Consider the following 55688-nt stretch of genomic DNA (forward strand, 5'->3'; position numbering starts at 1 on the left):
ACCAGATCAGATCACTCATGGCAGCACTCCTTGAACCGCCATTGAATCAATCAACCTCACCTCACACAAGCAATTTAATGGGTCCTGAGCCTAGGACTCGATCCTTTAGGAAGAGGTTAAACCGCTCGAAAAGCGGTATTATGCGCCGCCGGCCGTGTCGGCTGAGGCGACCTGTACCGGCTGGGACAGGGATTTCGGCGCTTCGGCGTAGATGAACCCCTTGGCAGGATTGGACCGCAGGCCCAGCGCCCCGATCGGGCCGTACCAGACGCGCACGTCGGTCCAGTCATTGTTCGGCGAGACGTCGATGGCGCGCACGTCCCGCTCTATCCCGCCGCGATACGACCAGTTGGCATGGGTCAGCAACACTTCGCGATCCCCGACGACCTTGCTGACCATCGCAACATGGCCTACCGGCATGGACCGGCTGGAAGAAAAGGCCAGCACGGCACCGACGCGGGGCTCATGGCCGCGTGCATACCGCCCGTCCGCCTGGCCCCACCAAGTATTCGCATTGCCGTGAATATCGATGCCTGAGACTTGCCGCGCAAACGGCGCGCACTGGAGACCACGTGCTTGCGCAGGCGTAACGATAATGGCCATGAGCGCAAGAATGAACGACGCGAAAACCGCGCGAAACCCACCCGACATGTGATAGCGACCCCGACTTTTCAGGCTTTTGCCCCGATGGAGGCTTTAGGCCAGACGGCGGCCTGACCGACAAGCGCCGGGCGACGAATCGTTTTGTCGACGCGTTATGTTGCGGAACTGAAAACGTGACCGGCGGTTACGGTCAATCGGGTAGCTGACGACAAATCACTGAAAAGACTGGATTCTGTTCCCGTCATCCAGATCTGTCCGCCCGTGGCGGCGAGCCGGTCGAACAGCGCGGTGCGACGCAGCGGGTCGAGATGCGCCGCCACTTCGTCGAGCAGGAGCACCGGCGGTTGACCACGGTGCCCCGCGATAAGCGCGGCATGGGCAAGCAGGATGGAAAGCAGCAGAGCCTTTTGTTCGCCGGTCGAACACAGGGCGGCGGCCTGTCGCTTGGCGGCATGAATGACGGACAGATCGTGGCGGTGCGGCCCGGACAGAGTGCGGCCCGCCGCTGCGTCGCGCCGCCGTTCGCGCGCCAGCCGGCTATCGAGGGGCTCGCCCGCATCATCATCGGCCGCGATCGCCACCAGCGGTCGCGCGAACGGCGCATCCGGCTGGTCTGTGAGCATGGCGTTGAGGTGCGAGACCATATCTGCCCGCGCGGCCGCCAGCGCCGTGCCGTGCTCGTTCATCTGCGCCTCCAGCGCGCCGAGCCAGGCCGGATCCGCGCGACGCACGTCGGACAGCAACCGGTTCCTTGCCCGCATGGCCGCTTCGTAGCGTGCGCTGTGTGCCGCATGGCCGGGATGCAGCGCCAGGGTGAGGCGGTCGAGAAACCGGCGGCGGCCGCCGGGGCTGTCGAGGAACAGGCGGTCCATCGCAGGCGTCAGCCAGGTGATAGATAGATGATCCGCCAAGGCATTGGCAGATGATGTGACGCCGCCTATCCGCACCTGGCGCCGCTCGGGCGCACCGGGGTTGATGCCGGTCCCCAGCACCACCCCGTCCACGTCCGCAGCGATTCCGAAACCGCCCGCCCCGTCCTGCCGCGCCATCGCCGACAAGGACGCACCGCGCAGGCCGCGACCGGGCGCCAGCATCGAGACCGCTTCCAAAATGTTGGTCTTGCCCGCCCCATTGTCGCCGGTCAGCAGGATGAAGGCATGATCGGGCAGGATCAGCGCGTCCGCATGATTGCGGAAATCGCTCAGGGTGAGGCGGCCGATCATGTCGCGGCTGTAGCGGGGACCGCCCGCCACGAAAAGGGGTACGTCAGCAGCGCTTGCGCGTCACCGCTTCGCCGTCGTTGGTGATGGTGAGCCGCCGACCGCCAGCGGCCAGCGCCATGGACAGGCTACGCGTCCAGCTCTGCCCCTCACCGGTAAAACTTGCATCGACGGCGACTTTACCGTCCGCTTCGTTCCGCACCGCCTTAACCGTGCCGACGCTTTCGTGAAAAACCAGCTCATCGGCCGCGATCGTCAATTCCATGGGCGCAGCCTTGTCGCCGCAGCGGTCATCGAGGCCGGCCCATCGCCCCTGAAAGGCCGCAGGCACGAGTCCGGCCGTTGCGGGCGGCGGTGTTTTGATCGCCGGCGCGGGCTCCACCGGATCGATCGCATTCGCTGGGGTCGGTACATCCTGCGCGTTGGGAAGCGCCTGATCGAGCATGTTGGATACCGCGCCTGGCCGGCGGTTGCCGTCACTGTCGCCATTATCTTCCCCGCCGCAAGCGGCGAGTATCAGGACCATGACCAGAGTGGCAGCCGACAAGCGCATGGAACGGGAACCCGGCAGGCGCGGCCCGGTTCCCGATGACGCGGCCCCAAGGCCATGCTATCCTGGCTGCGCCGCAAAAAGGGAGCTGATGCCATGCCTGTGCTGGGAATGGGTGGACTGTTTTTCCGCGCGCGCGATCCCGAAGCGCTGGCCGCCTGGTATCGCACGCATCTCAATGTCGGTGGTGGCTGCGTCGCCGATCCCGATGCCCAGGCCAATGAATGGGTGTGGCAGACACTGGGCGGCCCGATGGTGTTCGCCCCCTTCAAGGCGGACAGCGACTATTTCGCCGCCGACAAGGCTTTCATGCTGAATTTCCGGGTTTCCGAGCTGGATTCCCTTCTTGCCGCCTTGCGCGCATCCGACATTGCGATCATCACAAAGGACGAGTGGAACGATCCCGCGGTCGGCCGTTTTGCCCGCATTCACGACCCGGAGGGCAATGCGATCGAATTGTGGGAACCCCCCGCATCCGTGCCCTGAGCCAAAGGAACCCGATATGAAGCGCCTGCCCCTGATCCTCGCCGCCGCTGCCGTTGCCACATTTTCTTCCGGCGGGGCGATGGCGGCGCTCGCCGTGGGAGCCAAGGCGCCCGATTTCACCACGCGCGGCGCGATGGCCGGCAAGCCCTTCACCCTGACCCTGTCGCACCAGCTGAAGCGCGGGCCGGTGGTGCTCTATTTCTTCCCCAAGGCGTTTACGCCGGGATGTTCGGCCGAAGCGCGCGAATTCGCGGAAAATATCGACAAGTTCAAGGCGGCCGGTGCAACCGTCATCGGCATGTCGGCCGACCCGGTGGACGATCTGGTCTCCTTTTCCACCAAGGAATGCGCGGGCAAATTCCCCGTAGCGTCAGCCGGACCCGGCATCGTTTCGGGATATGACGTGGCGCTGAAGATGCGGCCGGGCATGACCGACCGCACATCCTATGTCATCGCGCCGTCGGGCCGCATCGCCTTCGTCCATAGCGAGATGAACTATGCCGGCCATGTGAAGAGCACGCTTGAGGCGGTTGAAGCGATGAAGCGGAAATAAGCAACATCCCGCGTCCGTGCGCTTCGGGCACCCTGCCGGAACGTACGGACGCGAAAACTCACCCCTTCACATATTTGCCGAACCAGGCGAGCGTCGCGTCCCAGGCCGCCTTGGCGGCCGCTTCATTATAGCTGGGGCGATAATCCGCCATGAAGCCGTGGTCCGCGCCTTCATGCACGGTAATCATATCGGGCGGCGATTTCCCCGCCTTCGTCAACGCGGCCCGCATCGCGTCCACATCCGCAACCGGAATGCCCTTGTCCAGCGCGCCATATTGGCCAAGCACAGGCGCCTTCAGCTTGTCCACCTCCTCGATCGCGCTCAGCGGCTGGAGTTCGGTCTTGTCCGTCACCAGCCGGCCGTAAAAGGCGACACCGGCGTCCAGGTCGGGGCTGCGCGAGGCATAGAGCCATACGATCCGCCCGCCCCAGCAGAAGCCGGTAATGCCACGTCGCGACACGTCGCCGCCCTGCGCGCCAACCCATGCATAGGTTGTATCGATATCGGTCAGCACCTGCGCATCGGGCGCCTTGGACACGATGGTCCCGATCAGCTGCTTATAGTCCGCGATCTTGGTCGCGTCGCCATGGCGGGCGAACAGGTCGGGCGCGATGGCGTAATAGCCTGCCTTGGCGAAGCGGCGGCACATGTCGCGGATCCATTCGTGCACGCCGAAAATCTCGTGCACCACGACTATCACGGGTGCGGGTGCGTCGCCCTGCGGCCTTGCGACGAACGCGGGCATGGCGAAACCGTCGCTGGCGGCGATGGTGACGCTTTCTTCATGCAATCCTTCCCCCGGCGTCTGCACGGCGCTGCTGGCTACCGGGCGGCATGCCGCCGCAAAGCCGGCAGCGAACGCGCCACCGGCCAATATGTGACGCCGCTGAAAGCCGGTACTGTCCGCCCAGTTGCGATCTTCGGGCAATCGCGGCGGCGTCGCTCCGTCGGTGTCTTTGCGGTCCCTGGTCATCGGCCTGCTCCTCTACCCATGGCGCAGGCAAAGTAGAGCATCGCCGGGGAAACGGAAGAGCGGACATGCTGCCCCTGAATACAAGGCGTTACAACCGCCATCCGTAACGCCGGTCCAGCTTGGAAAGCTGGCTCAGGAACCCATCCCGCTGCATGCCGGTCGTCCGGGCGTCGTGCATCTGGTGCAGAGTGACGACCATGCGCACATATCCGCCGGGCTGCGGCAGGAAATCGACCTCTATGATGCTTTCATAGGCATCAACATTCGGCAGGAAATCGATGATCTGCTTCAATACCAGGCGTTCGGGCGCCCGAAATTCAGCGAAATGCCCGTTGCAAGCGGTCGATACCGGCTGACCCATGGCGGTCATCGCGGCGATCATGTCCGGCGTGTCGGCGACCATGTCATAGTGCAGGGCGCCGCCCGTGCACCCTTCCATCCGGTGCACATCGGCACGGAATCCTTCTGGGCCCCACCAGGACTGGAAACCTTCCTTCGTCGTCCAAAGCGCCCAGAGGTCCTCTAGGCTTGCCCTGTAGATCCGCTCTATCACGATACTCGACGCGATTTCTTCCGTCATCCCTGCTCTCCTTCGTCTGCCCGCTTCGATTGCCGTGCCCCGAGCGCCACACCGAACCTGTCGAGGCGCGCCTCCCAGAAGCGCCGATATCGGGCGAGCCACATGTCCAGTTCTTGAAAAGGCTCTGGCGCCAACCGGTAGAAGCGTCGCGCGCCCTCGGGTCGCATCGCGACAAAGCCGGCCTCATGCAGGATGCGCAGATGCCGGGACACGCCGGATTGGTGGATGCCCACCTGTTCGACAAGGTCGTTCACCTGCCGCTCGCCATCGTGCAGCGCTTCGACGACCTTGCGACGGGTCGGATCGGCCAGAACGAGGAAAATATCATCATGCATAATAATGCATATGCATATGTATGCTTATCAGGTCAATGAAAATCCCTCGATCCCGGCAATATCCGGACCTGGCGCGGATGACTGGCCGTTCGGGGATGCGGGCGGGATTCGCATGTTTCCGCCTGCATCAGCCGCTGCATTTCCCCCGTGCGGTCATGGATGCGGGTCGCCATCAGGTGCACCACCCCCTCCTTGCTCCGCTGCACTTCCCCTTCCACTAGCATCAGCCGACTGGCCATGACCGGACGGCGCTGCATTTCGAATAGCCGTGCCCAGAGCAAGATGTTGGTCACTCCGGTCTCATCCTCGATGGTGATGAATACCGCGTTGCCCTTGCCCGGCCGCTGCCGCACCAGCACCACGCCCGCGGTCCTGACCCGCGCGCCATGCCTTGCCGCACTCGTCTGGGCACAGCTCAGCACGCCTTCGGCTGCAAAAACCGGGCGGAGAAACTGCATCGGATGCCCTTTGAGCGACAGACGGGTCATCGCATAATCAATCGCCACCTGCTCGCCGGCCGGCATGTCCGGCAAGTTTGCATCCGGTTCCTCGCCCAGTTCCCGCACCCCGCCATCGCGCCGGCGCGCCGCCGCGAAGAGCGGCAGTTCGTCCGACGGGGTGCGCCGCGCCTCCCACAAGGCCGTGCGGCGGTCCTGCCCCAGCGAACGGCAGGCATCGGCATCGGCGAGCAACCGCAGCGCCCGCGCCGGCAGGCCCGCCCGTCGCGCCAGATCCTCGATTCCGGCGAACAACCCGCTTTCCGTCCGCGCAGCGGCAAGTTGTTCCGCCCATTGCTTGCGAAATCCGTCGATCTGGCGAAAGCCCAGCCGCAGCGCCAGAGCCAGCCCCTGCCCTTCGCCCCGTTCGCCCCGCCGCGACCGCAGCAGCGGTTCGAGCGCATTGTCCCAGTCGCTCATGTTCACATCGATGTCATGGACGGTGACGCCATGCTCCCGCGCGTCACGAACCAGTTGCGCGGGGGCATAGAAGCCCATGGGCTGCGAATTAAGCAGGGCGCAGGCGAATATCGCAGGCTGATGGCACTTGATCCACGCCGACACATAGACCAGCCGCGCGAAGGAGAGGGCATGGCTTTCGGGAAAGCCATAGCTGCCGAACCCTTCGATCTGCTTGAAGCAACGAGCGGCGAATTCCTTCGTATAGCCGCGTTCGGTCATGCCGCGGATCATCATTTCCCGGAAATGATGGATGGTGCCGACATTGCGGAAGGTCGCCATGGCACGGCGGAGCTGATTGGCTTGCGACGGGGAGAAACGCGCGGCCGTGATCGCCAGCTTCATCGCCTGTTCCTGAAACAGCGGCACGCCGAAGGTCTTGCCCAGAAGTTGCCTCAGTTCATCAGCCGGCCCGTGATCGGGACTGGGTGAGGGATAGGTGATCTTCTCCTCCCCGCAGCGGCGGCGCAGATAGGGATGGACCATGTCGCCCTCGATCGGGCCAGGCCGGACAATCGCGACCTGCACCGTCAGGTCGTAGAGGGTGCGGGGCTTCAGGCGCGGCAGCATGTTGATCTGCGCCCGGCTCTCCACCTGGAATACGCCGATGCTCTCGCCCCGGCACAGCATGTCGTAGACGGCGTCATCATCGGAATCGAGATCGATCGTCAGCTGATGATCGCCTAGTCCGTTGGCACGCATGAGGTCGAACGCCTTGCGGATGCAGGTCAGCATGCCCAGCGCCAATATGTCGACCTTCATCAGGCCGAGCGCGTCGATATCATCCTTGTCCCACTCGATGAAACTCCGATCGGCCATGGCGGCATGATGCAGCGGCACCGTTTCGTCGAGACGGTTCTGGGTCAGCACGAAACCCCCGACATGCTGCGACAGATGGCGGGGGAAAGGGGCGTCGAGCAGCTCGCCGACGAGCGTGCGCAATCGCACCATCTGCGGATTGTCCAGCGCAAAGCCCGCCTCCTCGAAGCGCCTTTCGCTCATGTCCCGCGAATAGCTGCCCCATATCGTGCCCGACAGGCGGGTGACGACATCCTCTGACAGGCCCAGAACCTTGGCGACCTCGCGGACGGCGCTGCGCGACCGGTAATGGATGACGGTCGCGGCTATGCCCGCGCGATGGCGGCCGTAGCGGTCATAGATATACTGCATCACCTCCTCGCGCCGCTCATGCTCGAAATCGACGTCGATGTCGGGCGGCTCGTCCCGTTCTTCCGACACGAAGCGGGAAAAGAGCAGATCATGTTTCAGCGGGTCGACGGAAGTGACGCCCAGCAGGAAACAGACCATCGAATTGGCGGCCGACCCCCGCCCCTGGCAAAGTATCCCCTGCATCCGGGCGAAGGCGACGATGTCGTGGACGGTCAGGAAATAATAGGCATAGTTGCGATCGGCGATCAGCCTGAATTCCTCGTCCAGCAAGTTGGCGACGTCGTGGGGAATGTGCGGCCCGTAGCGGGCATGGGCGGCGCTGATGGTCAGTTCCTCGAGCCACTGCTGCGCGGTCCATCCTTCGGGGACAGGTTCATGCGGATATTCGTAGCGAAGCTGGTCGAGCGTGAAATGCACGCGGGAAAGAAAGCGCACGGTTTCCGCCACGGCATCGGGACAGGCCTGGAACAACCGCGTCATTTCGACAGGATCATGGATATGCCGCTCGGCATTCGCCTCCAGCCGTCGCCCCGCCCCGGCAAGGGTCGTGCCCTCGCGAACGCAGCTCAGCACATCCTGCAACGGGCGTTGCGCGGGGCTGGCATAAAGCGCGTCCATCGTCGCAAGCAACGGCACGTTCGCGCCCGAAGCCAGCGCCATGAAGCCGGCCAGCCGCCGGGCATCGCGTCCGTCGCGCCGCAATGCCGCGCCCAGCCAGACCCGACCCGGCGCGAGACGTGAAAGGCGGACAAGCAGGTCCTCCAGACCGGCGGGCGGCGTCGGGGGCACAAGGCTGAGATGCCCCTGACGGATCACCTCGCCGGGCAGGCGGTCCTCATGCTCATAGTCCACCGGCCAGTCATGCGCGCGCTGCACCGTCGCGGTGGAGCCCGGCAGCACGATCATCAACAGGTCGTCCAGATAGGCGGTCAGGTCCGCATAATGGAGGATGCAGTCGCCCTTGACCGAACGCAGATTGCCGACCGTCAGCAACTTGGTGAGTTCACCCCAGCCGCGCCGGGTCGCGGGATAGGCGACGATGTCGGGTGTGCCGTCGACAAACACCAGTCGCGCGCCCACTATCAGGCGCAGGTCAACCCGGCATGCACGCTCTTCCTCATCATCGAGCGTCGGCGGCATGCCCGCCTGCTCCTTCGCCTCCAGCAGGGCGGCGCGCATCGCTTCGGGCGCCTTTCTTCGCGCCACATGCGCCCGCACCACCCCTGCGACCGTATTGCGGTCGGCAATGCCGATTCCGGCAAGCCCCAGCTCCATCGCCCGGCCGACCATGTCCGATGCATGGGAAGCGCCGCGCAGGAAGGAAAAATTGGTCGCAGCCACCAGCTCTGCAAAGGGTGGCACATCCCTTGACGGAGACGGCGCAACGAGCTTGGCCCTTTTCCTTTTAGGCACGCCATCGAGCGCATCGCGTTCCCGCTGGTCGATCGACTTCGGCCTGGTCGGGTCGGGGTAGCCCCCTTTGCGCCCGGCGCTCATGCGAACAGGCCATGGACATACCAGTCCGGGTGCGTCGCTTCCGTACCATAGAGGCCATGACGGAAAATCCAGTAGCGCCGCCCGCGCGCGTCCTCGACCCGGTAATAGTCGCGGGTGAGGCCGATGCTATCGCCCTCGGTCGCGCCGTCCTTCGCATGCCACCATTCGGGCGCGATCCGCTCCGGTCCCTCGAACCGGACGATGTCGTGCAACGCGCGGTGCCAGCGGAAGCGGTGCGGCGGGCCATCGGGCACCTGCGCCACCACCTCGATCGGCTGGGGCGGATCGAACAGGTGCAGCGGACGTACCGGCGGATCGCCCGGCGCGCCGGCCGCCTCCCAGCTTGCCGGCAACCGGCTTTGCACCGCGGGCAAGGCCAGTTGCGCCTGTTCGGGCACATGGCTGTCGCAGGGCATCAATCGCTGGATATGCGCGCGGCCGGCGCGGATCGACAAGCGGTCGACCAGGGCGGCTATCGTATCGTCCCGTCGCGCCTCCCCCCCTTCCAGCGCCAATTGCGTGGGGGCGAGCCGTTCGGCACGCAGCACGGTAAGCCGCAGCATGTCGAAGCCGAAGCCCGGATCGATCGGGTCGGACAGGGCATCGATCCGTTCGCGCATCAGCCGCAGGATCGCGGGCGCATCGCGCACCGGCAGGCTGGTTTCGACGCGCAGCGGAAAGGCAAGGCCGTCGCTGCGGAAGAAGACCGCCTCGAACCGGCGTCCGCCCTCGCCCCGCTCGGCCAGCCGCTCGCCCGCCTCGGCCGCCATCTCCTCCAGGATTTTCAGCGCATAGGCGGTGCTGCCCAGCGGCTCGGCGAAACGGCGGTCGATGCGGACGGCAGGGCGCGGGCGGCGGGGGCTGAGCGGCCGATGGCCTAGGCCCAGCAGCGCATGCAGCGCCTCCACCGCTTCCTCGCCGAAGCGCGCGGCCAGCGCGGCGGCGGGCCGGGCGGCAAGATCGCCCACCGTGCGCAGCCCCGCACGGCGCAGCGCCACCGCATTGTCGCCTTCAAGCCCCAGCGCCTCGACCGGCAGCCGGCGTACCGCCGCATCCTCGTCCCGCGCCGGCGGACCGGGAAAGCGGGCAAGCGCGTGCGCCGCTTCGGGACTACCGGCGATGGCATGGCGTACATGCAGCCCGTGTCGTTCCAGCCGTCCGGCGGCATCGGCGGCCAGCGCCTCGTTTCCGCCCCACAAATGGCCACAACCGCTGATGTCCAGTATCAGCCCGTCCGCTCCGTCGGGCGCCGCGCTGGGCGTGTAGCGGGTACAACCGTCGCACAAGCGCTCCAGCCAGTCCTGATCGGCATGGGGATCGGCATCGAATACGCGCAGGCCCAGTTCGCGCGCGCGGGCGTCGGCCAGGGTCATGCCCGGCGTCAGGCCGATCGTCAGCCCCTCGGCATCGACCGCCGCCAGTCGCATCGCCCCGCGCACCGCCTCCACCAGGACGGCCGGTTCATCCCCTCCGTCCGCCCACAGACCGGGCTGCATGATCCGCAGGCGGTCGACCGGCAGGAAGGGGAAGAAGAGCGCCAGATAACGGCGCGGGCCTGTCGTCGCTTCGCTGTCCATCATCATGGCGTTCATCGACCCAGTCTCCAAAACTCCCCCGTTGCCCATCCCATGTCAGCCGCCATCGCTGCCCGTCCCGCCCCGTCCGACAGCGCAGCAGGGTTAGGTCGAAGGCGCTCGATCCCGGCGCGTTGCCCGGCAGCGGCACGGACGGGGCAGCGGCCACATGCCAGCGCGTTTCGGCCGCGCTAGGCACCGGCGTGGCATCCAGCCGCACGATCATCGCGGTGACGCCCGATGCTTCCGCGGCCAGCGCCAGCCGCCGGCTGGCGGTAAGGTCGAGCAAGGGCGCACGCCCCCGCAATTCGATCACCACACCGCCCAGCGCCTGACAGCGCAATCCATCGATGGCCGCCCGCAGCACCATCGCATCGTCTGTCATGACGCCGGTCAGCAACATTTCGGGGTCAAGGCCCAGCGCCGCCAATCCCGGACCATAGGGCACGCCACCGATGCGGGCCGCGCCCTGCGTGCGGAGCCAGAGCACCGGCGCGCCCGCAGCCGCCAGCCAGGCCCAAAGCAGGGCCAGGCCCGCCACCGCGCCATCTTCACCGGTATCACCGAACAGCTCATGCACGCATCCAAGCGCCAAGCCGTCTCCCAATGCCATGTCCAGCCCGCCATGCCCTGTCGGCACGCGCAGCATCGCGCGCGCTGGTGCACGATCCAGCGCGGCGATCTGCCGCTTCAAAGCGGCAAGACTGTGATGCGAATCGGCCATAATTGTTCCCTATTTGTTCTTTTCATCGCATGAGCGGGCCAAGTCAATCGCCCATGCGGCAACCAGCCCGGCTATGGCTGGCGGGAATAACGCCCTTCAGCCACCCAGCGCTCAGTCAAAGCATGGGCGGCATCCACGTCCTGCGGGAAATCGACCTCCTGCCAGTCCAGCCCGTCGATCGAGACGGTTCCGACGCGATTGCCCTTGGCGATGATGTCGATGGCGCGCAGATACCAGCGTTCGACACCTTCGGGCGTGCGCATCATCTGGTCGATCTGGTTACGGAAAATCGCCGGACCTTCTCCGGTGAAGGCCAGCATACCGATCGATTCGGCATTGGTGTCCGGCGGCAGCAGCCGCTTGCCGATTGACAGAAGGCGCCCGCTCGCATCCCGGTTCACCTTCATGTCGTCATCGTCATATTCGCCCCCGGGCTTCACATCGACGGTGACGGTGATCGCATCCTGCGCACCGGCGATCAGCCGAGCAACGATCTCGTCCGAAACGATCGTGTCGCCGTTCAGGATGATGAAGTCACGATCCATCTCCTCCCGCGCGATCCAGCAGGTGCCCAGGTTGTCGGCGACCTGAAAGAAGGGGTTGAACAGGGTCCGGATGCGCGCGCCGGTGTCGCGATAGAGTTGCAGCGCATGATCCTCCACCCGTTCGGTACGAAATCCGGTGACCACGACGATGTCGGTCACGCCGTTCGCCGCCAGCGCCGCCACCTGCCAGCTGACAAGGCTGCGTCCGTTGAAATCGATCAGGCATTTGGGAATGTCGCGGGTAAGAGGCAGCAGGCGGGAGCCTTGGCCAGCCGACAGGATGATGGCTTTGTTGATGGTCATGGCCGGCCCTTAAAGCCTAATTCGGCCGAAAAAAAGGCGGGTTCAAGAAAGGCGCACATGCGCCTAGATAGGCCCCGCCGGATGTCCGGCATCCAGCGAAAGGCCAGTCGTCAAGTGAAGTTCAAGCGTGGATCGGGTGCGGGGGGAGACGGCTTCGCGCGCATCCTGGCCAATACCGGCTGGCTGCTGGGCGGCAAAGGCGTCGGCGCGGTGCTGAGCCTTGCCTATCTGGCGATCGTCACCCGCACGCTGGGCGTCGCCGATTTCGGCCGCTTCGCCCTGGTGCTGAGCGCCGCCAACGTCATCAAGACGCTGGTGAGCTTCGACAGCTGGCAGATCGTGGTGCGCTATGGCCAGACCCATCTTGCTGACGGCAATGGCGACGCGGTCAACCGGGTGCTGCGCTTCTGCATTCTCATCGACCTTGCCTCCGCCCTGGCCGGCGGACTGATCGCAGCGCTAATCCTGCTGCTGTTCGGCGATCTGCTGGAACTGGGGCCAGGCATGGGCTGGCAGGTCTGGCTGTTCTGCATGGTGATGATGGTCACCATCCGCTCATCGCCGACCGGGGTGCTGCGCCTGTTCGACCGGTTTGATTCCGCCGCCGTCGCCGAAACGATGATTCCGGTGGGCCGTATGGCCGGTGCCGCCGCCGCGCTGGCGCTGATCCCGACTATTACCGGCTTCCTGATCGCCTGGGGCGCGGCCGAACTGCTGTGCGCGGCAAGCTACTGGTGGCTGGCGCTGCGCGTGGGGGGATCGCGCATCGGCAGTTGGCGGGCGGGACGGGCACTGGACGCGCGGCGGGAAAATCCCGGCATCATAGGGTTCCTGACAGCGACGAACCTGCAAACCACGCTGACCTCCATGGGACAGCAGGTCGCCGTGCTGATCGTGGGCGGGTTCGTCGGGCCTGCAGGCGCGGGCCTCTATCGGCTCGCCAACCAACTCGCCAATGCCCTGACCAAGATTTCCGGGCTGCTTTCCCGCAGCATCTTCGTCGAATTGTCCCGCACCCAGTCCAGCCACGGCGCAGAAGCGCTGGACGCACTGTTCCGACGCACCAGCCGGCTGGCCCTGCTGGCGGGCGCGGTCATCATCACCCTGATCCTCACCATCGGCCGCCCGTTGCTGGGACTGGTCGCGGGCGATGACTTTCTGCCTGCCTATCCGCTGCTGCTGCTGCTGGGCATCGCGGCATGCGTCGACCTGATCGGGGTCAGCTACCGGCCACTGCTGATGGCGACCGACCGGGCCGGGCTGTCGCTGCGCATCACCTTCATCGCGACGCTGCTGCTGCTGTGCCTGCAAGCGGCGCTGCTGCCGCTTTACGGCACGAAGGGCGCGGCCACGGCCAATGTCGTCGCCGCGCTCGCCGGATTCGCGATGATGAGCCTTGCCAGCCGCGGGGCCGTGCGCGCAAGGAAGCCGGACTAGCCGTCGCCTTCCCCTTCGATCTGACGGACGCTGATCGACTGGGCGTTCATCTGGCCTCCGCCGAAGATGGTCATGAACGCGATGTCGGTCGCGTCGCGGCCCACGGCGATCCGCACCATCGTTTCGACGGGAGCCAGGCCGGTCGCATCGACGAGATGCCAGGCCCCGCCAAGCCATACCTCCACCACCGCGTGAAAATCGGGTGGCTCCAGTCCCAGGGCATAGACCGAAACCAGCCGGGCAGGAATGTCCCGCGAGCGGACGAGCGCGGCCGTCAGATGGGCGAAGTCGCGACACACGCCTTGCTGCGCGACGAAGGTATCGGCAGCGGTCGTATTGACGCCGGAACTGCCGGGCACGTAGGCGATATTGTCCCGAACCCACTGCACCAGCGCCGCAACCAGCGGACCGTCGGCGAGATCGGGAAAATGACCGCCGACGAAACTGCCGAAGCGGTCAGCCTCGCAATAGCGGCTAGGCCATATGAAGGGCAGCACATCTTCCGGCAGGCTGGACAGCGGACCACGCGACAGGCTGGCCAGGTTCACGGGTGCGCGCTCCACCTCCACCGTGGCACGATAGCTGCTTACCATCCGGCCCATGCCGGTGCGCGTCCAGGTCCGGCGGCCGACGCCGCTACCGCCGACCTTGTTGGTCAGCGGCCCGGCATTGTCGATGACATGGGACTGTTCGACGATCCTCTGGTCGGGCAGGGCCGCGGCCTCGACCGCGAGCAGGACATCGGTGGGTTCGGTGAAATCATAGTCTAGAATTGCTTCGATCGCGAGGCGCATCGGAAACCGGCCTTTCGGAGAGGAGGAACAGGGTCGAACCCCCCGTTCGCGCAGCATCGCGACCCCGCAGGCACTGCGCAAGGGAATAGGACAAGCCGCCCGACTTCGACCGTTCTGCGTCGTTTCCCACGGTAAAAGGCCCGCCGCGCAAGGCGGCAGGCCTTTTCAGAGCGTGATGCGCAAGGCGGGAGAAGACAACGGGCCACCTACCGGCTGATCCGGCCGGACGGCGGCGCCGGGCTTATTCTCCATCATCCTCCGCATCGGATCCCGTCATCATCCCTTCCGCAACCTCCTCGGTCTTTCCGCGGATCGCTTTTTCCAGCCGGTCCGCCATTTCGGGATGTTCCTTGAGGTAGGTCTTGGCATTTTCCCGACCCTGCCCGATGCGGATCGAATCGTAGGAAAACCAGGCGCCCGACTTTTCGACGATCCCGGCCTTTACGCCGAGATCCAGAATCTCGCCGATCTTGGAGACTCCTTCGCCATACATGATGTCGAATTCGACCTGCTTGAAAGGCGGGGCGACCTTGTTCTTCACCACTTTCACGCGGGTCGAATTGCCGACAATGTCGTCCCTGTCCTTGATCTGGCCGGTGCGACGGATGTCGAGACGGACGGAGGCGTAGAATTTGAGGGCATTGCCGCCGGTCGTGGTTTCGGGATTGCCATACATGACGCCGATCTTCATGCGCACCTGGTTGATGAAGATCACCATGCATTTGGAACGCGAAATCGAACCGGTCAGCTTGCGCAACGCCTGAGACATGAGGCGCGCCTGAAGGCCGACATGGCTGTCGCCCATCTCGCCCTCGATCTCCGCGCGGGGCACGAGCGCGGCGACCGAGTCCACCACCAGCACGTCGATGGCATTGGAGCGAACGAGCGTGTCGACGATTTCCAGCGCCTGCTCGCCGGTATCTGGCTGGGATACGATCAGTTCGTCGATATCGACGCCGAGCTTCTTCGCATAGGCCGGGTCGAGCGCATGTTCCGCGTCGACGAAGGCCGCCGTCCCGCCTATTTTCTGCGCCTCGGCGATGGCATGAAGCGCAAGTGTGGTCTTGCCCGAGCTTTCCGGGCCATAGATTTCGATGATCCGCCCTTTCGGCAGGCCGCCGATGCCGAGCGCGATGTCGAGGCCAAGCGACCCCGTCGAGATCGCCTCGATCTCCATCTTCTCGCGACTGCCGAGCTTCATCGCCGAACCCTTGCCAAAGGCGCGATCAATCTGGGCGAGCGCCGCCTCCAATGCTTTTTGTCTGTCCATGGTTCCCGTCTTCTTGGAATCGATAAGTTGGAGCATTGCGGTCATCGGTCTATCCCCTGTCAAGCGGATCGCGTCGATTCCCCGGCGCGTGCCGACCATGTATCCTGTTTGTTCTCGTGGAACAAGAGGGGAACGGAATTTTCCTATTCTTTATTTCGCACGCGCCCGCATCGCGGCCAACGCGCCGGCGCCGCCGCTGTCAGGCGCCCAGGACCTTGCCGAGTGCGCGCTCGACCGATCCGATGGTGAAGGGCTTGGCCAGAGTGGGGTGGCTCGCATAGTCGGCGGGCACGTCATCGGCCATGCCGCCCGTCGCGAAAATGAAGGGAATGTTGCGTTCCATCAGCAGGTCGGCGACTGGCCAGCTTTTTTCGCCCTGAAGGTTGCAATCGAGCAATGCGGCGTCGAAGCCTCCCTGCCGGGCGTGATCGCATGCTTCATCCACGCTGGCGACGACGGCATGCAGACGATAGCCCAGCGCGTCGAGATAATCCTCCAACATCATGCCGATCATCGCCTCATCCTCGACGATCAGGATGGATTTCGCGTCAGACATGCCCGGATTCCTTAAAGTTCGGTCGACTCGCTAGCTGATCGGCGTCCGATTGCCCAGAGCGTTCAGATTGATTCAGCGCAACCTCACTCCACCATTGGTCGCATCGCCAGGGCGTCTCGTGCGGCTTCTGCCAGCTGGTTGACGGAAAAGGGCTTGGGCAGGAAGGCGACGTTGGCAATGTCGATGGACTTGCGCAACTGTTCCTCGGCATAGCCCGACATGAAAAGGACCGGCAGGTCGGGATGGCTGTGCCGTGCCCGCGCGACCATCGCGGGACCGTCCATATTGGGCATGACGACATCGGAAATGAGCAGGTCAATTGCCTCGCCGCTGGCCAGCACCTCCAGCCCCTGCTCGCCGTCATTGGCGGTCAGCACCTTATATCCCTGCCGGGTGAGCGCACGTTCGGCCACCGCCCGCACCATGTCCTCGTCCTCGACCAGCAGCACGGTGCCGGTGCCCCAGGTTTCCGACCTTTGCACCGGCGCCTTGGCCGGCACCGGCAGTTCCACGTCGGCGCCCTTATATACAGGCAGGTAGATGACGAAGCTGGCACCCCGGCCCAGTTCGGACTCGGCGAAGATGTAGCCGCCCGACTGCTTGACGATACCGTATACGGTGGACAGGCCCAGGCCCGTTCCCTTGCCCAGTTCCTTAGTGGTGAAGAAGGGCTCGAAGATCTTGGCCAATATGTCGGGCGGAATGCCGAGCCCCGTGTCGGACACGCGCAAGGCGGTATAGTCGCCGGTCGGCATGATCTGCTGGCGCATTTCCCGTACTTTCGCGGCGGCAACGCCATAGGTCTGGATATTGAGCGTGCCGCCTTCGGGCATGGCGTCGCGGGCATTGACGGCAAGGTTGACGATCACCTGTTCCAGCTGACCCGGGTCGGCGCGCACGGCGCCCAGATTGCGGCCATGGCTGACCTCCAGCCGGACGTTTTCGCCCAGTAGCCGCTTCAGTAGGTTCGACACGTCCGATACGATGTCGGGCAACTGCAAAATCTGCGGCCGCAGCGTCTGCTGGCGGGAAAAGGCGAGAAGTTGCCGCGTCAGGCCGGCCGCGCGATTGCTGTTCGACTTGACCTGCTGGATGTCGTCATAATCGCTGTCGCCGGGCGTGTGTCGCATCAGCATCAGGTCGCAATGGCCGATGATCGCGGTCAGGATATTGTTGAAATCATGGGCTACGCCACCTGCGAGCTGGCCGATCGCCTGCATCTTGGTCGCCTGCGCGACCTGGCGCTTGAGGCGCGATTCCTCGCTGTTGTCCTTGAGGCTGAGCAAGACGGCCGCCTCGCCCAGGCCACGCACGCCCGCAAGGCTGAGCGCGATCGGATCGTCGGGTTGGTTGCGCAGCCGCACGGCGATGTCGCCCGACATTTGCGGCCCGACCGCGAAACGGCGCACGGCGTCGGCGACCGCGGCCTGGTCCTCCCGCACCACAAGGTCGCCGGGATAGCTGGGCCGTCCCCCAGCGCTGACGCCGGCTGCTCGCGCAAACGCCTTGTTGAGGAAGAGGACGCGCCCGTCGCGGTCCGCCATAGCCAGGCCGAAGGGCAGCAGCGAAAGCAACGTTTCTATATAGGAAAGCGCAGATGTACCGCCGCCACCCGCCGGCTCGTCGATCAGGAGCAGGAGCATCGGACCATCCTGCGCCGGTGCGGTCCCGTTTCCCGGCTGGCTCGCGCGGCGCAGCGGCACCTGAAGCAGGCGCAGCGGCAGGCCGCCGCCTTCCTCGCGCGCCAGGAACAGTCGCCCCTTGTCGTCCACGCGCATATGCGCGGCGAAATCCCGACCGGTGATATTGGCGTCGACCCGGCCCGCCGCCCGTAGCAGGAAGGCGCCATTGGCCGCACGAACACGCCCTTCCCCGCCGATCAGCACCGCCATTATGCCTGCTTCGCCCATCTGCCGTCCGGCTTCGCCCACCAGGAGGCGCTGGACATCCTCAATGGCGCTGGGCTGGCGCACCGGGGTGAAGCGCCAGAGGAGATAATCCTCCGACCGGCCGGTGCGGCTGACATCGACATCCAGACGCAGCGCGCCCTGCGGCACCCCTTCCACCCGCCCGTCGCCGTCGCGCCAGGCGGCACGCGCTGCGGCCGCCAGGCTGTCGGTCAGGGCAGCGTCGGAGGTCAGCGACGGCGGCGCGGGATAACCGGCGAACCATTCGCCGAACTGGTCGCTGGCGCACACCAGCCGACCGGCCCGATCGGTGACCGCGATCGCCATCTTCGAAGCATCGGCGGCATCGCGGGCGATGGTCCAGTCCGGCGTCGCTTCCATGTCGGCGGTCTGGTCGGAATAAAGCCGGCGATACCAGCTCATCAGCGCGGCGATGACCAGCAATCCGGCGCCGAAACCCGCCGCCAGCGGCAGGCTGTCCGCCGCGTAGAAGACTAGGCCGGCCGACATTAGCGCCGCGCCAAGGAGCAATGGAAGGGCGAGACGAGAAGGTGGCTGCGCCAGCCACATTTCCTCTTCTCTTTTCAGCCGCGTCGCCATGACCGGCCTTCCCCCTGCTTCGACAATGGTTCCAGTCGTCCCGGCCTCAGACGGGAGCGACCTCCTCCAATGCGCTGTTTTCGCTGGGCTTGCCAATCCTCAATTTGCGCTGCCGCCATTTCCGGCCCATGCGGCGGCGCCAGAACTGGTCGGCGATGACATAGCCCACAATCGCACTGGCGCAGGAAATGAGAAAGAGGCCCAACAACATGGCCGGCGCAGCCTCGGACAGAAGCCAGGCCGTCCACTGGCTGATCGAGGCATGGCCGTCGACCAGTGCCATGAAGCCGCTGGCATCGGCGCTACGGCCCAATATCCAGTTGCCGAGCCATACCGATATCATGAGGATGAGCGGCGTGGTCGCGGGATTGGAGAGGAATGTCATCGCCGCAGCGACGGGGATATTGGCCCTGAACGGCAGCGCTAGCAGGGCCGCGCCGGCGATCTGAACCCCGGGGATGAGCAGGAAGATGCCAACGAACAGGCCCAGTGCCACGCCGCGCGGGACCGATCGGCGCGTGAAGCGCCACAGCGAGGGTTCCAGCACGCGGTGAGCGACCGGCGCGAGCACACGGCTCTGTTCCAACGATTCGCGGGTCGGGCAATTGGCGTGCCACCAGCGGGTCAAACGACTCATCAGCCGTGCGCCTTCATGATGCGCTGCTGGTCGCGCTTCCAGTCACGTTCCTTGATCGTCTCGCGCTTGTCGTGCGTCTTCTTGCCCTTGGCAAGCGCCAGTTCCACCTTGGCCCGGCCGCGTCCGTTGAAATAGATGGACAAGGGGACAAGCGTCATCCCCTTGCGCTCGACCGCGCCGTGCATCCGGGCGATCTCGCGCTCGTGGAGCAGCAGCTTGCGGGGGCGCTTGGGTTCGTGGTTGAAGCGATTGCCATGGCTGAATTCGGGGATGTTGCTGTTGACCAGCCACACCTGGTTGCCCTTCACCTCGGCATAGCTTTCAGCGATATTGCCTTCGCCAAAGCGCAGCGACTTCACTTCCGTGCCTTGCAGCGCGATACCGGCCTCGAACACATCCTCCAGGAAATATTCGAATTTTGCGCGCCGGTTTTCGGCGACGATCTTCTTCTTGTCGAAAGTTTCGGGACGGGGGCGGGCCATGATGCAGTAACTACTCTATTCTCTATATATAGGGCCTCGGCCGTCTCATACCAGACCGGCGATCTCCAGCGCGCGATCCACCGCCGCGCGGCTCGATTCCGATGGCCAGGTGATCGGCAGGCGCACGCCGCCGGGCATGTCGGGCCGCACACGGGTAAGAGCATATTTGACAGGCCCCGGTGAAGAATCGCTGAACAGCGCGTCGTGCAACGGATAAAGACGGTCCTGAAGCGCGAGCGCGCCGTGCCAGTCGCCGGCCGCCGTCGCGTTCTGGAAATCGGCGCACAGGCGCGGGGCGACATTGGCGGTCACGCTGATGCACCCCTGCCCGCCCATCGCGTTGAATCCCAGAGCCGTCTCGTCATTGCCCGAAAGCTGGCAGAAGTCGGCGCGGCAGGCCAAACGTTGCGCGGTGACCCGCCCCAGATTTCCGGTGGCGTCCTTTATGCCGACGACGGACTGATATTCCTCGGACAGGCGATGGATCACCGGCACGCCGATGTCGGTGATAGTCCGGCTGGGTACGTTGTACAGGATGATCGGCAGGTCGCACCGCTCTGCCAGATAGGCGAAATGCCGATAGACGCCGTCCTGGTTGGGCTTGTTGTAATAGGGCGCGACAACCAGCGCGGCGTCGGCGCCGGCGGCCTGCGCGGCATACATATGTTCCAGCGCGATTCGCGTGTCGTTCGATCCGCAGCCGGCGATCACCGGCACCCGACCGGCTGCCTGATCGACGCAGATGGCGATGACGCGATTATGTTCCTCGACCGTCATGGTCGCGCTTTCGCCGGTCGTGCCGCAGGGCACGAGCGCAGTCGATCCTTCGGCGATCTGCCAGTCGACGAAAGCGCGAAAGGCTGCCTCGTCGATCGTCCCGTCGCGGAACGGGGTGACCAGAGCCGGAATCGAGCCCGAAAACATGATGAAACTCCTTCAAATCTCCGGGCTACCGGGGCATGATGCGACAAGCGGCGCGCTATAGCGCGTCATTCAGGGCCTGATAAGGATGCAAATGCGATTATGTCCAGCATGCGCGCCTCCCCTCATGTTGAAAGTTATCTGATCCGAATGCCCGTTATTGCCTTGTTGCTCATGACCGCCGGGGCCAGCGCCCAGACGGAAGGCCAGCCAAGCTATCCGCCCGGTGCGGTGGTACAGCCCGTCCCGTCCGAATATGGCACCACGTCGCCCGCCAGCACTCAGGGCCAGTGGCAACAGGTGCAGCAGCGAATCGGCCAGCCGAGCGATGGGACCATCGCAGGCACGATCAGCCAGTGGCGCGCCTTGCAGCAAAGCGACGGCCTGGGCTTTTCGACCTATGCCAGCTTCATCATGGCCAATCCCGGCTGGCCAGGCGAGGACCGGATGCGCCGGCTGGCGGAAACGGGAATCAATCCCGACAGCTATTCGCCCCAGCAGGTCGTCGCCTTCTTTTCCCGATATCCTGCGCGCACGGCGGTGGGCAACGCCCGCAACGCGGTCGCCCTGATGCAGCTCGGCCGCATGGACGAGGCACGCGTGGCGGCGCGCGACGCGTGGATCGGCGGTTCGTTGCAACCCAGCGATGAAGCACGACTGCTGTCCCTGTTCGGGTCGGGCTTCACCGCCGCCGACCATGACCGTCGCGCGGATGCGTTGCTGTGGGCGAACGATACTGCCGGTGCGACACGGATGCTCGCCTATCTCAGCCCCGCGCGCCGCCCTATCTATGAGGCGCGCATCGCATTCCAACGCCGTGCTCCAGAGGCTGCTTCGTTGATGCAGGCGGCGGAAAATGGGGGCGTGACCGATGCGGGCTACGTCGCCGACAAGGCGATGTGGCTGCGCAACAGCGGCAATTCGGTCGCGGCGCGGCAATATCTGGCGAACCGGCCCGCGGTGACGTACCGGCCGAGCGATGCCGAGGAATTCTACGAGGCGCTGCTGACCAACGCCCGCGCGGCGGCGAACGACAGCCAATGGAGCTTCGCCTGGGGCATCGCCAGCAAGATCGACGACGCGGTCGCTCCCGGCTCCGACGTCAGCGACCAGCCGATCGGCGTGCGCGACGATTATACCAGCCTGGCCTGGCTGGCGGGCACGACCGCCTTCTACAATCTGAACCGGCCGTCCGACGCGGTGGGCATGTTCCGTCGCTATGCCGACGCGGCGAAATCGCCGCAGACCCGGTCGAAGGGCTATTATTGGGCGGGCCGCGCCGCCCTGTCCGCCGGTGATGCGGCGAGTGCCAGCAACTATTTCGGGCAGGCGGCGGTCTTCCCCGATCAGTTTTACGGCCAGTTGGCGCTCGAACGTCTGGGCCGCCCGGTTCCTGCCCCCGCCACGGTCGAACGGCCGGTGCCGATTTCCGCGTCGGAACGCGCCGCCTTTGGCAACCGGTCGGTGGTGCGGGCCGTCAAGGCGCTGGGGCAGATGGGATATTGGGAGGATCAGAGCAAATTCGCCCGGGCCATCGCCAATAACGCCGACACCGACACGGATCATTTCCTCGCGGCCGAACTGGCACAGCAGATCGGTCGCCCCGACATGGGCGTGATGGTCGGCCGCCGCGCGGTGTCCAGCGGCCTGACCGGCTATGGCGAAAGCGCCTTTCCCCGCGTTCCCGTACCGAGCGGCGCGCAATATAACTGGACCATGGTTCATGCCATCGCGAGGCAGGAAAGCCAGTTCGACAAGCAGATCGTCAGCCATGCCGGCGCACGCGGGCTGATGCAGTTGATGCCCGGAACCGCCCGCGAGCAGGCCGGCAAGCTGGGCATGGGCTACAACCCCGCCTCGTTGAACGATCCCAGCTACAACATCATGCTGGGCTCGGGCTATTTCCAGCGAATGCTCGATTATTACGGCGGCAGCTACCCGCTGGCCGTCGCGGCCTATAATGCGGGGCCGGGTAACGTGAACAAATGGATTCGCGCCAATGGCGACCCGCGCCTACCCGGCGCGGACATGCTGCGCTGGATCGAGGAGATCCCGATCTACGAAACGAAAAATTACGTCCAGCGCGTTTTGGAAAATGCAGTGGTCTATGAGGCGATGAACCCGGAGCGGGCCAAATTCCGGGGATCGGGCGCGGTGCTTAGCCGCTATCTGGGGAAACAGACGCCGGGCTGATTTTTACGGCACGGGCAATTTGCGCGACCGGCGCCGCCAGGGATAAGGGATGGTGATGGCTGCCCCTTATCCCAATTATATCACGCCCGACGGCTTCGCGAAGCTGCGTGCCGACTATGACTATCTGCTAGGGGTGGAGCGCCCGAAGATCGTCGAGGTCGTGAGTTGGGCTGCTGGCAATGGCGACCGCAGCGAAAATGGCGACTATCTCTACGGTCGCAAGCGGATGCGCGAAATCGACGGGCAGTTGAAGCGCCTGTCGAAGAAGATGAAGGATGCCAGGGTGGTCGATCCCCGGCAGCAGCCCGACAAGAGCCGGGTCTATTTCGGCGCGACGGTCACCATCGCGGACGAGGACGACAATCACCGTGTTGTGACGATCGTCGGCAATGACGAGACCGATGTCGATGTCGGCCGGATCGGATGGGGATCGCCGATCGCCCGCGCTTTGCGCGGCGCCGCCGTCGGCGATTTGCGCCGGGTCATGTTGCCGGCGGGCGAGCGGGAATATGAGGTGATGGCAATCGCCTATCCCGTCTGAACCGCCGCCGCCAGCCAGGCCCGGAAATCCGCCATGGCCGGACTGTCGGCGCGGGACATCAGACGCGTGAGCCAGTAGCCGCCGAGGTCGATCATGGTCGCGAAAGGCTGGATCAGACGGCCCGCTTGCAGATCCGCGGCGAACAGCGCTGGCGGTGCCAGTGCCACCCCATGCCCCCTCAGCGCCGCCTGCACCATCAGCACTGAGCTGTCGAACACCGGCCCACGCAGCGGCGGACAGGCCGCACCCTTTGCCGCGAACCATTGCGGCCATTCGTCCGCCCGATAGGATCGCAGCAGCGTTTCGTGCGCAAGCGCCGCGGGATCGGTCAGACGCACCGCCAGGTCGGGCGAACAGAGCGGAGAAAGCGGCGCGCGCAGGATCGGTTCCGCATGGGTGCCATGCCAGGCGCCGTCACCGAAGCGGATGGCAAGATCCAGCCCCTCCCCGGCCAGGTCCACGCGGTTGTTGTTGGTGAACAGGCGCAGGTCGACATGTGGGCAGGTCCGCCCGAAATCCTCCAGCTTCGGCAGGAGCCATCCGCCCGCGAACGTTCCGACCGCGCCCAGATTGAGCACCTCGCGCGGGCGGCCGCCCTCTATCCGGCCGAGCGTCGCACCGATCCGGTCGAGCGCGTCCCCCATCACCGGCAGCAGAGCGCGACCTTCGTCGGTCAGCATCAGGCCGCGCGGCAGGCGGCGGAAGAGGGATATGCCGAGCCGCGCTTCCAGTTGGGCGACCTGCTGGCTGACAGCGCCCTGGCTGACGCACAGTTCGATGGCAGCGCGCGTGAAATTCAGATGGCGCGCCGCGGCTTCGAAAGCGCGCAAGGCATTCAGAGGCAGCTGGGCGCGATCCATCGTCGCCAAGCCATAAGTTTTCCTGATGCCTCTGTCGAGAAATGATGCTTTGCGAGGCCGCGCTAAACGCTCCAATTTCGGTTTTTTAGTGTAAACGGGAGACAATCGATGCGTGGACCTTGGATCATCGCCATTAGCATGGCTGGGCTTTTATCCGCCGGGGCCGACGCGCCCGACGACCCCCTGCTCCGCCCCGTCGCACCCGACCATGCGCGCCAGTGGCTGACACCGCAGGAGCCGGTCCGCCTGTTCGGTTCAACTTACCTTGTCGGATTCGGCGGCCTGAATGTCGCGCTCATCAGGACCAGCGACGGGCTGATCCTGATCGACGGTGCGGTGCCGCAGGCGGTGCACGACATAGAGGCCAATATCGCCCGGCTGGGCTATTCCATCCGCGACGTGCGGTTGATCCTGAGCACCGAACCCCATTATGATCATGCCGGTGGCATCGCCGCGCTGGCACGCGACAGCGGCGCAACGACGGTTGCAGGTGCAGCGGCCGCACCCGTGCTGCGGGACGGCGGTGGCGATCCCGACGATCCCCAGGCAGCGTGGCTGGCCCGCTTCCCCGGCGTGACGAACGTGCGTGCGGCGCGGGACGGCGAACGCATCCGACTGGGCGATACCGTCATCACTGCGCACGCCACGCCTGGGCATACGCTGGGCAGCATGAGCTGGAGCTGGACGCAATGTGAGGGAAGGTCTTGCAAGAGGATTGTTTTTGCCTCCAGCCTAAACCCGATCGCGGCCGATGGCTGGCACTTCGGCGATCCGACGCATCGGCGCTTCGTCCAGGCGTTTCGCGGAACATTTGCCAAAGTCCAGGCGATGGGCTGCGATATGTTGATCACGTCCCACCCGGCATCGGGTGACGGGGACAAGCTGGCGCGGCTGGCGCTCGCTAGGGAGCCCCATCCGTTCGCCCGTGCCGATGCCTGCCGCGCCTATGCCGACGACGCACGGATCGCGCTCGACAAGAGGTTGGCGCAGGGCCTGTAAGGCCCGGCCCTATTCGTGCGGGCGCAACGCGCGGTTGAGGGAGTCGAGGACGTGGGCGATAGGTTCGGTGACCGTCACGCTGCGCCCTTCGCCAAAGCGGATGCGCGTGCCGTCGGCGACAGACGAAACGAACGTGACCTGCATGGGATTGATGGCGGTTTCGGTGCGGTCGGTACCGACGAACATGACGAGCATGGCGTGCCTCTCCTTCTTTATGGGACACGCACAGTAGCGCGTTTCGCGCCGTGCGCCAGTGGCATAGATCAGGTCAGGCGGCCCGGATCGCAGCGATGAAGCCGCCAGCGCGCGCCTCCAGCCGGTGGGCGTCGTCCGCAAGCCGCCCGGCCACGTCGCGCATCAGCCGCGCGGCGCGCGCGCGGCCGTGTGCATTGTCGCTGATCTGGCGCGCGCCGGTGCGGATATGATCGCTCGACGTCCCCGCTTCTGCGACGCTTTCAGTCAGCGTCCGGCTAAAATCGCCCTGTCGCGCGACCGCTTCAAACACGGCGGCGGACAGGCGGTCAGCACGTGTCATGGTCGCATCCATATGGGCATGGCCCGCCGCCACTTCGCCGATGGCACCGCGAAAATGTTCGATCCGGCCCGAAATCTGCGCCGCGGCGTCGCGCGTCTGCGTCGCCAGTGACTGCACCTCTCGGGCGACGACGGCGAAGCCTTCGCCCGCAGCGCCGGCCCGTGACGCCTCGATACTGGCATTGAGCGCCAACATGCTTGTCGCCCGCGCGATGCTGTCGATGAGCGCGACGACCGCGCCGATATCGTCGGCTTCCCTGGCCAGAGCATCGCTGCGCGCTGCGCCAGCCCGGCTGCGCGCGACCGCTTCGCGAATGGCGTCGCCCGCATCGCGAACTTCGGTTTCCATCGACGCGAACAATTGACCCAGTTCCGCGCCGCCAGCGGCGATGCTCGTCAGGCGGTCGGCGGTCTGCGTGGCCGCAACCGCCATCGCCGCGGCATCGGCATCGTCGAGCGCCACGCGCTCGGTGGCATCGACCGCCAGCGTCGCCAACTCGTCCGCCATGGCCACAAGGTCCGCGATCAGCCGGGCGACGTCGCCCCGGAAATCGGCGCTTTCCTGCGATATGCGCCCAAGCCGCTCGGCGCGCGCCAGCGCCACGCGCGCATCGCGCTCTGCAGTGAGGCGCAGCAGCAGCGGACCGCTCAGCACTCCGGCAAACACCCCGCCGTCGGTGACGATCAACCCTTCGCATCCGTCGCCCTGCGCGGCATAGAGATCAACCAGCGCCTCGATGTCGCTGGCCTGGTCGGCGCTGGCGCAGGGCCGCACATGGTCGTCCAGCCGCCCGCCGAAGCTGGGGTTGCGCAACAGCGCATGGCCGAAGGGGTTGAACAGGATGCGCCGCATGTCGCCTTCATAGATGGCGCCGGCCGGACGCCCCTGGCCATCGAGCACCGGCAGCAGCCGCAGCGCCGGATCGCGCTGGAAATGGTCGACCGCCTCGCTCAGCGGGCGGCCCAGCCGAATCGACGGCGCATCGACCGCGACATGCCGGGCGGCGGGCGAGGACGAGGGCGAGGGCGAGGGCGCCGTCTGGGGCGAGGCGAAAGGGAGCACAGCGGCGTTCATGTGCTACCCGATAGGCAAAACCGGTAAACAGGGGGTTATGTGAGCGTTACAATTTTGTGACAAGGTGCTGTTTTTCAACTATTTTCTTGACAGTCAGGGGTGTAGCCGAATGCTTCGCGTGCCAGTTTCACGACCGCCGGATCAGCGTCCGGAAAATCCATCGGCACCAATTTTTCCAGCCGGTCGGCAACATAGGTAAGGGCGGCGATGCGTCCCGCCTTGCGATGATTATTGTCGATCACATGCCAGGAAGCCGCGTCGGTGTCCGTCTTCTTGAACATGGCGTGCATGGCATCCAGATAGTCGGCGCGCCGTGCCCGGTTGCGATAATCGTCCGCCCCCGTCTTCCATCGCTTCCACGGCGTGTCGAGCCGCTGGGCGAGTTGTTCGTCCTGCGTGGACTGGGTAATGTGGACGAACAGCTTGACGATGTTGGTGCCCGCGTCGACCTGCTGGCGCTCAAATGCGTTGATTTCGTCATAGGCCCGCTTCCAGTCGGCCTTGCTGCAAAAGCCTTCGACCCGCTCGACCAGTACCCGGCCGTACCAGCTGCGGTCGAAGATCGCGATGTTGCGGCCCGCAGGCAACCGGGTCCAGAACCGCCACAGGAAATGATGGTCGCGCTCCACATCGGTCGGCGCGGCAACGGGATGGACCTGATAGTAGCGCGGGTCCCAGTCGGCGGTCATCCGCTTGATGATGCCGCCCTTGCCCGCGGCGTCCCACCCTTCCAGCAGGATGACGCTACGCCGGTTGTGGATGATGTGGGCGACCTGGACCTTGGCCAGCCGTTCCTGCAGCGCGGCCAGATCGGCGTCATAATCGCCCTTGTATTTCTTGCCTTTTTCATAGTCGGACAGGTCGATGGTCATGGCACCATCCTTTCCCCTCTCCTGCCAATGGTCAAGGGGCCAGTATGACGTCGGTATCGATCACGCGCATATCCTGCATCATGTCAAGATACGCCTGAAGATAGAATTTGTGCGATGCGCCCACGATCACGAGCGTGCGCGCACCCGGCACCCGCGCGACCGCGTCCCGGATATTGGCGGCCATGCGCAGGTTGCGCGTTTCCCAATAGCCCAGATAACGGCGACCGAACTGCTGCGGCGAAGCCTCCCGCGCCGCCGCGCCGAAATCGCTTTCATAAATGAGACGGGCCTGGTCCGGCGCATTATAGACGCGATAGGCGGACAAAACGCCGCCTGACTGCCCAAGCTGCGCGACGAGCGCCTGTTCGTCAGCCTTGCGCCGCGCAGTATCCGGATTGTCCCACGCCGCCATGATCGCCGCGCCATAGGCCTCTTCATCCGGGACCGGCGCGTCCGCGCTATGATCATCCATCGGTACGACCCGCTCCAGCCCCAACCGGGCTGCCAGCGGCGCGGCGATCAGGGTCGTTTCGTTGCGACGGTTGCGAAGTTTTTCCAGTCGCGCGACGAGCGTCGCATCCAGCGCATCGCCTTGATGCCGCTCCGCCCATGGGAGACGCAGCCATTGCACCAGCGCAGAATCCTGCTCGCCGCCCGCCAGGAACAGTGCGGCAAGGTGTCGTCGCTGAGACGGTGAGGGATCGGCGGGCCAGATGGCCAGCAGCTTTTCCGCCTCCGCATTGGCAGCGCCCACGTCGAGCCCGGTGGCCGCGCGCGCGGGTGCGGGATCCCAGCAATAATCCTTTACCGAATCCGCATAGCGTGCGGGATAGCGGCGCAGGGCATCGCATTGCAGCCCGGAAAGGGATTCGACTGCGATGATCGCCGGCTTCCACGCCGCCAGCCGATCTATCAGCGGAGCGAGCGACGACGGGTCGAAATCATCAGGCCAGCCTGACAGGTGCGCCGTACCGAGCACCATGATCGCATTGGGCCGCCCCCGTATATCGTCCTTCAGCGCGCGGGGGTCGAATCCCGGGCCGGAAGCCTGCACCATCGTCGTCGCCATGCCTGCCATCGCAGCAGCCATCATCATCGCCCGGAACCGCATCATCCTCTCCCTTGGCACTGTGTATTATATCAATAATACAGCAGGGCAAAAAGAAAAGACCCCGATTGGAAGAGCAGGGCCTTTCGTGCGGGCGGCGGGGCGATTAAGCCTTCGCCTGAGGCTCCACCACGCGGATGTGCAGTTCGCGCAACTGCTTCAATTCCGCCGCACTGGGCGCGGCCATCAGCAGATCCTCGGCGCGCTGGTTCATCGGGAACAGGGTGATCTCGCGCAGATTCTGCGCGCCGCACAGCAACATGACGATGCGGTCGACGCCTGCAGCCATGCCGCCATGGGGCGGCGCGCCGTACTGGAAGGCGCGATAGAGGCCGCCGAAGCGGTCCTCCACATCCTGCTGGCTCAGGCCCACCAGTTCGAACGCCTTTACCATGGCTTCGGGCGACTGGTTACGGATCGAACCCGACGCGATCTCATATCCGTTGCAGACCATGTCATATTGGTACGCTTTGAGCGTCAAAGGGTCCTGTGTATTGAGCGCCTCCAGCCCCCCCTGCGGCATCGAGAAGGGGTTGTGGGCGAAATCGATCTTCTTTTCGTCCTCGTCATATTCGTAGAAGGGGAAATCGACGATCCAGCACAGGTCGAAACGGTCCTTGTCGATCAGGTCGAGCTGCTCGCCCACGCGGATGCGGGCAAGGCCGGCGAGCTTGGCCGCCTGGCTTTCCTTGCCCGCTGCGAAGAACACGCCATCATTGGCACCCAGGCCGAGCGCCGCGATGAGAGCCGCGGTCTTTTCCTCACCGTGGTTCTTGGCGATCGGGCCGCCGGGCACGCCATCCTTGATGTTGATATAGCCAAGGCCCGAATAGCCTTCGCCCCGTGCCCAATTGTTCATCTCGTCGAAGAATTTGCGGCTACCCGCGCCGGCGCCCGGCGCCGGAATGGCTCGGATCACGCTACCGTTTTCCACCAGCGAGGCGAAAATGCCGAAGCCCGAGCCGTGAAAATGCTCCGTCACGTCCTCGATGATGACCGGGTTGCGCAGGTCGGGCTTGTCGCTGCCATATTTCAGCATCGCTTCGGCATGGGGGATGCGCGGAAAGCTGCCCGCCGGGGTCACCGGCCTGCCGTCCGCGAACGCCTCGAAAACCTGGGCGATAACCGGCTCCATCGTGTTCCAGACATCTTCCTGGGTAACGAAGCTCATTTCGAGGTCGAGCTGGTAGAATTCGCCCGGCAGGCGGTCGGCGCGCGGGTCCTCGTCGCGGAAGCAGGGCGCGATCTGGAAATAACGGTCGAAACCGGCGACCATCAGCAACTGCTTATATTGCTGCGGCGCCTGCGGCAGGGCGTAGAATTTACCGGCATGGATGCGGCTGGGCACCAGGAAGTCGCGCGCGCCTTCCGGCGACGAAGCCGTCAGAATAGGCGTCGAATATTCGGTGAAGCCCGCGTCCTCCATGCGACGGCGCATGTCGCGGATGATCTGCGTGCGCTTGACGATGTTGGCGTGCAGAGTCTCGCGGCGCAGGTCCAGGAAGCGGTAGCGCAGGCGGATATCCTCGGGATATTCCTGCTCGCCCGCGACCGGCAGCGGCAGGTCGGCGGCGGCGGAAAGGACCGTGGCATCCAGCGCGCGAATCTCGATCTCGCCGGTCGGCAGGTTGGGGTTGACCGCTTCCTTCGCGCGGGCGACGACCTTCCCGGTGACGGTGACGACGCTTTCCGCGCGCAGCCCCTCGATCACCTGGAACACCGGGCCGTCCACTTCGGTCACGATCTGGACCATGCCATAATGATCGCGCAGGTCGATGAAGACCAGGTCGCCATGATCGCGCTTGCGATGCACCCAACCCGACACGCGGACCTCGTTACCGACTTCGGCCGTGGTCAGGGCGCCGCAGGTGTGAGTGCGATAGGCGTGCATGGCGTTTTGATCTTTCAGAACTGTTTTACGGAAATGACAAATTGTTGCAGCCCGGCTATGGGCTCAATGTCGAACATCGACGAGCCCGCCAAGGAAGCGGGCCAGCCCATAATAAGATCGAAGACCATATGCAAATTCATCCGCTGATTACCGAAAACCAGGCACTCGCCGATTTCTGCGCCCGGATCGCCAAATCCCCCTATATCGCCGTCGATACCGAGTTCATGCGGGAAAACAGCTACTGGCCCGACCTCTGCCTGGTACAGGTGGCCGACGATAATGAGGCCGCGGCGATCGATCCCAAGGCACCCGGCCTGGACATGACGCCGCTGCTCGACCTGCTGGTCGATAATGAAGATGTGCTGAAGGTCTTTCACGCCGGCGGTCAGGACATAGAGATCGTCCACAACCTGACCGGCAAGACCCCGCACCCCATGTTCGACACGCAGATCGCGGCCATGGCGCTGGGGCTGGGCGAGCAGATCGGGTACGGCAATCTGGTCGACGCGTGGCTGGGCGTGCAACTCGACAAGGGCGCGCGTTTCACCGACTGGGCGCGCCGCCCGCTCGACAAGCGCCAGATCGACTATGCCATCGGCGACGTGACCTATCTGATCCAGATTTTCCCCAAGATGCTGGAGGAACTAAAGAAGACCGGGCGCGGCGACTGGCTGGATCAGGAAATGGAACGGATCAGCGATCCGGCCAATTACGAAAATGACCCGCAGCAGGCATGGAAACGCGTGCGCATCGCCAGTCGCAAGGCCGACGTGCTGGGCCGCCTGAAAGCGCTTGCTGCCTGGCGCGAGATGGAGGCACGCGACAAAAATCTGCCGCGTGGCCGCATCGTGAAGGACGAGACACTGGCCGACATCGCCAGCCACCCGCCGCGGGTACAGGACGATCTGGGCAAGGTGCGCGGCCTGTCTGCCACATGGAAAAGCAACGACATCGGTGCGAGGCTGATGCACGCGATCAAACAGGCCGAACCGCTGGACCGCGACGAAATGCCCGACCGCGAGCCGCGCCGGCCGGGGCTGGGCAAGGACGGAGCGCTGGTCGCGGACCTGCTGAAATTGCTTCTCAAGATCCGGTCGCGCGACATCGACGTCGCGGCGCGGCTAATCGCGCGCGCTGACGATATCGACGCGCTGGCGGCGGGGGTGCGGGACGGGCTCTCGATATTGGAGGGCTGGCGGTATGAACAATATGGGCGTGACGCGGTTGATCTGGTGGAAGGCCGCATGGCCTTTGCGGTCAAAAATGGCCGACTGAAGATGACCCGCACCGAATAAGGAGACGCATATGCGGACCGGGACACTGGGCATGACCGCCGGGATGATCCTGTCGCTGGGCGCCTGTACCGGCGCGGACGCCGGAGGTCCGGCCACGACGCCCGCCACGGCCGAGGCACCCTGCCACAATGACGGGCTGGATCGATTCATTGGTCAGAAGGCCAGTGCGGAAACAGGCGCGGCCCTGCTGAAAGCGTCGGGCGCGAAAACGCTGCGCTGGGGCGGCCCCGGCATGGCGCTGACCATGGATTTCCGCGCCGACCGGCTGACCGTCGCTTATGACGAACAGATGGTCATCACCGCCGCGCGGTGCGGATAGCGTCGGGGCCCCCGGATGCAAGGCCGCTCGAGTCCGGCATGACAGCGGAGGCCGACCTCGCCATCCGGATGCGCCGGGCCAGCTTCAACCGGGCGTTGGCCGACGCGGACCTAGCAACCATCGAGCGGATCCTGGCGAAGGATGTTGTGCTCATCACCGGAACGGACAGCGCGGTCATCGTCGGGCGAAAGGCGCAACTGCTGGCGTGGCGGCGCGAGTTCGCCGCGGCGGACCGCATCGTCTATGTCCGCACGCCCCGCGATATTCTGGTGTCTCCGATCGAACCCGTCGCGATGGAACAGGGGCATTGGGAAGGTAGGGCGCGGTCGGACGACCGACCAGCCACATCGGGTGATTACAGCGCAAAATGGCGTTTGAATGGAGAGGAATGGCGGCTGGAAGCGGAGATATTCCTCACCCTGGCGTAAACATCGAATTTACCCCGCTCACGGCGCCAGCCGCATATTTGCGCTGTCCTACACATAACCATATGGGATAACTGAGTCGCTTTCCCGATCCGGCAGGAGGCGACAGATGGACATTGCGGAGTTGATTGATGAGGTGATCGCGCGGGAAGGCGGATATAGCGACCATCCGGCAGACAGGGGCGGGCCGACTAATATGGGCATCACCCAGGCGGTCGCCCGCGCGAACGGCTATGGCGGGGACATGAAGACGCTGCCGCGCGATGTCGCGGAAGCCATTTATGGCCGGCTCTACTGGCAACGGCCCGGCTACGCATTTATCGCAGAAACGAGCTGGTCGATCGCGGCCGAACTGTTCGACACGGCGGTCAACATGGGACCGGCGATCGCGACGGGGTTCTTGCAACGCGCGCTCAACGCGCTCAACCGCAACCAGAAAGACTATCCCGATCTCAGGGTCGATCGCGTCATCGGCGGTCGGACATTGGGCGCCCTCCGCGCCTTTCGCGCGTTGAGGGGCAGCCGGGGCGACAAGGTGCTGCTCAAGGCCATTGAGGCCCTGCAAGGCGAACGCTACATCGCCTTGGCAGAGGCGAGACCCGCCAATGAGGCCTTTCTCTATGGCTGGCTGGCAAACCGTATCGGTTAGGAGACAGGATGATGGCGCAAGCTGATGCACAGGAACGGAGCGATATATGGGCGGCACGCGCACGTCCGGCCTTCCTCTATGTCATGTACGCATTGCTGCTCTGGTCGATACCCATGGGGCTGATCGCGGGTATCAGCCCCGCAACGGCAAGGGCCGTGATTGCGGGCATGCGAGCCTATCTGAACGCCTTGCCCGAACCGCTCTACGCGCTCTTCGGCACGGGCTATCTGGGCTACACCGCCGCCCGAGCCTGGGGAAAGGTAAAAGGTGTCGAGAGGTGACTGCTGACCATGACCCTGGACATGAGAGGGGCCGCCGGGCGCAAAGCCCCGGCGGCCCATCATTGACATGGTCAGTGGCGGGAAGTGCCGCCCAAGAGAGGAATGATGATCGCGCTATCCCCGCGACATGCGGACGGCCTGTATGTCGGCGCGCAACGGTCTCGCAATGTCAGGATGGATCGACGCAGCGGCGTCGCTCAGCGGCGCATTCCTCGAATGGACTTGACCGACCCCATATCTGAACCATGAGACATCGGATCACCTCCTTTCGCTATGTTGAAGCCCGCGTGACCGACCCGGGCCTGCTGCCTTTAAGGCTGGTCACGAGTGGAATGTGAATCAGTCGCAGCGTATCTTCAAGGCTTGTATTATTCTTTTTTGGAATCATACTTGTCCGTCCGCGCCGAACATCCGCATCGTCATCGGCCCCGGCAATCCTCCACGACCCTTGCGACCTCCGCCCAGGGCGGCAGGACGAGTGGCGAGAGGCCGGCGACCTCAACCGCGAAGCGGCCCCTGCTATACGCGATCTGGTCCAGCACGGCATCGGTGGCGCTGCGCACGGCCACCGTTTGCGCCTTTGGCGCGGCCTGCGTGGTGGCGGGCCAGCTCGACGCACCATAGCTGGTGCGCACCGTCATGATGCCCTGCCCCATGCCCTCGCGCACCAGACTGATGCGCCGCGTCGGGCGGTCGCAACGTAGCGAGAGAAGCGGCATGCCGCCCGGGGCGCCGTAAACGGCGATGCTGCCACCCGCTTCCGCGCGGTAGCTCCATGTGCCCGGCGTCAGGGCGCGATCCTGCCAGCCGGCTGTCGGCGGCGCCGGTTGCGGCGCCGGACGAGGGGCAGGAGGCGCCCGATCGGGAGAGGATGCGGGCGGGGGCATGGGCGCTGTGACACGGCCCGAAGGCGGGCCAACGCAAGAGCCGAGGAGAACCAGCAGGAGTGTAGCCATGAGCGAGGAGCGAAATAGACCCATGTCCTGTCCATGCCGGACCGGGGCGACCGGCTCAAGGCGAAAAGGGCGGATCGCCCTTCAACGCCGCCAGCGTGCCCAGATCGCGGTCGGCAATAACAATCCCCGCGCCTCTTCGCGTACGACCAATTCGCCCGCATCCACCGTTCCGGGGAGGTCGGCAAAGGCCTGCTTCAGCAATTCACCGATCGCCAGAGCCGACATGCGCACGGCATAGACGGTCAGGAACAGGAAGCGGCTGTCGGCGTCCAGCAGCGCACGGCAATTGGCGATCAGGCCCGGCAAGTCGGCCTCCAGCCGCCAAACCTCGCCGTCGGGGCCACGGCCATATTTGGGCGGATCGAGCAATATGCCGTCATAACGGCGTCCGCGCCGCACTTCGCGTCCGACGAACTTGGCCGCATCCTCGACGATCCAGCGGACAGGCCTCTCCTCCATGCCCGACAGGGCGGCGTTGGCGCGCGCCTGCGCCACCGACTTCCTGGACGCATCGACATGCACCATCTTCGCACCAGCTGCCGAAAGCGCAAGCGTGCCGACCCCGGTATAGCCGAACAGGTTCATGACTTCCGGCTCCACCTTGTCGGCGATCTGTTCGCGCAACGATTCCCAGACCGGTGCCATGTCGGGAAAGAAGCCCAGATGGCGAAACGGCGTGCAACTGGACTGGAACCTCACCTCGTTCCATGCCAGCGGCCAGCCTTCGGCGGGCACGGGTCGGTCATAATACCAGCGGCCGCCGCCATCCTCGTCCGATCCGGGGATGAACTCGCCATCCGCGCCCCAGTCGAGCGTCGCGGGCGCCCACATGGCCTGCGGTTCGGGACGGATGAAACGATAGCCGCCATAGCGTTCCAGCTTCCGGCCGTCCCCGGAATCGAGCAGCCCATAATCCCGCCAGGGTTCGCCGATGAGGGTGTGAAGATTCAAGACAGCCTCGTCAGGCGCGCGGCGTCGCGCGCTCGGCGATATAGGCTGTCACGGCTCCGAACGTGCCGGGCAGCTTCGCGTAGCTTTCCTCGCGCGCGAACAGATCGCCCACGCGCGGCGGCAGCGGCGGGCGGGTGCCGGTCGCGCGCTCCACTGCGTCGCGGAACTTGGCGGCATGGGCGGTGGCGAGCGTGACGACCGGCGTGGACGCATCCACGCCCGCCTCGCGCGCGGCGGCCAGGCCAATGGCGCTATGCGGATCGATCACCTGCCCCGCCGCGTCATAGGCCCAGCGCATGGCCATGGTCATGCCGTCGGAATCGATGCGTGCCGACGCGAAGAGATGGGCCGCCCCGTCCCGCTGTGCATTGGTCAGCCGCATCGCTCGGCTGGATTCGAACCCGCGCATCTGCTCCGCCAGCGCCTTGCCGTCGCGGCCACCGGCATCGAACAGCAGCCGTTCGAAGTTGGAACTGACCTGGATGTCCATGCTGGGCGTCGCCGTGGCCACCACCTGCCCCTGGCTATAATCCCCGTCAGCCAGGGCACGATGGAGGATGTCGTTGACATTGGTCGCCACGATCAGCCTGGCGACCGGCAGGCCCATCTTGGCCGCTACATAGCCTGCGAACACGTCGCCGAAATTGCCGGTTGGGACCGAAAAGGCGATGGCGCGCTCCGGGGCGCCAAGCCGGACGGCGGCGTAGAAATAATAGACCACCTGCGCCATCAGCCGTGCCCAGTTGATGCTGTTGACGGCCGACAGGTTGAAGCGGCTCTTGAAGTCCGCGTTGTTGAACATCGCCTTCACCAGCGCCTGCGCATCGTCGAAGCTGCCTTCGATGGCGATGTTATGGACATTGGGTGCCAGGACGGTCGTCATCTGGCGCCGCTGCACGTCAGACACCCGGCCTTCGGGATGGAGCATGAAGATGTCGATCTTCTCGCGCCCGGCCACGGCATCGATTGCCGCCGACCCGGTATCCCCGGATGTCGCGCCGACGATAGTCAGATGGTCATCACGGCGGGACAGGAATCGTTCGAAAAGCTGGCCGAGCAACTGGAGCGCCACGTCCTTGAAGGCAAGCGTCGGGCCATGGAACAGTTCCAGCATCCAGTGCTGATGATCGAGCTGAACCAGCGGCGTCACCGCCTGATGGCTGAAACGGGCATAGGCGGCAGTGCACAGGTCGCGCAGTTCTTCCTGCGTGAGCGATCCGGCGACGAAGGGCGTCATCACCCGCACGGCCGTTTCGACATAGGACAGGCCGGCCAGAGCGCGAATATCCTCGGCCGAAAAGGCGGGCCAGCTTTCGGGCAGATACAGCCCACCGTCGGACGCCAGCCCCGCCAGCGTCACATCCTCGAACCCGAGCGACGGCGCGCTCCCCCTGGTGCTCACATAGTGCATAATGGAAGGCCCGGTAGCGGTCCGCGCGCCTTCGGGCAAGCTTTTACGCCGATTTCGCACCATCCCTGCGACGCAGGGCAAGGATGTAGATCAGCACCGCCACGCCGGCGAAGAAGAACCATTGGACCGCATAGGCGAGATGATTGTTGGGCACGTCCGCCACGCTGGGCGGCGCAAGCGGCTTGAGCCCCGCCGGCGCCGCGCGCGCAATCAGCATGGGGCGAAGCGGTATCGCCTTGCCGGTCAGCCGGGAGAGGATGGCGCGATGATCGGGTTCTTCCGAAATCCAGCCCGATATCTGGCCGCCGCTCCATCCCGGCGTCGCATCCGGACGCTGACTGACGCCGACCGCGACCAGCGCACCCGGTCCCTCGGCCCCGGTGGCGCACTGTGCGATATGACGATAGCCCATCGAACCGTCCGCAGCACGGCCGGCCTCCACCTGCCAGCCGATGACGCGCAGGCAATGAACCGAAGAGGGCCGGAACAGCAATTCGGGCGCCACCGGCGGCATCAGAGGAAACGCCGCTGCCGATTGTGACGGATTGCGCGCGGCCAGCACGAGCATGGCGTTCTTCTCCTCCCGTCGCTGGAGTTGCCAGACGCCCAGCCCGATCATCACGATCACGGCGGCGGCGACCAGCGATGTCGGGAGCAGCGGGACGCGCGCCTTCATGGTTGCATATTCCCTTTATCGGCCAGGCGCCCTTCGCGTGCGCGATTGCGATATTCCAGGATCAGCAATGCCCCCTTGGCGACGCGCAGGCTGTAGACGACCGCAACCGTGGTCAATATCGGCCAGAGCAGGATATGGACCCAGACTGGGGGATGCACACCGAATTCGAGCGCCAGCGCAAGCGCCACCATCAGCGCGCCGATGATTAGCGTCAGGAACGCGGCCGGACCGTCGCCGACATTGAACTGGTCGTAGTCCAGTCCGCACAGGCGGCAGGCCGGGGCAAAGCGGACCACGCCATCGAAAAGACTCGGCGACCCGCATTGCGGACAGGCACCGCGCGCCGAAGCGACGAACAGTGGCGCGGGGTCGGATCGGGAGGGCACGGTCATAAGTATGGGCATAGCGGCGTGCGGACCAAAAGAAAACGGCCGGGACGATATGCCCGGCCGCCTTGAAGTTAGGAACGGGCTTTGCCCTTAGCCGTGGACCGGCGCGCCCCAGCCGCCCCATACATAGATGGCGACGAAGAGGAACAGCCACACCACGTCGACGAAGTGCCAGTACCATGCCGCCGCTTCGAAACCGAAATGTTGACGGGGGGTGAAATGGCCCTTGTAGGCGCGGACGAGGTTCACGATCAGGAAGATAGTGCCGACCAGAACGTGGAAGCCATGGAAACCGGTGGCCATGTAGAAACCCGAACTGTAGGGGTTGCCACCAAAAGCGAACGGCGCATGGGCATATTCATAGGCTTGGATGCACGAGAAGAGCGCACCCAGGATGATGGTGCACCACAGGCCCTTGATCAGGCCGTCGCGATCGCCGTGGATCAGCGCATGGTGCGCCCAGGTGACGGTGGTCCCCGAGCAGAGCAGGATCAGCGTATTGAGCAGGGGCAGCTCGAACGCGTTCATCACATGCACGCCTTCCGACGGGAACAGGCCCTCGATGGGCGGCAGTGCGCTGGGGAACAGGGAAAAGTCGAAAAAGGCCCAGAACCAGCCGACGAAGAACATGACTTCGGACGCAATGAACAGGATCATGCCGTAGCGCAGATGCAACTGCACCACCGGCGTATGGTCCCCGGCATGCGCTTCGTTCACGACGTTGCCCCACCAGCTGAACATGGTGAACAGCACGCCGGCCAGGCCGATCAGGAACACCCAGCCGCCGCCCGGGCCCATCGCGTCGGGATGCAGCCACATGATGGCGCCGGACGCCATCACCAATGCCGACATCGCGCCGAACAACGGCCAGATGCTGGGCGGGAGGATATGATAATCGTGAGTTTTGGCGCCTGCCATGACCTGCTCTTCCCTGTTCGTTATCGTCAGTTGCTTAGCTTGCCTTCCGATCCTGCTCAACAGGATAGAAAGTGTAGCTCAGCGTGATTTCCTGCGTGTCCTTGTTGTCCGGATCGTCGAGAATCTTCGGATCGACATAATAAAGCACCGGCATCCGCACTTCCTGCCCCGGCTGGAGCGTCTGCTGGGTGAAGCAGAAGCACTGGATCTTGGTGAAATAGGCCCCGGCCTGGCTGGGCGAGACGTTGAACGCCGCACTGCCCGTCACCGGGCGGTCGGACATGTTCTTGGCAATGAATATCGCCATGCTCTTGGCGCCGACGGTCACCGTCTGCGTCGGCGTTTCCGGATGGAACTGCCAGGGCATGCCGGGCTGGACGTTGGAATCGAAGCGGATCGAAAGGAGATGGCCGCTCGCCTCCTTCACCTGGACGCCGGCTGCGGCCCTCTGCGTCGTGCCGTTGAACCCGGTCGTCTGGCAGAAAATGCGATAGAGCGGAACCGAAGCAAAGCCGACGCCCAGCATGGCCAGGCCGACGATCGACATGGTCACCATGGTCCGGCGGTTGCGCCGGTCCCGGTCGAAGGGGGATGGGGGAAGGGTCGCCATCAGATATTGTGACTCGCGCCGATCTTCGCCAGCGTGATGGCAAAGAAGAGGATGACGAGAAAACCGAGCAACAGCCCCGTCACGACCGCCCGCGACTTCTGTCGGGCACGCACCTGATCCTGCTCCTCCGGCGTCATGCGAGCAGCCAGCGGTCTGCGACCACTGCCCCGAACAGCAGGAAGAGATAAAGGATCGAATATTTGAATAACCGCCTTTCCGGCGTCATGCGCGCGGGATCGGTTTCCCGTCGACGATAAACCTCAAACGCAAGCACCGCGAAAATGGCAGTCCCGACAAAGGCTGCCGTGCCGTATATCAGGCCGGTCAGGCGCAGCAGGACCGGCGCCATCGCCGCGATCGCCATGATCGCCGTATAGAGCCAGATCTGGCGACGGGTGGCGACCTCGCCCGAAACGACGGGCAGCATGGGAATGCCGGCGGCCGCATAGTCCGTCCTCACGAACAGCGCCAGCGACCAGAAATGCGGCGGCGTCCAGAAGAAGGTGAGCATGAACAGCGCGACCGGCAGCGCGCCGATGTCGCCGGTCACCGCGGCCCAGCCGATAACCGGCGGAAAGGCCCCGGCAGCGCCGCCGATGACGATATTCTGCGCCGTCCGGGGCTTGAGCCAGATCGTATAGACGATGACGTAGAACAGGATCGAGACGGCCAGCACCGCGGCAGCAAGCCAGTTGGTCGCCATGCCCATCAGGATGACCGAGAAAAAGGACAGGCCGACGCCGAAATGCAGCGCGGACTGCCGGTCCATGCGGCCGGCAGGTAACGGGCGCGACGCGGTGCGCTTCATCTTCGCGTCGACATCGGCCTCGTACCACTGGTTGAGCGCTGCGGCGGCGCCGGCGCCCAGCGCGATGCACAGGATGGCGGTAAAGGCCAGCACCGGGTGGATGCGTCCCGGCGCGGCGAGCAACCCTGCCAGGCCGGTATAGACGACAAGCGTCATCACGCGCGGCTTGGTGAGCGCCAGGAAGTCACGCCAGTGGGCCGTTACGGGTGCGGATGTCAGCGTTGCAGTCGTCATGGTCCATTCCGGGCCCGGCGGGCCGGCTCATAATGACCGGGGGCGGGCAAGCAAGCCCGCCCCCGACCGTGTTCAATCAGGCCGGATCAGTGATGCGCCGCATCCTCGATCACCGGCAGGGTTTCGAACTGGTGGAAGGGCGGCGGGCTGGTCAGCGTCCATTCCAGCGTCGTGGCGCCTTCGCCCCAGGGATTGCCCTCAGCCTTCTTGCCAGCCAGCAGCGACCAGAAGACGTTGACCAGGAAGATCAGGACGCCGACGGCCATGATTTCGTAGCCATGGGTCGCAACCTTGTTCCAGTAGGCGAACGCCTCCGGATAGTCGGGGTAGCGGCGCGGCATGCCCGACAGGCCCAGGAAGTGCATCGGGAAGAACAGCATGTTCACGCCGACGAAGAACACCCAGAAGTGAAGCTGGCCCAGAAACTCGCTGTACATCCGGCCCGACATTTTGGGGAACCAGTAATAGAAGCCCGCGAAGAGCGAGAACACCGCGCCGAGCGAGAGCACATAGTGGAAGTGCGCGACGACATAATAGGTGTCGTGCAGCACGTCGTCGACGCCGCCATTGGCGAGCACGACGCCAGTGACGCCACCCACGGTGAAGAGGAAGATGAAGCCCAGCGCCCAGACCATCGGAGTCTTGAAGCTGATCGATCCGCCCCAGATGGTCGCGATCCACGAGAAGATCTTGATGCCGGTCGGCACCGCGATGACCATGGTGGCGGCGGTGAAGTACATCTTCACGTTCACGGACATGCCGGTGGTGAACATGTGGTGCGCCCACACGACGAAGCCGACCACGCCGATGGCGACCATCGCATAGGCCATGCCGAGATAGCCGAACACCGGCTTGCGGCTGAAGGTCGACACGATTTGGCTGATGATGCCGAAGCCCGGCAGGATCATGATGTAGACTTCGGGGTGACCGAAGAACCAGAAGAGATGCTGGTACAGCTCCGGATCGCCACCGCCCGCGGCATCATAGAAGGTGGTGCCGAAATTGCGGTCGGTCAGCAGCATCGTGATCGCCGCCGCCAGAACCGGCAGCGCCAGCAGCAGCAGGAAGGCAGTGACCAGCACCGACCAGACGAACAGCGGCATTTTGTGCAGGGTCATGCCCGGCGCGCGCATGTTCAGGATGGTGGTGATGAAGTTGATCGCACCCAGGATCGATCCCGCGCCCGCAATGTGCAGCGACAGGATCGCCATGTCGACCGCCGGGCCGGCCGAACCGCTGGTCGACAGCGGCGCATAGACGGTCCAGCCCGTGCCGGCGCCGTTGCCGGTGCCGCCGGGGACGAACGTCGAACCGAGCAGCAGGGCGAAGGCCGGGATAAGCAGCCAGAAGCTGATATTGTTCATGCGCGGGAAGGCCATGTCCGGCGCGCCGATCATGATGGGCACGAACCAGTTGCCGAAGCCGCCGATGATCGCGGGCATCACCATGAAAAATACCATGATGAGGCCGTGCGCGGTGATCAGCACGTTCCAGAGATGATAGGCCTGATCGATGGTCGCGGACGGGCCGTCGCTCATCTGCGCCCATGCCTGAAGATACTGAATCCCGGGCTCGGCGAGCTCGGCGCGCATCAGACCCGAGATCGCACCGCCGATGATGCCGGCAATGATCGCGAAGATCAGATAGAGCGTGCCGATGTCCTTGTGGTTGGTGGACATGAACCAGCGCTGGAAGAAAGCCGGCTTGTGATCGGCGTCATGATGATCATGGGCTCCATGATCGGAGGCTCCGTGATGATCTGCGGTGATGGTGGTCATGGCGTTCCTGCCCCCTGAATCAAATCTTTTCCGAGCCGGCGACCGGAGCCGCCGCCGTCTTGGCCTCGGCGGCACCGCCGACCTTGCCGCCCTGCGACAACAGCCACTGGTCGAACTGCTCGGCCGGCAGCGCCTCGATCGCGATCGGCATGAAGCCGTGCCGCGCGCCGCACAGTTCCGAACACTGGCCGTAGTAAACGCCCGGCGCCTTGATGGTGAAGCTCTTTTCGTTCAACCGCCCCGGCACGGCATCCATCTTGACCCAGAGCGAGGGCACGGCGAAGCTGTGGATCACGTCGGCACCGGTGATGATCAACTTGATCGGGCGGCCGACGGGCAGCACCAGGCGGTTGTCGGGCGCCAGCAGATAAGGCTCGCCATTGGCTTCCGCCTTGTCCCTGGGCAGCATGTTGGAAACATATTCCGGAATGCCGTTGTCAGGATATTCATAGCCCCAATACCACTGATAGCCGGTGACCTTCACGGTCAGCGCATCCTTGGGCGCCGGCTTGTACTGGTCGGCGAGCAGGCCGATCGACGGCACAGCGATCGCCAGCAGGATCAGAACCGGGACGACGGTCCAGATCACTTCGATGAACGTGTTGTGCGCGGTTTTCGACGGAACAGGGTTGGCCGAACGGCGATAGCGAATCATCACGTAGATCATCAGCAGCAGCACGAAGAGGCTGATGATGGTGATGAGCGGCAGCAGCATCTTGTCGTGCAGCCAGCGCGCGGTTTCGCCGGTATCGGTAAACTGCTTCTGCAAGGTGATTTCGCCGGGCATGGGCATGCCGATACCCGGAGTCGGCTTCATCCGCGGCGGCGCGACGGCGGGCGCGGCGGATGCGTTGGCGACGTTGGCATCGGCCGAATCAGCCGGAGCGCCCGGATCGGAGGAACGCGGATCGGCATCGACCGGCGTAGCAAGGGCAGGAGCGGCAGCAGCCGCAGCATTGTCCTGCGCCAGCGCCGGACTGCTCAAAGCCATGGCCGGCGCAAAGGCCAGCAATCCGGCTAGAACGAGCGATTTCACCTTCATCATAGCGTCTTCTTACCCCGTTACCCCTTGGCGCCGCTGCAGCGAAAACACATAAGCATGATGGTCCTCGCCCGGTCGTTTCTGCGGCGGCTTATAGGCAGGCTTTTTCAATGCCTCAAGCATGGTTTTGACCTGCCCCGGTCCAGCAGGAGCAGATTTTCTTCGCGGTTGCAACGCCCCGTTCACCCGCCTATCTCGCAACTTCCGCGCACGGGGGCGCGGCTCCGGCATTGCTCGAGGCTGGCCGGCTTTATGACAGGTGCGCCCGCACGGGCGCGCGACAGGACCAGTGGACGGCATGACGGACGAAGAAGTATTGGCGGAATTCCGGGCGGCGGGCGCGCTGCTCGAAGGACATTTCATCCTGTCATCGGGGCGACGGAGCGCAAACTATCTGCAATGCGCCAGGGTTCTGATGAACGCGGAACGCGCCGGACGCCTTGCGCGCGCGATGGTACAGCAACTGCCCCGCGAGGTGCGGCAGGAGATTGATCTGGTGGTATCGCCGGCCATGGGCGGCATTATCATCGGCCATGAGGTGGGGCGCGCGCTGGACAAGGATGCCGTATTCCTGGAACGGCCCGAAGGCACGTTCGAACTGCGTCGCGGCTTCGCCATCGCGCCGGGACAGAAAGTGCTGATGGTCGAGGATGTGGTGACCACCGGCCTGTCTTCGCGCCAGGCGATCGAGGCGGTAGAGGCCGAAGGCGGCGTGGTCGTGGGGGAAACCGCCCTGGTCGACCGTTCGGCCGGCGAAGTCGATCTGGGCGTGCCTTTCTACCCGCTCGTGTCCATAAACTTTCCGGTCTATGACGCCGATGCGCTGCCGCCCGAACTGGCGGGCATTCCGGCGGTAAAGCCGGGCAGCAGGAAGCAATAGGCCCTATGGCGTCCGGCTCCTCGCCCCTGCGTCTCGGCGTCAACATCGACCATGTGGCGACGATTCGCAATGCACGGGGCGGTGCCCATCCCGATCCGGTGAAGGCGGCGCTGTTGGCGGCGAAGGCGGGCGCGGACGGCATCACCGCGCATCTGCGCGAGGACCGGCGCCATATCCGCGACGAAGACATCGCCATGCTGATGGCCGCGCTCGACGTACCGCTCAACCTGGAGATGGCGGCGACGCAGGAAATGCTGGGCATCGCCCTGCGCCACAGGCCGCACGCGGCCTGCATCGTCCCGGAAAAGCGCGAGGAACGCACGACCGAGGGCGGCCTGGACGCCGCCGGACAGATCGACACGCTTCGGCCCATCGTGGGCGCACTGGGCGAGGCGGGCGTGCGCGTCAGCCTGTTCATCGAAGCGGACGCGGCGCAGATCGAGGCGGCGATCCAGCTCGGCGCGCCGGTGGTCGAATTTCACACGGGCGCCTACGCCCATCTGGACGGCGGCACCCGCGCGGCCGAACTGCGCCGCATCGCCGACGCCGCGGCGCTGGCGGCAAAGAACGGCATCGAACCCCATGCGGGCCATGGCCTCACGTTCGACAATGTCGCTCCGGTCGCCGCCATTCCTCAGATCGCGGAGCTCAATATCGGCCATTTCCTGATCGGCGAGGCGATTTTCGGGGGACTGGAGGGCAGCATCCGCGAAATGCGGCGCCAGATGGATCTGGCGCGGTGAGAGGCGGCGCGTGATCATCGGCCTTGGCTCCGACCTCTGCAATATCGAGCGCATACAGAATTCGCTCGACCGCTTCGGCGACCGATTCATGCAGCGCGTCTTTACGGATGTCGAACAGGCCAAGGCGAACCGCCGTCCCTTCACCCGTGCCGGCACGCTCGCCAAGCGCTTCGCCGCGAAGGAAGCCTTTTCCAAGGCGGTCGGAACAGGGTTCAAGGCGGGCGTGTTCATGAAGGACATCGGCGTCGTCAACGGCGCCTCGGGCGCGCCGACGCTCTGCCTGACCGGCGGCGCGCGCACGCGACTGGAATCATTGGTCCCGGCCGGACACCGGCCGATCGTTCATCTGACGCTCACCGACGATCATCCATGGGCGCAGGCCTTCGTCATCATCGAGGCGCTGCCGCTGTGACGCCGAACCCAGACCAGGAAACGGATGCCATGCCGGCCATCGACACGACCGAGGACAGCCCCGCACAGCAGGAGGCGGCCAAGTCCTCTGTTAACTGGTTGCACGAAGTGCGCAGCATCACCCTGCTGATCCTGGCAGTGCTGGCGTTCCACAGCTTCGTCGCCAAACCCTTCTATATTCCGTCCGAATCGATGATGCCCGTACTGCTGACCGGCGATCGCCTGGTCGTGAGCAAATTTCCCTATGGCTGGTCCTATGTCTCGCCAAGCTTCCATCCCCTGCCTTTCCTGAAGGGACGCGTCTTCGGCCGCCTGCCCCAGCGTGGCGACATCGTCATCGTATCGCCTCAGAACCGGCGCGAAGACTACATCAAGCGGGTGATCGGCCTGCCGGGCGACGTGCTGGAAGTGCGCGGGGGACAAATCATCCTGAACGGCGTTGCGGTGCCGCAGAAGGCCATGAAGCCGATGCGCATTCCGGTCGACGGCAATGCGCCCTGTCCGCCGAACCAGTTTCCCGGCGCACGCGTCACCGGCGCCGACGGCCAGGATTATTGCGAACTGCCGGTGCGTCAGGAAATCCTGCCCAATGGCAAGACCTATGTTGTCATCGACATGGGGCCGAGCGCGCTGGATTGGTATGGGCCGGTGCGTATCCCGCAGGGCCACGTCTTCCTGATGGGCGACAATCGCGACAACAGCGCTGACAGCCGCGCCCCGCTGGAGGAAAACGGCCTCGGCGGGCCGGTCCCGTGGGAAGCGATCGGCGGACGGGCCGAGTTCATCACCTTTTCGCTCGACGGCGATTCGACCTGGAACCCGCTGACATGGTTCCACGCCTTCCGGAGCGGGCGCGCCGGGAACAGCCTGCGCCCCAGGAGCGTTGTTGATCCCGCGCCATAGGACGCCGGGGGAACAGGGTTTGAACAAGACATATATCGAGGAACCCGGTCCCAGCGAGCTGCGCAGCCCCCTGGTCCAGAATGAACTCAAGCGCGCAGGCGTTTGGGTCGCGCTTGCCGTCGCGGTCGCCCTGGTCGCGCTGCTTGCCCAACCGATCATGCTGGTCGTCGGCGCGATGGTGCTGGCGACGATGATGGACGGGGGCGCGCGCCTGCTGGGCCGCATCGTTCCCATCGGACGCGGCTGGCGGCTGGCGCTGGTCCTGATTGGCGCGGTCTGCTTCCTGGCCTGGACCTTCTACCTCACCGGCTCCAGCCTGGCGCAGCAGGCGCAGGCGATGCGCACCATCGTGGAAGCACAGGTCAACCGGATCGGCGGATGGATGCAACAGCTGGGCATCACGACCACCCCGGAAGATCTCAAGAGCCTGGCCAGCCAGGCGATGAGCAGCATGGGCCGCGTAACCGCCGCCGTCGGCACCGCAGTCGGCGCGATTACCAGCATGGTGATGATGCTGGTCCTCGGCATCTTCGTCGCGATGGAACCCAAACTGTACGAACGCGGCGTCGCATGGATGCTGCCGATGGACAAGCGCGGCCATTTCTATGCCATTGCCGACCGGATGGGGTGGACGCTGCGCCGGCTGATGTTTGGGCGATTGATCGGCATGGCGGTGGAGGGCGTAGGCACGTGGCTGCTGCTCTGGGCGGGCGGCGTCCCCATGGCGGGGCTGCTTGGCATATTGACCGGCCTCCTCGCGTTCCTGCCGAACATCGGAGCGATCGTTTCGGGCGTGCTGATCATCCTGGTGGGCTTTTCGGGCGGCTCCGATACCGGGCTTTACGCACTTGTCGTATATCTCGCCGTGCAGATCGTCGACGGCTATCTGGTCGTGCCGATGGTAGCCAAGCGCGCAGTCGACCTGGCGCCGGCGCTCGTCCTTGCGGCGCAGATATTGTTTGGCGCATTGTTCGGCATATTGGGCCTCTTCCTTGCGGACCCGATCGTTGCCATGATCAAGGTCTATCTCGAGGAACGCTCGAAGGCATTGGAAGAGCGGCGACGGTCGCAAAGCCCCCTTTACGACGGAACCGGGAAGAATGGACCGGCGATGGGAGACAGGGCATGATCAAGCCACTCGACGAGCAGAAAAAGCTGCATTTTGACCTGACCAATGTCGGGTTGCGAGCCCAGGCGACGGCGGTCGGCCTTTTGCAACTGTGCCGCGAGCTACAGGCTGCCGGAATATTGGAACAAGCGGCGATCGAGCGCATCAAGGATGCGATCGCCGACGATATCGAAGTGTCGTCGCCCCGGTCGGTAGCGTCCCCCGAACATCGGCGCGACATCCGGGCACGGATGGACCGCCTGTTTTCGGGTGAGCAGAAGGTAGGCCGGATATCCGCGCTCGACCTTGAAAGCGATACGGCCGCCAAACCCGCACATTGAAAAAGGGGCCGCGAAACGGCCCCTTCTCTGTCCTGTCGGAAGACAACCGGTCAGTTTGCCGGCGGCGTGGCGCCTTGCTGCATCATCTGCTGCATTTTCATGATCTCGTCGCGCGACTTGAAATCATGCAGCGTGACGTCGAACACCAGCACCGAACCGGCGGGGATCGGGCCGGCGGCCTGATCGCCATAGCCAAGCTGCGGCGGGATCCACAGGCGATACTTGCCGCCCTTCTTCATCTTTTGCAGACCCTCAGAAAAACCCGGGACCACGCCATCGATCGGCATGGGCGCCTGCGCATTTTCGTCGAATACGGTGCCGTCCAGCAACGTGCCCTTATAGCCGACGAGCGCCACGTCGGACGTCGTCGGGCTGGGGCCGGTGCCTTCTTCCAGCACCTTGTACTGCAAACCGGATTCGGTGGTGATCACGCCATCTGCGCCTTCATTCTGAGCCAGAAAAGCGGTCGGCGACAGGGCGATACCCTGCTGCCCCGCCCAGGCCAGACCGCCGGCGGCCAGCGCGACGATAGCGACGCCGATCCAGAGCCGCGTCAGCGATCCCTTGGCGATGGGACGAAGGGGGACGGCCGTCGTGGACATGGATACAGGCTCGCAATTTGCGTGGCAGAAGAGTCGGCAAAAGCGCGACGCTGCTCAGCGCCGCGCGGGCGTCCTTAACGGACGCCGTCGCGCTCGGCGCGCTTGCGCTCCATCTTGCGCGCGCGGCGAACCGCAGCGGCCTTTTCACGGGCGCGCTTTTCCGAGGGCTTTTCGTAATGACGGCGCAGCTTCATCTCGCGATACACGCCCTCGCGCTGCAGCTTCTTCTTGAGCGCGCGAAGAGCCTGGTCGACATTATTGTCGCGAACGATGATTTGCATAAGTCCGTCAATCTCCAATCGAAACATCCGGTCGCCGGAATTTCAACGCCATCCCGACAGGCCAGATGAATAGCAAAACACATGAGTCGTCGCAGGTCGCCCTACGCCGTGTTGGGCGCGCCCTACCAGCAGAGTCGCGCAAATTCAACCCAAAAGCCCACCGTCTCGACAAAAGCGGGGGGAGCGCCGATAGTCCATCGCCATAATAGCCAAGGAGAGGATCGCCATGGCCACAGCAGCCTCTCGGCCCGGCATGTCCGGTGCCGAATGGGAAGCCCGGCAGCAGCTCGCTGCCTGTTACCGTATATTCGACCATATGGGCTGGTCGGAACTGATCTACAATCACATCACTCTTCGCGTGCCCGGGGAAGAAGGCGCGTTCCTGATCAACCCCTTTGGCCTTGGCTATCGCGAGGTGACGGCATCCAACCTCGTCAAGATCGACATGGATGGCCGGGTGCTGGACGGCAGCCCCCACCCCGTCAATCGCGCCGGCTTTATCCAGCACAGCATCTTCCACAGGCATGTGCCCGACGCCCACTGCATCATCCACACCCATACGACCGCGGGCATGGCGGTCAGCGCCGTGGCGGAAGGGCTACGCCCGATCAGCTTCTACGCCGCGGCTTTCATCGGGCAGATCGCCTATCATGACTTCGAAGGCGTCACGATCCGTCCAGAAGAGGGCGAACGGCTGGTCGCACATCTGGGCGACAGGAGGGTGATGATGTTGCGCAACCACGGTACTCTGGTGATGGCGCCGACATTGCCCGAGGCCTTCCTCAAACACTGGTCGCTGCAGCGCGCCTGCGAGGTGCAGGTGGCGGCGGGCGCGGCGGGCACACCGGTCGACATCCCGCCGGACGTGATCGCCGTTCATCAACGCGACCTGTCGAGCGTCCAGTTGCCGGTCGGCCCGGGCGTGCCGGATTTCCAGTCCATGGTGCGCGTGATCGACAGGATCGATTCGAGCTGGCAGCGTTAGGCCGCGCCGTATCCGCCGCCGCCCGGCGTTTCGATGACGAAGGCGTCGCCCGCCGCCAGATCGACCGCGGCGGTCGGCCCGAGCAACTCGATCCCCCCGTCCGCGCGCTCCACACGGTTGCGTCCGACATCGCCCGGCGTACCGCCGTCGAGGCCGAAGGGCGGAACGATACGGCGGTTCGACAATATCCCGGCCGTCATCGGCTCCAGGAAGCGAAGTCGGCGTACCGCGCCGTTACCGCCACGATGACGCCCCGCGCCACCCGATCCGGCGCGAATCGCGAATTCCTCCAGCAGCACGGGGAAGCGACTTTCCAGTATTTCGGGGTCGGTGAGGCGGCTGTTGGTCATGTGCGTCTGCACGACGTCGGCGCCGTCGAAATCGGGGCCTGCGCCCGACCCGCCGGCGATCGTCTCATAATATTGGTGACGCTCGTTGCCGAAGGTGAAGTTGTTCATGGTTCCCTGCGCCCCAGCCATGACGCCCAGCGCACCGAATAGGGCATCGGTCACAACCTGACTCGTTTCGACATTGCCAGCGACCACGGCGGCGGGATGGCGCGGCCGCAGCATGGACCCTTCGGGCACGATGATGCGCACGGGCTTGAGGCAGCCGTCATTCATCGGTACCGCCTCGTCCACCAGGGTCCGCACGACGTAGAGCACCGCCGCGCGCACGACCGACAGGGGCGCATTGAAATTGCCCGGCAGCTGGTCCGAAGATCCGGTAAAATCGACGGTGGCGCTATGATTGGCGCGATCGATGGATACTGCCACATTGACGGTCGCGCCATTGTCCATCGCATAGGAGAAGGCGCCATCGGACAGGTTGCCGATCAGGCGGCGAACCGCCGCCTCCGCCTGATCCTGCACATATCCCATATAGGCGGAGACAGTGTCGACGCCGTAGGCATCCGAAATACGGCACAGTTCGGCCGCGCCCTTCGCGCAGGCGGCGATCTGGGCAGACAGGTCGGCAATGTTCTGGTCGATATTGCGTGCCGGATAGGGGCCGGAACCGAGCAGCGCGCGGATCGCGTCCTCGCGAAAATCTCCCCGGTCAACCACCAGCATATTGTCGAGGATGATCCCTTCCTGTTCGACGCTTGTGCTGCCGGGGGGCATCGAACCGGGCGACATGCCGCCGATGTCGGCGTGATGGCCGCGTGCCGCGACGTAGAAGGCCGGGCCATCGCCCTGGCCGGCGAACACCGGCATGACAACCGTGACGTCGGGCAGATGCGTGCCTCCGTCATAGGGCGCGTTAAGCGCATAGGCGTCGCCCGGCACCATGCCGCGCCCGTCGACCGCCGCGCCGTCCGCGCCGCGCCCCCGCTGGCGCATCACCGCGCGGATGCTGTCCCCCATGCTACCCAGATGCACGGGCATATGGGGGGCGTTAGCGACCAGATTCCCTGCCGCATCGAACAGCGCGCAGGAAAAATCGAGTCGCTCGCGGATGTTGACGGAAGAGGCGCTATGCTGGAGCGCGGCGCCCATTTCCTCCGCGATCGCCATGAACAGCCCGCCCATCACCTCCAGCCGCACCGGATCGGCCGCGCGCGCGTCACCGCTTTTCGGCGCGGGCCGGGGCAGGCGGCGCGTCAGGACCAGATTGCCGGTCGCGTCGATCCGCGCCCGCCAGCCCGGCTCCACTATAGTGGTCGATACAGGGTCGATGATGAGCGCGGGACCGTCGATCATGCTGTCCGCGGCCAGCCCCGCACGATCATGAACCGGCGCGCTCCTTCCGCCGCAAGTTACCTGCGCCAGCGGCGGCGCGGCCTGTTCCGCAATGGTGACGATCCCGTCCATCGCCTCCCCTGTCGCAGCCACCGCCTCGACGCGCGCCATGTCGATCAGAATGCGTCCCTTGCCCGCGAAGCCGAAGCGCGCGCGATGCTGCCGCATGAAGTCCGTGCGCATCGCCTCCATCCCGGCCAGCGGCACGTCGAACAGGCTGTCGGTTCCTTCATGGCGCAGCCGCAGCAGCACCTCGATCCGGTCCGCCTGCGGCAGATCCGACCGCGCAGCGTCCGCCATATCTTTCAGCGCCGCGTCCAGCGCCCCTTCGCCCGCCGCGTCCAGGGGCAGCGCCAGCGTCCGCTCCCGCACCGCGCGCCGGTCGGCCAACCCCATGCCATAGGCGGACAACACCCCGCCCAGCGGATGGATCATCACCCGGTCCATGCCGAGCGCGTCTGCCACCAGGCAGGCATGCTGGCCGCCCGCCCCACCGAAACTCGCCAGCGTGTAGCGGGTCACGTCATGCCCCCGCGCGACCGAAATGCGCTTGATCGCATTGGCCATGCTGGCGACCGCCACGTCGAGGAAGCCCTGCGCCGCCTGCTCCGCTGTCATCGCGCGCCCGGTCTCCCGTTCCACCTGCGCGCATATGTCGGCAAAGCGTGCCTTTACCGCCGCGCGGTCGAGCGGCTGGTCGCCCCCGGGCCCGAACAGGGCGGGAAAGAAATCCGGCTGGATCTTGCCCAGCATGACGTTGCAATCCGTAACGGTCAGGGGGCCGCCGCGCCGGTAGCAGGCCGGGCCGGGCACCGCGCCCGCGCTTTCGGGACCGACGCGGAAGCGGCCGTCCTCGAACGAGCAGATGGAGCCGCCGCCGGCCGCGATGGTGTGAATGCGCATCATCGGCGCGCGCAGCCGCACACCTGCCACCCGCGTTTCATTGTCCCGCTCATAGGCACCGGCATAGTGGGATACGTCCGTCGACGTGCCGCCCATGTCGAACCCGATCGCTTCGGCAAAGCCGGCCTGGGCGGCCGTGCAGGCAAGACCCACGATCCCGCCCGCCGGTCCCGACAGCACGGCATCCTTGCCCCGGAACAGCGCGCCGTCCGCCAGCCCGCCGCTCGATTGCATGAATAGCATGTCGGCGCCTTCGCCCAGCGCGGCACGCAACCCGTCGACATAGGTGCGCAGCACAGGCGACAGGTAGGCGTCGGCCAACGTCGTGTCGGCCCGCCCGATCAGCTTGATCAAAGGGGCGACATCGTGGCTGGTGCTGATCTGGGTAAAGCCTTCCTGCGCCGCGATATCCGCCAGACGCCGTTCATGGGCCGGATATCGATAGCCGTGCATCAGCGCGATGGCGACAGCGGCCAGCCCTTCGCCGCGCGCCTTGCGCAGCGCCATCCGCGCACTCTCCTCATCCAGCGCTTGGCGCACCGTGCCGTTCGCCATGATACGCTCGTCCACCTCGGCCACGGCGGCATGGAGCGGTTCGGGCAGGCGGATGGCGCGGGCGAACAGGTCGGGCCGCTCCTGCGTGCCGATCCGTACCGCGTCGCGAAATCCCCGCGTCACCAGCAGCAGGACCGGTTGCCCCTTTCGTTCCAGCAATGCATTGGTGGCAATGGTGGTGCCGATACGCAGCGAACAGGGCGGGATCGGCCCGTCGCCCGCGCCCGTCAACCGCCAAACCGCCTCCACCGCGGCGTCAGCATAGCGTTCCGGATCGCTCGACAGCAATTTGGCGGTATGCAACCGCCCTTCGGGGTCGCGCGCCACCACGTCGGTGAAGGTGCCGCCCCGGTCGATCCAGAATTGCCAGTTCATCGCCCCGGGTGATGACGGCCGTCCGGGCCGATGGCAAGGGGCTGTGTCCAGCCCTTCGCCCCGGTCATCGCATCAGGCCATTTGCGCCCGCAGCAGCTTGTCGATGGTGATCGGATAGTCGCGCACGCGCAGGCCCGCGGCATTGTAGATGGCGTTGGCGACGGCGGCGCCAGCCCCGCAAATTCCCAGTTCTCCCACGCCCTTCGCCTTCATCGGCGAACTCTTGTCGTCCAGTTCGTCGATGAACAGCACGTCCTGCTGCGGAATGTCGGCATGAACCGGCACCAGATATTCGGCCATGTCATGATTGACGAAGAAGCCGAAACGGGTGTCGACATCCAGCGCCTCCATCAATGCGGCGCCCGCCCCCATGGTCATTGCGCCGATCACCTGGCTGCGCGCGGATTTGGGGTTCAGGATACGCCCGGCGGCAAAGGCTCCGCCCATGCGGCGGATGCGGACTTCGGCGGTATCCGTGTCGACGCCGACCTCGCAGAAATGAGCGCCGAACGTTGCCTGCGCATAACGTTTGTCGAGGTCGCCATATTCCATGCTATCTTCGGCCCACAGGCCCGTGTCCCCCGCCAGCGCGGCCAGCTTGCGGGACTCGTTGCCATTGCGGATCAGGCCGTCCTCGAACCCGGCCGCATCAACCGGATAACCGGCCGCTTCCGCCAGCTTCGCGCGCAGCGCCATCGCGGCGGCATAGACACCGGCGGTCGAACTGTTGGCGCCCCACTGTCCGCCCGATCCGGCGGAAACCGGAAAACGGCTGTCGCCCAGGCGCACGGTGACCTGTTCCAATGGAACCCCCAGCATTTCAGCCGCCGTCTGCGCGATGATCGTGTAGCTGCCCGTGCCGATGTCGGTCATGTCGGTTTCGACGACGACCCGGCCCTGCGCGTCGATGCCGATGCGCGCGCCCGACTTGCCGGCCAGATTGTTGCGGAAGGCCGACGCCATCCCCATGCCCACCAGCCAGCGGCCGTCACGCACCTGCCCCGGCTTCGGAATGCGCCTGTTCCATCCGAAGCGATCCGCGCCCGCGCGCAAGCATTCGACCAGCTTGCGGCTGGAAAACGGACGCTGCGGGCCAGCCTCCGGATCAAATTGAACATCGTTGCGGATCCGCAGTTCGACGGGATCGACGCCGCACATTTCGGCAAGTTCGTCCATGGCCACTTCCAGCGCCAGCAGCCCTACCGCCTCACCGGGTGCCCGCATCGCATTGCCTTCCGGCAGGTTCAGCGTCGTCAACCGGTGCGCCGTCATCCGGTTGGCACCGCGATATAATAGTCGCGTCTGCGCAGCGGCCGTTTCTGCGCTGCCGCCGGGCAGATCGCCCGACCAGACCTCATGCGCGATCGCGTCGATCACGCCGTCGCGGTCGGCACCGATGCGGATGCGCTGGATTGTCGCCGGTCGATGCGTCGTGTTGTTGGGGATTTGTGGGCGCGCAAGCGCCACTTTCACCGGCCGCCCGACCTGCCGCGCGCCGAGCGCCGCCAGCAACGCATCCGCGCGCAGGAACAGCTTGGCGCCGAAACCGCCGCCGATATAAGGCGATATCAGCCTTACGTTCGCCTTGGGAATGCCCAGGGTCCTGGCGACGTCACCCACGGTCCAGGCGATCATCTGGTTGGACGTCCATAGCGTCAGCTTGTCGCCGTTCCACGCGGCGATGGACGCGTGCGGTTCCATCATGGCGTGGCTGTGATCGGGGGTGGTGTAGCGCTGCTCCAGTTTCACGGCCGCCCGCGAAAACGCCCCGTCGAAATCTCCCGCGCTGGTATCGGCGGGCGTACCGAAGCTGTCGGGTGGGACGACGCCCCTGATCGCTTCGGCCGCAAGGTCGAATTTCCCGCTCTCGGGCGTATAATCGATATGCACCAGAGCCGCTGCCGCACGCGCATTTTCCAGAGTGTCGGCCACCACAAGCGCCACCGCCTGCTCGAAATGTTCTATCTGCGGGCCGCCGAGAAGATGCGCGGTGTTCATGTTTCCCTTGGTCAGCTTTCCGGCATTGGCGTGAGTGACGATGCCCAGCACGCCCGGCGCCGCTTCGGCGGCGCGAAGGTCCATCGCTGCGATCCGCCCTTTGGCGATGGCCGATCCGACAATCCAGCCATAGGCCGCATTCGGCGCGGCATCGTGGCGCTCATAGGCATAGGGCGCCGTGCCGGTCACCTTGGCCGCGCCATCGATCCTGTCGTGGGGAATGCCGACGACTCGGCCCTTGTCTATCGGATTCGCCTTCGCGGGCGTATCGAACTTCATGCCCGTTCCTCCTGTTGCCGGTAGAGCGAGGCCAATATCCGCTCCACCAGCGGCTTCTTGAAATCATTGTGCGGGGTCGTGCGGGCGTCGGCCA

General features: G+C 65.0%; 57 protein-coding genes (1 of these 57 running past the window's edge). 18 read left to right on the forward strand and 39 right to left on the reverse strand.

The genetic code is table 11. The annotated features are described in order from the left end of the window. Positions 1–138: 138 nt before the first annotated feature. The 3 genes from J3E64_RS17355 to J3E64_RS17365 form a co-directional block, all read right to left on the reverse strand. Positions 139–651 carry a CHAP domain-containing protein gene (locus J3E64_RS17355; RefSeq protein WP_253344304.1) on the reverse strand — a complete coding sequence of 171 codons (513 nt, stop codon included), beginning with the start codon at positions 649–651 and terminating at the stop codon, positions 139–141. A gap of 104 nt (positions 652–755) precedes the next feature. Beyond that, a complete protein-coding gene (recF, locus tag J3E64_RS17360) occupies positions 756–1826 on the reverse strand; it encodes a DNA replication/repair protein RecF (protein WP_253344398.1) in 1071 nt (356 codons plus the stop codon). 43 nt (positions 1827–1869) lie between these two features. Beyond that, positions 1870–2376 carry a hypothetical protein gene (locus J3E64_RS17365; protein ID WP_253344305.1) on the reverse strand — a complete coding sequence of 169 codons (507 nt, stop codon included), beginning with the start codon at positions 2374–2376 and terminating at the stop codon, positions 1870–1872. A 93-nt stretch (positions 2377–2469) separates the two neighbouring features. Between J3E64_RS17365 and J3E64_RS17370 the strand changes: the two genes are divergently transcribed. Together J3E64_RS17370 and J3E64_RS17375 are read left to right on the forward strand one after the other, a co-directional pair. Then, on the forward strand, positions 2470–2859 hold the full coding sequence (locus J3E64_RS17370) for a VOC family protein (RefSeq protein ID WP_253344306.1): 390 nt from the start codon (positions 2470–2472) through the stop codon (positions 2857–2859). A 16-nt stretch (positions 2860–2875) separates the two neighbouring features. Next, positions 2876–3412 carry a peroxiredoxin gene (locus tag J3E64_RS17375; RefSeq protein WP_253344307.1) on the forward strand — a complete coding sequence of 179 codons (537 nt, stop codon included), beginning with the start codon at positions 2876–2878 and terminating at the stop codon, positions 3410–3412. 58 nt (positions 3413–3470) lie between these two features. Here the strand turns inward: J3E64_RS17375 and J3E64_RS17380 are convergent, their stop codons facing one another. From J3E64_RS17380 to J3E64_RS17410, 7 genes are all read right to left on the reverse strand, one after another. Beyond that, positions 3471–4385 carry a dienelactone hydrolase family protein gene (locus tag J3E64_RS17380; protein ID WP_253344308.1) on the reverse strand — a complete coding sequence of 305 codons (915 nt, stop codon included), beginning with the start codon at positions 4383–4385 and terminating at the stop codon, positions 3471–3473. A gap of 88 nt (positions 4386–4473) precedes the next feature. Beyond that, on the reverse strand, positions 4474–4965 hold the full coding sequence (locus J3E64_RS17385; RefSeq protein WP_253344309.1) for an SRPBCC domain-containing protein: 492 nt from the start codon (positions 4963–4965) through the stop codon (positions 4474–4476). Next, complete coding sequence (locus J3E64_RS17390) at positions 4962–5300, reverse strand: helix-turn-helix transcriptional regulator (protein WP_253344310.1); 339 nt, start codon at positions 5298–5300, stop codon at positions 4962–4964. Before J3E64_RS17390 ends, J3E64_RS17385 begins: the two co-directional genes overlap by 4 nt. A 32-nt stretch (positions 5301–5332) precedes the next feature. Then, the gene (locus J3E64_RS17395; protein WP_253344311.1) at positions 5333–8923 is read right to left on the reverse strand and encodes an error-prone DNA polymerase; all 3591 of its coding nucleotides are present in this window, start codon (positions 8921–8923) and stop codon (positions 5333–5335) included. Beyond that, entirely contained in the window at positions 8920–10500 is a 1581-nt protein-coding gene (locus tag J3E64_RS17400) for a DNA polymerase Y family protein (RefSeq protein ID WP_253344399.1), read from the reverse strand. The genes J3E64_RS17395 and J3E64_RS17400 overlap by 4 nt, the downstream gene beginning before the upstream one ends. Further along, the gene (locus tag J3E64_RS17405; protein WP_253344312.1) at positions 10385–11221 is read right to left on the reverse strand and encodes an ImuA family protein; all 837 of its coding nucleotides are present in this window, start codon (positions 11219–11221) and stop codon (positions 10385–10387) included. The genes J3E64_RS17400 and J3E64_RS17405 overlap by 116 nt, the downstream gene beginning before the upstream one ends. Positions 11222–11292: 71 nt before the next feature. Continuing rightward, the gene (locus J3E64_RS17410) at positions 11293–12069 is read right to left on the reverse strand and encodes a sugar phosphate nucleotidyltransferase (protein ID WP_253344313.1); all 777 of its coding nucleotides are present in this window, start codon (positions 12067–12069) and stop codon (positions 11293–11295) included. A gap of 114 nt (positions 12070–12183) precedes the next feature. Between J3E64_RS17410 and J3E64_RS17415 the strand changes: the two genes are divergently transcribed. Beyond that, positions 12184–13506: a lipopolysaccharide biosynthesis protein gene (locus J3E64_RS17415; RefSeq protein WP_253344314.1), complete on the forward strand. Its 1323-nt coding sequence runs from the start codon at positions 12184–12186 to the stop codon at positions 13504–13506. Here J3E64_RS17415 and J3E64_RS17420 read toward each other — a convergent pair. The 7 genes from J3E64_RS17420 to dapA form a co-directional block, all read right to left on the reverse strand. Then, on the reverse strand, positions 13503–14300 hold the full coding sequence (locus J3E64_RS17420) for a transglutaminase family protein (protein WP_253344315.1): 798 nt from the start codon (positions 14298–14300) through the stop codon (positions 13503–13505). The genes J3E64_RS17415 and J3E64_RS17420 overlap by 4 nt on opposite strands. A 241-nt stretch (positions 14301–14541) precedes the next feature. Further along, positions 14542–15615 carry a recombinase RecA gene (gene recA / locus J3E64_RS17425; protein ID WP_301287347.1) on the reverse strand — a complete coding sequence of 358 codons (1074 nt, stop codon included), beginning with the start codon at positions 15613–15615 and terminating at the stop codon, positions 14542–14544. A gap of 154 nt (positions 15616–15769) precedes the next feature. Beyond that, positions 15770–16126 carry a response regulator gene (locus J3E64_RS17430; protein ID WP_253344317.1) on the reverse strand — a complete coding sequence of 119 codons (357 nt, stop codon included), beginning with the start codon at positions 16124–16126 and terminating at the stop codon, positions 15770–15772. A gap of 83 nt (positions 16127–16209) precedes the next feature. Further along, positions 16210–18633: an ATP-binding protein gene (locus tag J3E64_RS17435; RefSeq protein WP_253344318.1), complete on the reverse strand. Its 2424-nt coding sequence runs from the start codon at positions 18631–18633 to the stop codon at positions 16210–16212. A gap of 46 nt (positions 18634–18679) precedes the next feature. Next, the gene (locus J3E64_RS17440) at positions 18680–19273 is read right to left on the reverse strand and encodes a DUF2062 domain-containing protein (protein ID WP_253344400.1); all 594 of its coding nucleotides are present in this window, start codon (positions 19271–19273) and stop codon (positions 18680–18682) included. After that, positions 19270–19752, reverse strand: coding sequence for an SsrA-binding protein SmpB (gene smpB / locus J3E64_RS17445; protein WP_253344319.1), 483 nt, complete (start codon positions 19750–19752; stop codon positions 19270–19272). The genes J3E64_RS17440 and smpB overlap by 4 nt, the downstream gene beginning before the upstream one ends. A 45-nt stretch (positions 19753–19797) precedes the next feature. Next, a complete protein-coding gene (gene dapA / locus J3E64_RS17450; protein WP_253344320.1) occupies positions 19798–20676 on the reverse strand; it encodes a 4-hydroxy-tetrahydrodipicolinate synthase in 879 nt (292 codons plus the stop codon). 99 nt (positions 20677–20775) lie between these two features. Between dapA and J3E64_RS17455 the strand changes: the two genes are divergently transcribed. Then, complete coding sequence (locus J3E64_RS17455; RefSeq protein WP_253344321.1) at positions 20776–22866, forward strand: lytic transglycosylase domain-containing protein; 2091 nt, start codon at positions 20776–20778, stop codon at positions 22864–22866. 55 nt (positions 22867–22921) lie between these two features. Continuing rightward, positions 22922–23407, forward strand: coding sequence for a transcription elongation factor GreB (greB, locus tag J3E64_RS17460; protein ID WP_253344322.1), 486 nt, complete (start codon positions 22922–22924; stop codon positions 23405–23407). Here the strand turns inward: greB and J3E64_RS17465 are convergent. Beyond that, positions 23395–24267, reverse strand: coding sequence for a LysR family transcriptional regulator (locus tag J3E64_RS17465; protein WP_253344323.1), 873 nt, complete (start codon positions 24265–24267; stop codon positions 23395–23397). The genes greB and J3E64_RS17465 overlap by 13 nt on opposite strands. A 108-nt stretch (positions 24268–24375) precedes the next feature. Between J3E64_RS17465 and bla the strand changes: the two genes are divergently transcribed. Then, the gene (gene bla / locus J3E64_RS17470; protein WP_253344324.1) at positions 24376–25266 is read left to right on the forward strand and encodes a subclass B3 metallo-beta-lactamase; all 891 of its coding nucleotides are present in this window, start codon (positions 24376–24378) and stop codon (positions 25264–25266) included. Positions 25267–25275: 9 nt separating this feature from the next. Here bla and J3E64_RS17475 read toward each other — a convergent pair whose 3' ends face one another. The 5 genes from J3E64_RS17475 to aspS form a co-directional block, all read right to left on the reverse strand. After that, a complete protein-coding gene (locus J3E64_RS17475) occupies positions 25276–25461 on the reverse strand; it encodes a hypothetical protein (RefSeq protein ID WP_253344325.1) in 186 nt (61 codons plus the stop codon). Between the two features lie 73 nt (positions 25462–25534). After that, positions 25535–26875 (reverse strand): methyl-accepting chemotaxis protein, encoded by a 1341-nt coding sequence (locus tag J3E64_RS17480; RefSeq protein ID WP_253344326.1) that lies wholly within the window; start codon positions 26873–26875, stop codon positions 25535–25537. A gap of 74 nt (positions 26876–26949) precedes the next feature. Then, the gene (locus J3E64_RS17485) at positions 26950–27747 is read right to left on the reverse strand and encodes a polyphosphate kinase 2 family protein (RefSeq protein ID WP_253344327.1); all 798 of its coding nucleotides are present in this window, start codon (positions 27745–27747) and stop codon (positions 26950–26952) included. 31 nt (positions 27748–27778) lie between these two features. Beyond that, complete coding sequence (locus J3E64_RS17490) at positions 27779–28861, reverse strand: DUF5694 domain-containing protein (RefSeq protein WP_253344328.1); 1083 nt, start codon at positions 28859–28861, stop codon at positions 27779–27781. Between the two features lie 100 nt (positions 28862–28961). Continuing rightward, positions 28962–30746, reverse strand: a complete 1785-nt coding sequence (gene aspS / locus J3E64_RS17495) for an aspartate--tRNA ligase (RefSeq protein WP_253344329.1) — start codon at positions 30744–30746, stop codon at positions 28962–28964. 128 nt (positions 30747–30874) lie between these two features. Here aspS and rnd point away from each other — a divergent pair, with 128 nt between their 5' ends. From rnd to J3E64_RS17520, 5 genes are all read left to right on the forward strand, one after another. Then, the gene (rnd, locus tag J3E64_RS17500) at positions 30875–32041 is read left to right on the forward strand and encodes a ribonuclease D (RefSeq protein ID WP_253344330.1); all 1167 of its coding nucleotides are present in this window, start codon (positions 30875–30877) and stop codon (positions 32039–32041) included. Positions 32042–32051: 10 nt separating this feature from the next. Continuing rightward, entirely contained in the window at positions 32052–32360 is a 309-nt protein-coding gene (locus J3E64_RS17505; protein WP_253344331.1) for an I78 family peptidase inhibitor, read from the forward strand. 38 nt (positions 32361–32398) lie between these two features. After that, positions 32399–32788 carry a nuclear transport factor 2 family protein gene (locus J3E64_RS17510; protein WP_253344332.1) on the forward strand — a complete coding sequence of 130 codons (390 nt, stop codon included), beginning with the start codon at positions 32399–32401 and terminating at the stop codon, positions 32786–32788. Between the two features lie 106 nt (positions 32789–32894). Beyond that, a complete protein-coding gene (locus J3E64_RS17515; protein ID WP_253344333.1) occupies positions 32895–33434 on the forward strand; it encodes a glycoside hydrolase family 108 protein in 540 nt (179 codons plus the stop codon). Positions 33435–33445: 11 nt separating this feature from the next. Continuing rightward, a complete protein-coding gene (locus tag J3E64_RS17520) occupies positions 33446–33715 on the forward strand; it encodes a 3TM-type holin (protein WP_253344401.1) in 270 nt (89 codons plus the stop codon). A gap of 419 nt (positions 33716–34134) precedes the next feature. Here the strand turns inward: J3E64_RS17520 and J3E64_RS17525 are convergent, their stop codons facing one another. The 11 genes from J3E64_RS17525 to coxB form a co-directional block, all read right to left on the reverse strand. After that, a complete protein-coding gene (locus tag J3E64_RS17525) occupies positions 34135–34602 on the reverse strand; it encodes a hypothetical protein (protein ID WP_253344334.1) in 468 nt (155 codons plus the stop codon). A 150-nt stretch (positions 34603–34752) separates the two neighbouring features. After that, on the reverse strand, positions 34753–35622 hold the full coding sequence (locus J3E64_RS17530; protein WP_253344335.1) for a class I SAM-dependent methyltransferase: 870 nt from the start codon (positions 35620–35622) through the stop codon (positions 34753–34755). 10 nt (positions 35623–35632) lie between these two features. Next, positions 35633–37033, reverse strand: coding sequence for a threonine synthase (thrC, locus tag J3E64_RS17535; RefSeq protein WP_253344336.1), 1401 nt, complete (start codon positions 37031–37033; stop codon positions 35633–35635). A gap of 43 nt (positions 37034–37076) precedes the next feature. Further along, positions 37077–37709, reverse strand: coding sequence for an SURF1 family protein (locus tag J3E64_RS17540; protein ID WP_253344337.1), 633 nt, complete (start codon positions 37707–37709; stop codon positions 37077–37079). Further along, on the reverse strand, positions 37706–38101 hold the full coding sequence (locus J3E64_RS17545) for a DUF983 domain-containing protein (RefSeq protein WP_253344338.1): 396 nt from the start codon (positions 38099–38101) through the stop codon (positions 37706–37708). The genes J3E64_RS17540 and J3E64_RS17545 overlap by 4 nt, the downstream gene beginning before the upstream one ends. Positions 38102–38188: 87 nt before the next feature. After that, positions 38189–39016: a cytochrome c oxidase subunit 3 gene (locus tag J3E64_RS17550; protein ID WP_253344339.1), complete on the reverse strand. Its 828-nt coding sequence runs from the start codon at positions 39014–39016 to the stop codon at positions 38189–38191. Between the two features lie 34 nt (positions 39017–39050). After that, positions 39051–39626: a cytochrome c oxidase assembly protein gene (locus J3E64_RS17555; RefSeq protein ID WP_253344340.1), complete on the reverse strand. Its 576-nt coding sequence runs from the start codon at positions 39624–39626 to the stop codon at positions 39051–39053. Beyond that, a complete protein-coding gene (locus J3E64_RS17560) occupies positions 39626–39763 on the reverse strand; it encodes a hypothetical protein (protein WP_253344341.1) in 138 nt (45 codons plus the stop codon). Before J3E64_RS17560 ends, J3E64_RS17555 begins: the two co-directional genes overlap by 1 nt. Continuing rightward, positions 39760–40668 carry a heme o synthase gene (locus tag J3E64_RS17565; RefSeq protein ID WP_253344342.1) on the reverse strand — a complete coding sequence of 303 codons (909 nt, stop codon included), beginning with the start codon at positions 40666–40668 and terminating at the stop codon, positions 39760–39762. The genes J3E64_RS17560 and J3E64_RS17565 overlap by 4 nt, the downstream gene beginning before the upstream one ends. A gap of 86 nt (positions 40669–40754) precedes the next feature. Continuing rightward, the gene (ctaD, locus tag J3E64_RS17570; protein ID WP_253344343.1) at positions 40755–42446 is read right to left on the reverse strand and encodes a cytochrome c oxidase subunit I; all 1692 of its coding nucleotides are present in this window, start codon (positions 42444–42446) and stop codon (positions 40755–40757) included. Between the two features lie 19 nt (positions 42447–42465). Next, positions 42466–43491 carry a cytochrome c oxidase subunit II gene (gene coxB, locus J3E64_RS17575; protein WP_253344344.1) on the reverse strand — a complete coding sequence of 342 codons (1026 nt, stop codon included), beginning with the start codon at positions 43489–43491 and terminating at the stop codon, positions 42466–42468. Positions 43492–43786: 295 nt separating this feature from the next. On the opposite strand from coxB, the gene pyrE reads away from it, so the two are divergent. Genes pyrE through J3E64_RS17605 form a run of 6 tightly spaced genes read left to right on the forward strand, consistent with a single transcriptional unit; the run spans position 43787 to position 47874 of the window. Further along, on the forward strand, positions 43787–44368 hold the full coding sequence (gene pyrE, locus J3E64_RS17580) for an orotate phosphoribosyltransferase (RefSeq protein WP_253344345.1): 582 nt from the start codon (positions 43787–43789) through the stop codon (positions 44366–44368). A gap of 5 nt (positions 44369–44373) precedes the next feature. Further along, on the forward strand, positions 44374–45111 hold the full coding sequence (locus tag J3E64_RS17585) for a pyridoxine 5'-phosphate synthase (protein ID WP_253344346.1): 738 nt from the start codon (positions 44374–44376) through the stop codon (positions 45109–45111). Between the two features lie 10 nt (positions 45112–45121). Further along, the gene (acpS, locus tag J3E64_RS17590; RefSeq protein ID WP_253344347.1) at positions 45122–45523 is read left to right on the forward strand and encodes a holo-ACP synthase; all 402 of its coding nucleotides are present in this window, start codon (positions 45122–45124) and stop codon (positions 45521–45523) included. A 29-nt stretch (positions 45524–45552) separates the two neighbouring features. Then, positions 45553–46425, forward strand: a complete 873-nt coding sequence (lepB, locus tag J3E64_RS17595) for a signal peptidase I (RefSeq protein WP_253344348.1) — start codon at positions 45553–45555, stop codon at positions 46423–46425. Between the two features lie 19 nt (positions 46426–46444). Then, the gene (locus J3E64_RS17600; RefSeq protein WP_253344349.1) at positions 46445–47554 is read left to right on the forward strand and encodes an AI-2E family transporter; all 1110 of its coding nucleotides are present in this window, start codon (positions 46445–46447) and stop codon (positions 47552–47554) included. Next, the gene (locus J3E64_RS17605; protein WP_253344350.1) at positions 47551–47874 is read left to right on the forward strand and encodes a hypothetical protein; all 324 of its coding nucleotides are present in this window, start codon (positions 47551–47553) and stop codon (positions 47872–47874) included. The genes J3E64_RS17600 and J3E64_RS17605 overlap by 4 nt, the downstream gene beginning before the upstream one ends. A 50-nt stretch (positions 47875–47924) precedes the next feature. Here J3E64_RS17605 and J3E64_RS17610 read toward each other — a convergent pair whose 3' ends face one another. Together J3E64_RS17610 and rpsU are read right to left on the reverse strand one after the other, a co-directional pair. Next, positions 47925–48476, reverse strand: coding sequence for an FKBP-type peptidyl-prolyl cis-trans isomerase (locus J3E64_RS17610; RefSeq protein WP_253344351.1), 552 nt, complete (start codon positions 48474–48476; stop codon positions 47925–47927). 74 nt (positions 48477–48550) lie between these two features. Continuing rightward, positions 48551–48757: a 30S ribosomal protein S21 gene (gene rpsU, locus J3E64_RS17615; RefSeq protein WP_021226581.1), complete on the reverse strand. Its 207-nt coding sequence runs from the start codon at positions 48755–48757 to the stop codon at positions 48551–48553. A 226-nt stretch (positions 48758–48983) separates the two neighbouring features. Between rpsU and J3E64_RS17620 the strand changes: the two genes are divergently transcribed. After that, on the forward strand, positions 48984–49742 hold the full coding sequence (locus J3E64_RS17620) for a class II aldolase/adducin family protein (protein ID WP_253344352.1): 759 nt from the start codon (positions 48984–48986) through the stop codon (positions 49740–49742). Here the strand turns inward: J3E64_RS17620 and J3E64_RS17625 are convergent. From J3E64_RS17625 to J3E64_RS17635, 3 genes are all read right to left on the reverse strand, one after another. Next, the gene (locus J3E64_RS17625) at positions 49739–53317 is read right to left on the reverse strand and encodes a hydantoinase B/oxoprolinase family protein (protein WP_253344353.1); all 3579 of its coding nucleotides are present in this window, start codon (positions 53315–53317) and stop codon (positions 49739–49741) included. The two genes, J3E64_RS17620 and J3E64_RS17625, sit on opposite strands and share 4 nt — an antisense overlap. Positions 53318–53389: 72 nt before the next feature. Further along, entirely contained in the window at positions 53390–55594 is a 2205-nt protein-coding gene (gene paoC, locus J3E64_RS17630; RefSeq protein WP_253344354.1) for an aldehyde oxidoreductase molybdenum-binding subunit PaoC, read from the reverse strand. Continuing rightward, positions 55591–55688 carry the 3' portion of a xanthine dehydrogenase family protein subunit M gene (locus J3E64_RS17635; protein ID WP_253344355.1) on the reverse strand. It continues 859 nt past the right edge of the window, so the window shows 98 of its 957 coding nt (coding positions 860–957); its start codon lies off the right edge, out of view; the stop codon is at positions 55591–55593. Before J3E64_RS17635 ends, paoC begins: the two co-directional genes overlap by 4 nt.

This window comes from Sphingobium sp. OAS761 (genome assembly GCF_024168485.1).
Classification (GTDB): domain Bacteria; phylum Pseudomonadota; class Alphaproteobacteria; order Sphingomonadales; family Sphingomonadaceae; genus Sphingobium.

What these genes read in the sequence shown, in the direction of transcription:
- J3E64_RS17355 (WP_253344304.1), bottom strand. Translation starts at nt 651, where the DNA reads ATGTCGGGTGGGTTTCGCGCGGTTTTCGCGTCGTTCATTCTTGCGCTC.
- recF (WP_253344398.1), bottom strand. Translation starts at nt 1,826, where the DNA reads ATGATCGGCCGCCTCACCCTGAGCGATTTCCGCAATCATGCGGACGCG.
- J3E64_RS17365 (WP_253344305.1), bottom strand. Translation starts at nt 2,376, where the DNA reads ATGCGCTTGTCGGCTGCCACTCTGGTCATGGTCCTGATACTCGCCGCT.
- J3E64_RS17370 (WP_253344306.1), top strand. Translation starts at nt 2,470, where the DNA reads ATGCCTGTGCTGGGAATGGGTGGACTGTTTTTCCGCGCGCGCGATCCC.
- J3E64_RS17375 (WP_253344307.1), top strand. Translation starts at nt 2,876, where the DNA reads ATGAAGCGCCTGCCCCTGATCCTCGCCGCCGCTGCCGTTGCCACATTT.
- J3E64_RS17380 (WP_253344308.1), bottom strand. Translation starts at nt 4,385, where the DNA reads ATGACCAGGGACCGCAAAGACACCGACGGAGCGACGCCGCCGCGATTG.
- J3E64_RS17385 (WP_253344309.1), bottom strand. Translation starts at nt 4,965, where the DNA reads ATGACGGAAGAAATCGCGTCGAGTATCGTGATAGAGCGGATCTACAGG.
- J3E64_RS17390 (WP_253344310.1), bottom strand. Translation starts at nt 5,300, where the DNA reads ATGCATGATGATATTTTCCTCGTTCTGGCCGATCCGACCCGTCGCAAG.
- J3E64_RS17395 (WP_253344311.1), bottom strand. Translation starts at nt 8,923, where the DNA reads ATGAGCGCCGGGCGCAAAGGGGGCTACCCCGACCCGACCAGGCCGAAG.
- J3E64_RS17400 (WP_253344399.1), bottom strand. Translation starts at nt 10,500, where the DNA reads ATGGACAGCGAAGCGACGACAGGCCCGCGCCGTTATCTGGCGCTCTTC.
- J3E64_RS17405 (WP_253344312.1), bottom strand. Translation starts at nt 11,221, where the DNA reads ATGGCCGATTCGCATCACAGTCTTGCCGCTTTGAAGCGGCAGATCGCC.
- J3E64_RS17410 (WP_253344313.1), bottom strand. Translation starts at nt 12,069, where the DNA reads ATGACCATCAACAAAGCCATCATCCTGTCGGCTGGCCAAGGCTCCCGC.
- J3E64_RS17420 (WP_253344315.1), bottom strand. Translation starts at nt 14,300, where the DNA reads ATGCGCCTCGCGATCGAAGCAATTCTAGACTATGATTTCACCGAACCC.
- recA (WP_301287347.1), bottom strand. Translation starts at nt 15,615, where the DNA reads ATGACCGCAATGCTCCAACTTATCGATTCCAAGAAGACGGGAACCATG.
- J3E64_RS17430 (WP_253344317.1), bottom strand. Translation starts at nt 16,126, where the DNA reads ATGTCTGACGCGAAATCCATCCTGATCGTCGAGGATGAGGCGATGATC.
- J3E64_RS17435 (WP_253344318.1), bottom strand. Translation starts at nt 18,633, where the DNA reads ATGGCGACGCGGCTGAAAAGAGAAGAGGAAATGTGGCTGGCGCAGCCA.
- smpB (WP_253344319.1), bottom strand. Translation starts at nt 19,752, where the DNA reads ATGGCCCGCCCCCGTCCCGAAACTTTCGACAAGAAGAAGATCGTCGCC.
- dapA (WP_253344320.1), bottom strand. Translation starts at nt 20,676, where the DNA reads ATGTTTTCGGGCTCGATTCCGGCTCTGGTCACCCCGTTCCGCGACGGG.
- J3E64_RS17455 (WP_253344321.1), top strand. Translation starts at nt 20,776, where the DNA reads ATGTCCAGCATGCGCGCCTCCCCTCATGTTGAAAGTTATCTGATCCGA.
- greB (WP_253344322.1), top strand. Translation starts at nt 22,922, where the DNA reads ATGGCTGCCCCTTATCCCAATTATATCACGCCCGACGGCTTCGCGAAG.
- J3E64_RS17465 (WP_253344323.1), bottom strand. Translation starts at nt 24,267, where the DNA reads ATGGATCGCGCCCAGCTGCCTCTGAATGCCTTGCGCGCTTTCGAAGCC.
- bla (WP_253344324.1), top strand. Translation starts at nt 24,376, where the DNA reads ATGCGTGGACCTTGGATCATCGCCATTAGCATGGCTGGGCTTTTATCC.
- J3E64_RS17475 (WP_253344325.1), bottom strand. Translation starts at nt 25,461, where the DNA reads ATGCTCGTCATGTTCGTCGGTACCGACCGCACCGAAACCGCCATCAAT.
- J3E64_RS17480 (WP_253344326.1), bottom strand. Translation starts at nt 26,875, where the DNA reads ATGAACGCCGCTGTGCTCCCTTTCGCCTCGCCCCAGACGGCGCCCTCG.
- J3E64_RS17485 (WP_253344327.1), bottom strand. Translation starts at nt 27,747, where the DNA reads ATGACCATCGACCTGTCCGACTATGAAAAAGGCAAGAAATACAAGGGC.
- J3E64_RS17490 (WP_253344328.1), bottom strand. Translation starts at nt 28,861, where the DNA reads ATGATGCGGTTCCGGGCGATGATGATGGCTGCTGCGATGGCAGGCATG.
- aspS (WP_253344329.1), bottom strand. Translation starts at nt 30,746, where the DNA reads ATGCACGCCTATCGCACTCACACCTGCGGCGCCCTGACCACGGCCGAA.
- rnd (WP_253344330.1), top strand. Translation starts at nt 30,875, where the DNA reads ATGCAAATTCATCCGCTGATTACCGAAAACCAGGCACTCGCCGATTTC.
- J3E64_RS17505 (WP_253344331.1), top strand. Translation starts at nt 32,052, where the DNA reads ATGCGGACCGGGACACTGGGCATGACCGCCGGGATGATCCTGTCGCTG.
- J3E64_RS17510 (WP_253344332.1), top strand. Translation starts at nt 32,399, where the DNA reads ATGACAGCGGAGGCCGACCTCGCCATCCGGATGCGCCGGGCCAGCTTC.
- J3E64_RS17515 (WP_253344333.1), top strand. Translation starts at nt 32,895, where the DNA reads ATGGACATTGCGGAGTTGATTGATGAGGTGATCGCGCGGGAAGGCGGA.
- J3E64_RS17520 (WP_253344401.1), top strand. Translation starts at nt 33,446, where the DNA reads ATGGCGCAAGCTGATGCACAGGAACGGAGCGATATATGGGCGGCACGC.
- J3E64_RS17525 (WP_253344334.1), bottom strand. Translation starts at nt 34,602, where the DNA reads ATGCCCCCGCCCGCATCCTCTCCCGATCGGGCGCCTCCTGCCCCTCGT.
- thrC (WP_253344336.1), bottom strand. Translation starts at nt 37,033, where the DNA reads ATGCACTATGTGAGCACCAGGGGGAGCGCGCCGTCGCTCGGGTTCGAG.
- J3E64_RS17540 (WP_253344337.1), bottom strand. Translation starts at nt 37,709, where the DNA reads ATGAAGGCGCGCGTCCCGCTGCTCCCGACATCGCTGGTCGCCGCCGCC.
- J3E64_RS17545 (WP_253344338.1), bottom strand. Translation starts at nt 38,101, where the DNA reads ATGACCGTGCCCTCCCGATCCGACCCCGCGCCACTGTTCGTCGCTTCG.
- J3E64_RS17550 (WP_253344339.1), bottom strand. Translation starts at nt 39,016, where the DNA reads ATGGCAGGCGCCAAAACTCACGATTATCATATCCTCCCGCCCAGCATC.
- J3E64_RS17555 (WP_253344340.1), bottom strand. Translation starts at nt 39,626, where the DNA reads ATGGCGACCCTTCCCCCATCCCCCTTCGACCGGGACCGGCGCAACCGC.
- J3E64_RS17560 (WP_253344341.1), bottom strand. Translation starts at nt 39,763, where the DNA reads ATGACGCCGGAGGAGCAGGATCAGGTGCGTGCCCGACAGAAGTCGCGG.
- J3E64_RS17565 (WP_253344342.1), bottom strand. Translation starts at nt 40,668, where the DNA reads ATGACGACTGCAACGCTGACATCCGCACCCGTAACGGCCCACTGGCGT.
- ctaD (WP_253344343.1), bottom strand. Translation starts at nt 42,446, where the DNA reads ATGACCACCATCACCGCAGATCATCACGGAGCCTCCGATCATGGAGCC.
- coxB (WP_253344344.1), bottom strand. Translation starts at nt 43,491, where the DNA reads ATGATGAAGGTGAAATCGCTCGTTCTAGCCGGATTGCTGGCCTTTGCG.
- pyrE (WP_253344345.1), top strand. Translation starts at nt 43,787, where the DNA reads ATGACGGACGAAGAAGTATTGGCGGAATTCCGGGCGGCGGGCGCGCTG.
- J3E64_RS17585 (WP_253344346.1), top strand. Translation starts at nt 44,374, where the DNA reads ATGGCGTCCGGCTCCTCGCCCCTGCGTCTCGGCGTCAACATCGACCAT.
- lepB (WP_253344348.1), top strand. Translation starts at nt 45,553, where the DNA reads ATGCCGGCCATCGACACGACCGAGGACAGCCCCGCACAGCAGGAGGCG.
- J3E64_RS17605 (WP_253344350.1), top strand. Translation starts at nt 47,551, where the DNA reads ATGATCAAGCCACTCGACGAGCAGAAAAAGCTGCATTTTGACCTGACC.
- J3E64_RS17610 (WP_253344351.1), bottom strand. Translation starts at nt 48,476, where the DNA reads ATGTCCACGACGGCCGTCCCCCTTCGTCCCATCGCCAAGGGATCGCTG.
- rpsU (WP_021226581.1), bottom strand. Translation starts at nt 48,757, where the DNA reads ATGCAAATCATCGTTCGCGACAATAATGTCGACCAGGCTCTTCGCGCG.
- J3E64_RS17620 (WP_253344352.1), top strand. Translation starts at nt 48,984, where the DNA reads ATGGCCACAGCAGCCTCTCGGCCCGGCATGTCCGGTGCCGAATGGGAA.
- J3E64_RS17625 (WP_253344353.1), bottom strand. Translation starts at nt 53,317, where the DNA reads ATGAACTGGCAATTCTGGATCGACCGGGGCGGCACCTTCACCGACGTG.
- paoC (WP_253344354.1), bottom strand. Translation starts at nt 55,594, where the DNA reads ATGAAGTTCGATACGCCCGCGAAGGCGAATCCGATAGACAAGGGCCGA.